This is a genomic window from Bradyrhizobium iriomotense, assembly GCF_018130765.1.
GTDB classification, from domain to species: Bacteria; Pseudomonadota; Alphaproteobacteria; order Rhizobiales; family Xanthobacteraceae; genus Bradyrhizobium; species Bradyrhizobium iriomotense_A.
Genome location: NZ_JAFCJZ010000002.1, coordinates 343,767 through 401,437, shown reverse-complemented (window position 1 = coordinate 401,437; position 57,671 = coordinate 343,767). Strand labels below are relative to the sequence as shown.

The window sequence follows — 57,671 nt, the reverse complement described above, 5'->3', positions numbered from 1 at the left end:
CACGCTCGAATTCACCGGTACGGTCTCCGGCGACAACATCAGCGGCGAGATGGGGATCGGCCCGATGGGCAGCTTCCCGTTCACGGGCGCACGGGCGTAAGCGCGCTGCACCGATGCGTGCGCTCCGTCTCATCGCGGCGACGATCCTGTGTGTCGCGACACAGGCAGCGCGCGCCGAGGACACCGAACCGGCGTGGCGCGCAAGCGCGCTCGCCATGGTGCCGGCAGGATATGTCGCCGGCCTCGCCTATCGCACCGAAGGTGCAACCGGCTATCTCGCCGTCTATCCGGCGACGTCGAACGATCCGAAGACACCGGCAAGCGTGTTCACCGCGCGTCAAGCTCTCGTCGTCACGCTGACGCCTGATGCGACGCGCGCGGTCTCGGCCGAGTTGAAGCCACGCACAGCGCCGGATGCTGATAACGACGACAACGATTTCGCGAAGCTGCACGCCGAACTTGCCGCGAAACGCGCAAGCCTGCCCGAAGGCACCGAGCCCTGCGATCTCGGCGCCTGGTCGATCGACAAGGACCCGAACGGTCTCAACGTGCGCGCTGAACCCTCGGTGAAAGCGCGCGTGCTCGGCACGCTGCCGCCGCCCTACAAGCTCAAGCTCGGCGGCGCCGAGAACACGCCCGACGGCGGCTGGCTCACCGAATTCCGCATCATCGGCTTCAAGGACGGCTGGTTCCTGATCGAAGGCGCGAGGCCCCCGGGCAAGGACTACGAGGACGAGAAGCGGTATCCGCGCAATGCGCCAAAGCCCTATGCCGGGCGCGGCTGGGTCGCGTCGAACAAAGTCGGCGCGAATTACGCCAATGGCTACACGCGCGCGGGTGGACTGTTCCAGGCGCCATTCACCGACGCCAAATGGATGCCGGCGCAGCACGAGTACGGCAGCCCGATCGACGGTGACGGCGGACCAAAGCGGCTATTGGCCTGCAGCGGCTTCTGGGGCCTGGTCGACAGCCACGACGGCGTGCGTGGCTGGTGGCGTTCGCTGTGCTCCAACCAGGTCACGAATTGTAGTTAGGGCAGATCGAGACTTCGCCGACAACTCGCCTTGTCATACGCGGGCTAGACCCGCGTATTCATCGTTCTTGAAGAGTGATGGATGGCCGGGTCAAGCCCGGCCATGACATCTCAGCCGAGGTTCAACTCCTTGAAGAAGTCGTTCCCCTTGTCGTCGATGATGATGAACGCCGGGAAGTCCACGACTTCGATGCGCCAGATCGCTTCCATGCCGAGCTCGGGATATTCGAGCACCTCGACCTTCTTGATGCAGTGCTCGGCGAGGTTCGCCGCGGCGCCGCCGATCGAGCCGAGATAGAAGCCACCATACTTCTTGCAGGCCTCGCGCACGGCCGGCGCGCGATTGCCCTTGGCCACCATCACCATCGAGCCGCCGGCAGCCTGGAATTGGTCGACGAAGGAATCCATACGGCCCGCTGTGGTCGGACCGAACGCGCCGGAGGCGTAGCCCTCGGGCGTCTTGGCGGGGCCGGCGTAATAGACCGGATGGTTCTTGAAGTAGTCCGGCAGCGGCTCGCCCTTCTCCAGCCGCTCGCGCAGCTTGGCATGCGCGCTATCGCGCGCGACGATCATGGTGCCGGTCATCGAGACCCGCGTCTTGGTCGGGTACTTCGAGAACGTCGCCAGGATCTCCTTCATCGGCTGGTTGAGGTCGATATTGACGACCTCGCCGCCAAGCGACTCCTCGACCTCAGGCAGATACTGCGCCGGGTTGTGCTCGAGCTCCTCGAGATAGACGCCGTCCTTGGTGATCTTGCCGAGCACCTGGCGGTCGGCCGAGCAGGACACCCCTAACCCGATCGGCAGCGAGGCGCCATGGCGCGGCATGCGGATCACACGCACGTCGTGGCAGAAATACTTGCCGCCGAACTGCGCGCCGACGCCGAGCGACTGCGTCATCTTGTGGATTTCCTTCTCCATCTCGACGTCGCGGAAAGCGTTGCCGTCGGGCGAGCCGTGGGTCGGCAGCGCATCGAGATAGCGCGCGGAGGCGAGCTTCACCGTCTTCATGCAGAGCTCGGCCGAAGTGCCGCCGATGACGATGGCGAGGTGATAAGGCGGGCACGCCGCGGTGCCGAGGGTGAGGATCTTCTCCTTCAGGAAAGCGAGCAGCCGGTCCTTGGTCAGCACCGAGGGCGTCGCCTGGAACAGGAAGCTCTTGTTGGCGGAGCCGCCGCCCTTCGCCATGAACATGAACTTGTAGGCATCGTCGCCCTCGGCGTAGATCTCGCACTGCGCCGGCATGTTGTTAGCGGTGTTCTTCTCCTCGTACATCGACAAGGGCGCAACCTGCGAGTAGCGCAGATTGCGGCGGAGATACGCATCACGCGCGCCTTCCGACAGCGCCGCCTCGTCGTCACCGTCGGTGATGACGTTGCAGCCCTTCTTGCCCATGATGATCGCGGTGCCGGTGTCCTGGCACATCGGCAGCACGCCGCCGGCCGCGATGTTGGCGTTCTTCAAGAAGTCCAGCGCGACGAACTTGTCGTTCGGGCTGGCCTCACTGTCCTCCAGGATCGAGCGGAGCTGCTTCAGATGGCCGGGCCGCAGATAATGGTTGATGTCGCCAAAAGCCGCCTCCGACAGCGCCCGCAGCGCCTCGCGCGACACCACCAGCATGTCCTTGCCGAGGACCTTTTCGAACCTGACGCCCTCGGACGAAATCTTCTTGTAGGGCGTCTCGTCCTTGCCCAGCGGGAACAGCGGAGTGTGCTTGTAGGGCGGAACAGGCTTGGACGGGTCGGGAAAGGCGGTAGGGGCGTTCATGGGGCAAATCTCGGGGTTTTGGAGCCCTGGCGGGCCGCTAGCATAGAAGCGTTCTAAGCTTTTTTGCCGCAAAGGGAAGGCGTTCTGGCGCGGCCGGGGCATCTGAATTCGGCGACAAGACGGCCCTTTTCCGGGCCAATGTCCGCAGAGATGCGCGGCCGCAATTGTCTCCGGGGAAGGTCTGGATGCACCCCTTGCGCTCCGCGCGCGACGAAGGTTGAATGCGCGCCCTCAGGGGCTTTTCATCATGATTTTCAAACTGAACGTCCGCGGCGCGATCCTGGTCGCCGCCGCCCTCACCGGACTTGTCACCCTCACCTCGCCTGCGCGCGCCGATCGCTGTGACGACAGCGCCAAGGAGCTGGCGAACCAGATCGATCGCCTCAAGGTGAATTTCCGCGCCGCCAACATCGTCTACCTGACGCACCCCGCGGCCAAGGAGCTGTCGGTGGGCTGCCGCGGCGACAAATATTCGATCGAGCTCTATGCCAAGGGCGACCGCAAGCCGACGCCGGAGTTCTTTGCGCTGGTGGGATCGATGGCGGCGATCGTCTTCACCGTGACGAAGGACGACACCACGACGGGTGCAACACGCTGCCTGAAGCGGATGGGCCTGTTGCGCGGCGACAAGATCAGCATGCGCTACCGGCGGCTCAACATGGAGTGCGCCCGCACCAAGACGGACGCGTCCATCGCGATCACGCGCGGCAAGGACGAGTAGGCGTTTCTACAAGCGTGGCGACGCCGGCATCGCGGCGCCGCCCGCCATATACTCCGTCATTGCGAGCGTAGCGAAGCAATCCAGAATCCCGCCGCGGAGGCAGACTGGATTGCTTCGCTACGCTCGCAATGACGAGGAGAGGTCTCGTCGTCTCGCGAAAATTGCGCAGCGGGGACGCAAAGGCAGTCTCTCCCACCACACCAATCCCTCGCATTTTAACAATTGCCTTGAAGGAAATTTCGCTCCTGTCGGGGCAGGCTGAATTGTTTCGATGTGTGAGGATTTGTGGATGAAGGTTTCCACCGTGGCGCCGCCGCCGATCGCGATCGTGGTACCTAACTACGACACGACCAAGCAGGAGGACGACCAGACCAAGACTGAGGACACTGATCCGACCTACAAGCCGCAGCCGCCCGCGCCGCTGCCGCCGGGTCAGGGCACGCGGATCGATCAGCTCGCCTGATCGGCCCTTTCTAAGATGGATCGGCTGATCCGCTTGATCGGGCTTTTCGCGTGTCTGGCCGTATCTTTGCCGGATAGCGGGATCACACTCGTGCGCGCTCGGGCCTGAGAGCTGCGCATGATCGCACGCCTTCTGTTGCAGAACACGATCTTCACCGTCGCGATGGGCGCGCTGCTGTTCGCGTGCGCCGGCACGCTGCATTGGCCTTCGGCCTGGGTGCTCCTCATCACCTCCGCCCTGCTCGGTCCGCTCTGCGGCTGGTGGCTCTATCGGATTGATCCGGCACTGCTGGCGGAGCGTCTGCGTCCGGTCATCCAGAGGGACCAGCCGCCGGCCGACAAGGCCTTCATCGCCGCCCTCATCGCGACGATGCTGGCCTGGCTGGTCGTGATGGGGCTCGACCGGCGTTGGCTTTGGTCCGACATGCCGGTTGCCTTGCTGGTTCTCGGCTTCGTGCTGTTCCTGCTCTGCATGCCGTTCACGATGTGGGTGTTCCGCGAAAACTCGTTCGCAGCGCCCGTGGTAAAGCTGCAAGCCGAGCGCGCGCAGCGCGTGATCTCGACCGGCCCCTACGCACATGTGCGCCATCCCATGTACAGCGGCATGATCCTGTTCTTCGCCGGCCTGCCGCTGGCGCTGGGCTCGTGGTGGGGACTTGCGATGGCGCCGCTGTTCCTCGCACTGTTTGTCGTCCGCATCGGCATCGAGGAGCGCACGCTGCGCGAGGGCCTGCCTGGCTATATCGATTATGCCGCGCGCGTGCGCTATCGCCTGGTGCCGGGCGTGTGGTGAGGTCACTCGCCCGCGCGACACGTGGACATCCGCCAGAAAAGCGCCGGCCATCCTCCGATCGACTGACGTCGCCGCAACAGAACCCCGCTAGAGCGAACCCGCACCACGCAAGCGGGAGACGCGACGATGTTCTGCAAGCCACCCTGCCCCGACGAGCATGATCTCGCTGCCGTCTCCGCCGATTCAAACCATCGATCTGGTCCGCAGCATTCACAGGCGCTCGGGAGCCAGGACGCGTTCGGGCGATTGATCGCGCCCGAAACGGCCGGTCCGGAACGGGAGCTGCCGCCAGCCTCCGTCCGGACCGGCTAAATATCGAGCTCCTTGTAGCGACGGAAGATTCCCTGCTCGTTGAAGGCGATGCGGCGTTCGCTCGCGAGATAGGCCTTGATGTTCGGCCGCGCGGCGATGCGATCGTGCAGGCCGACGAGGCCGGGGATATCTGCCTCGAAGCTCTTCATGCGCCTGGGAAAGGCATAGCGCAGCCCGGCGACGATCTGAAATAGTGAGAGGTCGACATAGGTCAGTCTGCGGCCGGTGACGTAAGTGCCGCCATTGCCGGCAAGCAGCTCCTCGAAATAGCTGAGATATTTCGGCACACGCTCCTTCCAGAACTCGGCCGTGCGCTTCTTCGCCGCGGGTCGCGCGTCCTCGTAATAGAGCGAGGGCCCGAGCGGGTGATGGGTGTCGTGAACTTCCAGCACGAGATCGGTGATCGTGAGCTGGAGCTGGTGCACCCAGAGCCGGCCGGCTTCCGTCTTCGGCGCGAGCCCGTGGCGGCTGCCGAGATAGAGCAGGATGTTGGCGGTCTGGCCGATGACGAGCTTGCCGGCTTTGAGGAACGGTGGCGCAAAGGGTGGCGTGCCGGGCGCCTCCATCATCTTCATCATCGCAGCCGTCCCGCGCGGCCCCCGCGCGACGTCGACGTAAGCGGCCCCCGCCTCCTCCAGCGCCAGCCGCACATATTCGCCGCGGCCCTGGATCTCGGGCCAGTAATAGAGTTCGTATTTCATGGGAGGGGTCCGTGAGCGTGGGGGCGATCGGACCAATGTAGCATGCAGCCGGAGGTTCCGTCAGGGTTGGACGGAACGGCGGTACAACATCCTCCGTCATTGCGAGCGTAGCGACTTGTCCGCCGAAGCCTTGGCGAAGGCGGAAGCAATCCAGAAATGCCTGCGCGGAGACAGTCTGGATTGCTTCGTCGCAAGGGCAAAAATTGCTTCGCAATTTTGCACGAGTTCCTCGCAATGACGAAGGAAAGAGCTCAGCGCCTCAATTCGACGCGAAGCAGTACAGCAGCCCGTCGCCGCCGGTGCTCTTCAGATCGGCCTGCGAGCAACCGCCGTCGGGACCGCGCGAGGGGTGAGAGCTGTTCCAGGACTTTGACGGTTCGTCGTCGCGCAGGCCCTTACGATCGGCATGGCCGACGACCGCCGCGCCTTGCGTGCTCGACGTCCAGTTCTTGCAGGTCTTGTCGTCACCCGCGGCAAAAGCGGTGCCGTCGGCCTGCGATCCCGTGAGGATGTCGTGCCGGTTCGGCGTGTCGCCAGCGCCGTTGATGACGTCGCCCTTCTCGCTGAGCGCGGTCTGCTTGGTGAGATTGTTGGCCGCGCTGTGCAGGTCGGCAACGTCCTTTGCGATCACCGCACCCTTGGCGTTCTGCCAGGGTCCCTTGCCGATGCGGTCGCGGGCGTTGACGGCCGGCTTGCCGTCGGCGGCCTGCGTCGACAGATAAGCGCGCCAGGTTCTGGCGCCAGCGCCGCCGGTCTGCGCAAGCTTCTGGCATTGCGCATCGGCCCCCTCCAGGCCGCCGAGATCGGCTCCCTTGCCCGGGCCGCTGGAGGTCACGAAGAACGTCATGTCGGCCGACTGCGCGTGCGCGGATGGCGCCGAGAGCAAGGCCAGCGTGAGCGCGAGCCCTGAAATCGTCACGGATCTCTCGATACGGATCATCTTGTCCTCCCGATTGTGTTTTTCGTTGGCCGCCTGATTTCAACCCGAGGCGCGCTCGCTTATTCCAATGCCGCAATGCGGGACGCCCAAAGAAAAAGGGCGCCGTGCCGAAGCACGACGCCCTGGTTCCTCATCTCGATTGCGATCAATTGGTCTGCTGGATCGCCGACAATTCCCAGCCGCTGTTCGGGCGACGGGCGAAGGTCCAGACTTCGGTGGCCTCGCCCGGCTGCTCGCTGCCGGCGACGATCGCGCCGGTGTTGCGGTCCACCGTCTTGTCGGTGAGCGCGAAGCGCAGCGCCACCGTGGCGTAGTCGGTTTCGCCTTCGCGCCAGGCTTCCGCGAGGTCGCCTTGCAGCAGCTTCACGTTGCTGGTCTTGTTGACGACGTTGCGCGCGCGGTTCTGGGCAAGATCCTGCTCGAAATAGGAGACCATCTCCGGCGTCGCGAGCGTGTGCAGCTTGGCCACGTCCTCGTTCGACCAGGCGGTCTGGATCTCGCTGAGCAGACGCTCGAACGCCTCATAGTCGTCGGGCTTGATCTCGAGCGGCGCATTGTTGGCGCCGAAACCGAAGCCGCCAAGTCCGCCGCCGAGACCACTGCGATAGTTCGTCTGCGGTCCCTGGCCGCTGCCTGCATCAGCATTGGCATAGGCCGCCTGCGGCGCGTGGCGGCGCTGCCACCAGGACATCGCCAGCCGCACCACGAACACGACGAGCACGATCTGGATGATCAGGCCGAGGATCGACGACAGGCCGCCGAGGCCGCCGAACAGGCCGCCACCAAACAGCATGCCGAGCAGGCCTGCGCCGAGGAAGCCGGCCGCGAGGCCGCCGAGGAAGCCGCCGCCACGGCCGAACAGGCCGCCGCGCGCCGGCGCGGTCGCAGCCGAGTTCATGCCTGCACCCGGCTGGGTGTAGGTGCGGTTAAACTGCGAGGTCGAGCCCGGCGCAGTCGTGGTCGACGGCGGAGCCGAATAGGTGCGCGAGCCGCGCGAACCCGACGACATGCCGCCACCGACGCGCGCGTCGGCGGACGAGATGGCGAGCGCTGTCGGCAGCGCAAGCGCCAGCACGACGGCGATCGTCTTGAACAGAGAGCGGGATCGTTGCGAGAAAGTCATGTGCGTTTCCCATATCCCCGGCATGGGGACGTGGCCCTAAGATGGGCAGACTTCCCGAAAAGTGAAGCCGGTTTCGGGACCTATGGCTGCGGCCCTCAGTCGCGGGGATGTGGCAAAAGCCCATATTTGACGGGGGTTTGGCCGGGGTGCGCGGAGGAACCGTGGTCGCCGGTTACCGGCGGGTTAAAGGCGGGAATTCCGCTTTTTCCTCGTCATTGGAGGCGCGGCTCTCTCACCACGTCATTGCGAGGAGCCCTTGCGACGAAGCTATCCAGACTGCCGCCGCGGAGAAGTTGCGCACATGCCTCCCCGATGTCGTCCTGGCGAAAGCCAGGACCCATTACCCCAAGAGGCGGTTTGGCGAAGAGCGGTCGTTCGGGATTGGCGGCGTGCGCGAACGAGAGATCACGCGGTATGGGTCCTGGCGTTCGCCAGGACGACGGCGGAGATTGCGGCGCGTCGGTGCAATCTTTCGCGCACAACGCTCACCCCTGCTTCGTCATCGTCTCCTTCACCGCCGCCACGAGCTGGCTGAGCGTGAACGGCTTTGGCAGGAAGTCGAACTGCTGGCCTTCGGGCAGGCTCTTCTCGAAGGCGTCCTCGGCGTAGCCGGAGACGAAGATGAACTTGATGTCGGGGTTCTTCTCGCGCATCGCCTTCAGCAGCGTCGGGCCATCCATCTCCGGCATCACGACGTCGGAGACGACGAGATCGATCGCGCCGCTCTGCTCCTCCAGCACCTCCATCGCCTCGACGCCGTTCTCGGCCTCGACCACGGTGTAGCCGCGCGAGCGCAGACCGCGGGCGTTGAGGGCGCGCAGGCCCTCCTCGTCCTCGACCAGCAGGATGGTGCCCTGCCCGGTGAGATCGGTGCGGGGCTTGGCTTCAGTTGCCGCGGGCGCGGCTTCCTTCGCGGCGCCATTGGTCGCGCTGACCACCGCTGCGGGCTGCTCGACCTGCACCTCCGGCTCGGCGTGGTGGCGCGGCAGGAAGATGTGGAACGAGGTGCCCTGCCCCGGCTCGGAATCGACATAGATGAAGCCGCCGGTCTGCTTGACGATGCCGTAGACGGTGGAGAGCCCGAGGCCGGTGCCTTTGCCCACCTCCTTCGTCGAGAAGAACGGCTCGAAAATCTTGTCGCGGATATCGGCGGGAATGCCGGTGCCGGTGTCGGCGACCTCGATCCGGACATAGTCCGCGGCCGGCATGCCCTTGTAGGCGAGCTTGCCCGCGTCTTCGGTGGTGACGTTGGCGGTGCGGATGATCAGCTTGCCGCCGTCGGGCATGGCGTCGCGCGCGTTCACCGCGAGGTTGACGATCACCTGCTCGAACTGGGAGACGTCGACCTTCACCGGCCACAGATCGCGGCCGTGGATCAGGTCGAGCTTGACCTTCTCGCCGATCAGCCGCCGCAGCAGCATGGTGAGATCGGACAGCGCGTCGCCGAGATCGAGCACCTGCGGACGCAGCGTCTGGCGCCGCGAGAACGCCAGCAGCTGCCGCACCAGGGTCGCGGCGCGGGTCGCGTTCTGCTTGATCTGCATGATGTCCTGGAACGACGGATCGGTCGGCTTGTGCGCGTTCAGCAGGAAGTCGTTCGCCATCATGATGGCGGAGAGCACATTGTTGAAGTCGTGGGCGATGCCGCCGGCGAGCTGGCCCACCGTCTCCATCTTCTGCGACTGGTTGATCTGGTTCTCCAGCGCGCGCCGCTCGGTGGTCTCGAGCATGTGCACGATCGCGGCTTCCGCCTCGTTCTCGGCCGCATCCACCGGCGTGACGAAGAACTGGCCCCAGCGTTCCTTGGTCCCTTCCAGCGCCACCTCGACCGGAGCGATGTCGGCCTGGCCTTCGGCGGCCTGGTTGATCGCCGTGATCAGCAGATGACGATCGCGCGAACTGACCGCGCGGAAGATCGACTTGGAGGCACTGTCGAGCCCGAGCGCTTGCCCGAGCTTGGCATAGCGCGCATTGGCGCGCACGACGTTGCCGGCGCGGTCGACGGTCGCAATCGCCATCGGCGTGTGGTCGAAGAAGCGCATGAAGCGCACTTCGGCGGCGCGATCGGGATCGCTGCGCTCGTCGCGGGCGCGGCTGATGACGAGGGTGCGCGACGGCCCCGGCGCACCGTCGGCGCCGAAGGCGAGCTTGTGATAAAGCCGCACCGGCATGGTCTTGCCGGTGCGCATGCGCAGGTCGATGTCGAAGACCTCGGTCTTCACCTCGCCCGGCACCGCCACGATCGCGGTCAAAAGCGAGGCGCCGTCGCCGGAGACGACGTCGGTCAGCTTCAGGCCGCCCGAGCCGATCTCGGCCAGATCATAGTCGAGCCAGTTCGCCAGCGTCGCGTTGACATAAGCGAGCTCGCCGGCCGGGTTGACCGAGAAGAAGCCGCACGGCGCGTGGTCGAGATATTCGATGGCGTGCTGGAGCTCCTGGAACACGTCCTCCTGGCGCTCGCGGTCGCGGGTGATGTCGGCGATCGACCACACCGCGTATTTGGCTTCGCGCTTGCCGGTGCCGAGCGGGCGCACGCGCATGCGCAGCCAGCGACCCTGGCTGCCGTCATGGCCGGAGATGCGCACCTCCTCCTGCTGGCGCTTGCCTTCACGGGCGGCCTTGAGCAGGCGGAACACGGCTTCGGAAACATCAGGGTTGCCGATGAAGACGCGCTCCACGGGGCGCACGTCCTGCGGGCCGCTGGCGCCGGTCAGCGTCAGATAGGCCGCGTTGGAATAGACCACGTGTCCGCGCGCATCGGTGACGGCGAGCCCGTCGAACGCGTGATCGGAGATGCGGCCGATGATGGGATCATCGAGGTTACGGTCGGCGAAGCGGATGATGCCGGCGGCAAAGGCGAACAGGTTGAACAGGCCGACCATCGCCAGCACGGCGAGGATGCCGAGGATATAGGGCTGCGCCTGCGCGCGCCCGAGCGTCATCAGCCCGACGGCGACGGCAACCAGGCCGGCGGCCACCAGCAGCACCAGCGCAATGCTGCCCGAGCGCGGCGACGGCTCGTTCGCCGCAACGGGCTCGCGTGTGAGGTCGTGGTCGGTCTCAGCAGTCATCTCGAGCTGGCGCAGCCTGTCGGCAGAGAATCAACGCGCTGCGGCGCGCGCTGGGGTCCTCCCTGCCTGAATCGGACCCGCAGGCGCAAGGGCAGCAGGGGCGAAAGGTACGCTGATTCCCAGATTACGGCCATTTCCGGTACTTTTCGGGCATTTTATCCCCGTCCGGCGCCGAATCCGCGCTTCAGCCGCATGACGTAGCCGATCACCTCGGCAACCGCATGGTAGTGCTCGGTCGGGATTTCCTGGTCAATGTCGACGGTGGCATAGAGCGCACGGGCCAGCGGCACGTTCTCGACGATCGGGATGTCGTGCTCGCGCGCGATCTCCCGGATCTTGAAGGCGAGGTTGTCGACGCCCTTGGCGACGCAGATCGGCGCCGACATGCCGCGCTCGTAGGACAGCGCCACCGAATAGTGGGTCGGGTTGGTGATGATCACCGAGGCCTTGGGAACCGCCGCCATCATGCGCTTCTTGGCGCGCTGCTGCCGGAGTTGCCTGATCTTGCCCTTGATGTGCGGATCGCCTTCGGACTGCTTGAACTCTTCCTTGATCTCCTGGAGCGACATCTTCTGCCGCTGGAACCAGCTGCGGTACTGGAAGAAATAGTCGGCGATGGCGACGATCGCGAGCGCCGCGACCACCGCGCCGAGCAGGTGGACGGTCATGCTGGTGCTGGCGCTGAGCATGGCGGCCGGATCGAGCCTGACCATCGCCTCCATGCGGTGCCGCTCCGGCCACAGGATCATGGTCATGACCACGCCAAGCGCGATCAGCTTGCCGAGGCCCTTGAGGAAGTTCGCCGCCGCCTGCTTGCCGAAGATGCGCTTGAAGCCGGCGCCGGGGGAGATCTTGCTGAATTTGGGTTTCAGGGACTCGGCCGACCACACCAGACGGTGTTGGAGCATGTTGCCGGCGATCGCCGCCAGCACCAGCATCAGAAGAGGCACACCGACCGCCGCGAGCACGGCGAATTCGATCTGCTGCATCAACTTGAGCAGGTTCCCGCCGTCGGTCTTGATCATCCAGGAATTGGCGAGCAGGTTGCGCATCGGCGTCACCAGCCCGCTGCCGACCGAGCCCGAGAAGGTCGAGACCACGAGCGTGCCGCCGGCGATCATGAACCAGGTATTGATCTCCTGGCTCTTGGCGACGTCACCGCGTTCGAGCGCATCGTCGAGACGTTTTTGCGTCGGGTCTTCTGTTTGACTTTCGGGATCGTTGTCTTCCGCCATCGATCACCTATTTGAGCGGCATCATCTGGTGCATCACACCGATGAAATAATCGAGAAACGTGCCCATCATCGCGGTGAGCACCACGGCGAGCACCAGGAAGCCCGCGAAGATCGACAGCGGCACGCCGACGAAATAGACCTGCATCTGCGGCATCAGCCGCGCCAGCACGCCCAATCCGATGTTGAAGACGAGGCCGAACACCAAAAACGGCCCCGACAGCTGCAGGCCGAGACGGAACGCGGCGGCGAAGGCGCGCGTCGCGAGAGAAGCGACATCGCCGCTCGACACCGTCTCGCCCGGCGAGAAGATCGAATAGCTGTCGTTCAGCGCAGCGATGACCAGGTGATGGCTGTCGGTCGCGAACAGCAGCGTCACCCCGAGCATGGTCAGGAAGTTGCCGACCAGGACGCCTTGCTGTCCCTGCGTCGGATCGACCGAGGTGACGAAGCCGAGCCCCATCTGCTGCGCGATCACGGATCCCGCGACCTGGAGCGCCGACAGCGTCACGCGCGCGGTTGCCCCCAGCACGATGCCGATCACGATCTCATGCAGCATCAAGACCAGCAGCGGCGCCAGCGACCCCATGTCGACGTGGTAGGCGTTGCGATGCAGCGGCAGGATGATCAGCGTGAGCAGCAGCGCAATCGACAGCTTGATCCGCGTCGGGATATTGGTCTCGCCGAGGCCCGGCAACAGCATCACCATCGCGCCGACCCGGGCGAAGGCGAGCATGAAGGAAGCGGCGAGCGCCGGCAGCAGCGAGACGTCGATGCGCATAACGCTCGCATTGTGCCTCAGCCACCGATGATTCGCGACGAGATCCGCAGCATGTGGGCATGGAGCGAGTCGGCCATGAACGGCAGTGCCAACAGCATCGTGGCGAAGATGGCCAGGATCTTCGGCACGTAGATCAGCGTCTGCTCCTGGATCTGCGTCAGCGCCTGGAACAGCGACACGATCACGCCGACCACGAGGCCGACCACCATCAGCGGCGAGGACACGATCACGATGGTCCAGATCGCATCACGCGCGACGTCGAGGGTTTCGGGTCCGGTCATTTTCGATTTCTCACTTCCAGTAATTTCCGTCATTCCGGGGCTCGCGCAGCGAGAACCCGGAATCTCGAGATTCCGGGTTCGGTGCTTCGCACCGCCCCGGAATGACAACCTCGTCAGATCGGCATCTTCATGATGTCTTCATACGCCGAGATCACGCGGTCGCGGACCGAGACCAGCGTTGAGACGGCGACGTCGGTGTCGGCGACCGCCGTCACCACGTCCATCACGTTGGCCTTGCCGGCGGCCATCGCCACCGTCTGTGCGTCGGACTTGCGGCCGGATTCCATGACGCTGCCGACGGCGTCTTTCAGGAGCGAAGCGAAGGACTGCCCGCTTGCTTCGCTGCCCTTGCCGGCACCGGCGCCACTGTTTTCCAGCACGCGGGCGAGGTTGGCATAGGCGTTGGCGGCGATTGTCGGTGATGCCATGGCTCAAATGTCCTGTTCAGCTCTTGAGGATGTCGAGCGTGCGCTGGATCATCCGGCGCGTCGCACTGATGATGTTGAGATTGGCCTCGTAGGACCGCTGCGCATCGCGCATGTCGGTCATCTCGACCACCGAGTTCACGTTGGGATATTTGACGTTGCCGGTCGCGTCCGCAGCCGGATTGTTCGGCTCGTATCTGACGCGGAAGGCGGACTGGTCGGGCTTGATCTTGCCGAGGGTGACGACCTGCGCGTCGAGGGTGCGGTCGAGCGCCGAGGAAAAGGTCGGAACCTTGCGCCGGTAGGGATCGCCGCCCGCCGACTGCGAGGTCGAATCCGCGTTCGCGATGTTTTCCGAGATCACCCGCATGCGTCCCGCCTGCGCGCGCAGGCCGGAGGTCGCGATCGCCATCGAGCGGGCAAAGTCGCTGCTGTCATTCGCCATGATCCACCTCCGCTAGCTCTGCTGTTCCCGGACCATGCTCTAGCCCTTGCCGATCGCGGTCTTGAGCAGGTGCAGGCTCTTCGAATAGAGCGAGGTCGCCGCCGCGTAATCCATCTGGTTGCTGGCGGACTTCATCATCTCCTCTTCGAGATTGACGGCGTTGCCCGCAGGGCGTGTTTCAAAACCCGCATTCCTGTTCTGGTCGAATCCGGAAGCTGCGCCAGAGGGCGTCATGTGGGAAGCGCTGGTGACGGCCATCTTCAGCGGGCCCATCGAGCCGGTGACGGCGCCTGATTTGTCGAGCTTCGGCTCGACCAGGTCGCGCGGCCGGAATTTGGGCGTATCGGAGTTGGAGACGTTCTCGGACAGGACGCGCTGGCGCTCCTGGTGCCACTGCATCTTGGTGCGAAGCGCCGACAGCACCGGGAGGTCGTTGATGGACATCGTTGCGGCTCCTTCCGCCGTCGGACTTGTGTCCGAAGCTAGGCAGAATTTGCCGCCTGTATGGTTAACAGGTGGTTAAGGATACCGCCGGGACATGTCCCCAGGCGGGACACGACCTTGCGATCCCGTGATTCTACGCATCAAAAAGCGGCATTAACCCAACCGCTTGGCGGCATACGCACGGGCCAAGAAGTCGTTTTGGATCGAGCGATTCATAGGTTATTAAGAGTTGGGGACGGCAAAACTTGCCGTGGGACGTTAAGAAATCGCAGTTTGGGGCATCCGACGCCGATGGTTGGCGCATCTGACCATGGGCACGAGAAAAGCGCCATTTGTCGGGGACAAGTATGCAAGGCAGCCCTATCACCTTCATCGTCGCGTTCATCGTCGTTCTGGCGTTGATCGGCGTCGCTGCATGGCTGGTTCGCCGATTCGCCGGCAACCGGATCGGCGCCAACACCCAGCGCGGCCGGATGCCCCGGCTCGCCGTGATCGATGCCGCCGCGGTCGATGGCCGGCGCCGCCTGGTGCTGGTCCGGCGCGACAATGTCGAGCATCTCCTGATGATCGGCGGCCCGACCGACATCGTCGTCGAGCCCAATATCGTGCGCGCCGCGCCCGGCCGCGACCAGCTCCCGCAGCGCTCCAATGCCGCCGAACCGCCGCGCCTCGCCCCCATGCCCGATGCCGGTGCCTGGGCCGACGAAGCGCCACGGCCCGAACTGCTCGATCATCCCGAGCCGCAAATGCCCGAGCCGCCGCCGCGGCCCGCGCGGCCGTCCTTCGCCGACGAAGTGCGCCGGCCCGCGCCCGCCTTGGCCGAACGCCGCAGTGAGCCGGCCCTGCCCGGCTTTCCGCCGGAGCCGATGGCGCCGCGCCCCGAGCGCGAGCCGCGGCCCGAACCGCTGCCACCGCGTATTGCCCGCAGCGAGCCGCCGCTGATGCCGCGTCCGCCGCGCCAGAGCGAGCCGGCAAAGATGCCGCCGGTGCGCGCCGAGCGCGCCCCCGCGCCGCCGCCGCCTCCGCCGGTGCCGCAGGCCCCGCCCGTTCCGCCGCCGGCACCCGCCGCTGCTGCGCCCTCGAGCGCCGAGCAGAATCTTGCCGAAATGGCGCAGCGGCTGGAGGCCGCCCTGCGCCGCCCGGCCGGCGAAACGGTCGCGCCTCCGGTTGCGCCGGAGCCGCCCGCCGCTCCGCCGCGCGTGGCGCGCAGCGAGCCGCCGGCACCTGCGGCCCCGCCGCCGAAGCCCGCCGCGGAGAAGACCAGCTTTGAGAATCTCGAAGACGAGATGGCCTCGCTGCTCGGCCGTCCGAAGCCGTCTTCGTGAGGCTGCCAGCCCTCCCGCGTAGAGTTCTTTTCCTTTCTGTCCTGGTCGGTGCGGCTTCGCTCGCAAGCCTTGCGCATGCGCAGGACATCAGCATCAATCTCGGCGGCCAGGGCGGCGGCGTCACCGAGCGCGCGATCCAGCTGATCGCGCTGCTCACGGTGCTCTCGATCGCGCCGTCGATCCTGATCATGATGACGTCGTTCACGCGCATCGTGGTCGTGCTGTCGCTGCTGCGCACCGCGATGGGCACGGCGACCGCGCCGCCGAACTCGGTGATCATTGCGCTCGCAATGTTCCTCACCTTCTTCGTGATGGGGCCGGTGCTGCAAAAATCCTATGACGACGGCATCCGTCCGCTCGTCGCCAACCAGGTCAGTGTCGAGGACGCGCTCCAGCGTGCCTCCGTCCCCTTGCGCGGCTTCATGCAGAAGAACGTGCGCGAGAAGGATCTCAAGCTGTTCCTCGACCTCTCCGGCGAGCCGCCGCCCGCCACGCCCGACGACCTCGCGCTCCGCATCCTCGTCCCCGCCTTCATGATCTCCGAGCTGAAGCGCGCCTTCGAGATCGGCTTCCTGCTGTTCCTCCCCTTCCTGATCATCGACCTCGTCGTCGCCTCGGTGCTGATGTCGATGGGCATGATGATGCTGCCGCCCGCGACGATCTCGCTGCCGTTCAAGCTGATTTTCTTCGTCCTGGTCGACGGCTGGTCGCTGGTGGCGGGGAGTTTGGTGCAGAGTTACGGGGGGTAGCGGCCGCCTCCGTCATGCCCCGCCTAGTGCGCAATTGCGCACGGGGGCGGGGCATCCAGTACGCCGCGGCTTCTCGATTCCATCACCGCCGTCTCTGGAATACTGGATCGCCCGCCTTCGCGGGCGATGACACCGCGCATGTCGCGCGTTCAATGGCACGACGTTCGAGGCTACGCCCCCTACCCCTTCACATCATACTGCTTGCTGAGATGGTCGCCGATCTGGACCAGCATGGCGACGCTTTCGGGGAAGCCGGGCCGGTCCCGCGTGGCCTGATCGGCATCGACGCGGAACTCCCAGGTATCGCCGTCGCGAACGATGGAGATGGCGAAGCCGTCCGGGCCATCGACATGGGCCTTCAATTCGGCCCGCGCCATGGCAATGAGTTCGGCTTCGGTCTTGGCAGGCTTGCTCATATCGTCCCTCTCCCGGCATGAAGACGTGCAGGTTGCCGCCTCACGGGGCAGCTGTCGAGAGGTCCAGAGGTAGCAGAGTTCCTACCGCGTCATCTTGATCTGCCGCACGGCGGGGATCGTGGGCAGCGAGCCGGTGTGGTCGCTCTCGTCCCTGGCCTGCGGCGAGGCCGGTGCGCGGGCGGTGGCGTCGGGGAAGCGCTGCTTCATTTCGCGCAGGAAGCCATCCAGCGTATCGACGCTGGCGGCGAGCTTGGCGATCTCGGCGAATTCGGCGCTGGAGGCCGCGGCCGGCTTGCTGGCGATGTCGAAGGCGAGACGATCGGCGCTCTCGCTCATCAGCGGCGCGTATTTCTCGCGGAAGCGCGACAGGCCGATCGAATCGTCGGCGAGCGCGTAGCCGACGGCGGCGCGGATGATGTCGCTCTTCTCCACCGCGTTGAGCGGCTTGAAATCGCGGAAGCGCTCGCCGTAGTACAGCTCGATCTGCTCGGCGGACTCGCGCCAGCGCCGCGCCGCCCAGAAGATGTCGGAACGCAGGCGGAGCACCTCGCGCCCGGAGACGTTGGAGACGATGTCGAGCGCGAGATCGTGACGGCCGACGTCGCTCTGCGCGCGCGCTTCCAGCAGGAGGCGCTGCTGCCTGAGCTCACCGGAGAGATCGCTGATGCGGCTTGCGCGCAGCGCCGAGATCGCCTTGTCGGGCCTGCGGTTGGCGAGATAGATCATGGACAGGCGCGCGGCAACCTGGGCGCGGGCGGCGCCTTCGAGGCGGTGGTCGACCTGGTATTGCAAGAGCTCGGCGGCCTGGTCGAGCAGATCGATCGAGGCGAGACGGTCGGCCAGACGCCGGATCAGCTCGTCGCCGCGCCGGCCGATCGGCGTCAGCTCGCGAAACTCGTAGAACATGCCGAGCGCTTCGACCACCGGCAGCTCGTCGCCCTTGGGCCCCAGGAAGATCTGGGTGAACAGCTCGGAGGCGAGGTCCTGCGCCTGGCGCGAGGCTTCGGCGTTCGGCTGCAGCCTCGTTGCGGTGCGCGCCGCCGTGAGCGCATCACGGTAGCGTCCGTTCGCAGCATACAGCTGCGACAGCATCTGCAGCGTCTTGACCTCGATCGCATCGCCGCGCCAGGTCATCGACAGTGTCTCGAGCTCGCGTAGCGCGTCTTCCTTGCCGATCTCGTCGCGCTTCTGGCGCAGCGCGACCTCGAGCTGCTTGGCCTCTGCCGCAGCCAGGCGATCGTTCGAGGCGACCGCAAACTGGTAGTCGTCGAGCGCGTCCTTGTCGTGGCCGAGTGCCTCGCCGAGCCGGCCGCGCAACACGGCAAAGCCGGGCGCCGCCTCGGGCGAGACGCCGACCACCTCGAGCTCGCTGCGGCGCTTGGAGGCGCCGGCATAGTCTTTCACTTCGAGCGAAGCCCGCATCGCGTCCATGGTCACGATACGCTGGACGTCGAGCGGCAGCGAGGCGATGGCGAATTCGACGTTCTTGAACTTCTCGCGCGCGTCCGCCCATTTGCCCTGCCGCGCGTAAGCGAGCGCCTTCCAGAGCTGGGAGTCATGGCTGTTGCCGATCACGGGATTGGCGAGGTCCTTCAGGCCCTGGGCCGGCCGGCCGATCAGGATGCTTGCGATCGCGTGCATGATCAGGGCGCCGCTCTCTTCCTTGTTGAGCGGATCGGCCAGCATCAACTCGGTCACGGCCTTGGCCTCGTGATACATCGCGCGCGACATGTAGAACTGCGCGAGGTCGAGCCGCGGCAGCGAGCGCATCGCCGGTTCGACGGCGGCAATCGCCATGACCAGATCGCTCTGCCGGGTCCAGAAATTCTCCGACTGCCCCTTGCGCCAGGCTTCCGGGCTGAAGATCGGGCGCACCGCGGTCGGCGCCCGCTCGGCGGAGATGTCGACCGGAGACAGCGTCAGCCCGCCCTTCTTGCCGAGGATAACCTTGTCGGACCCGACCTCGATGCCGACCTCGTCGGAGTTCGGACGGATCGCGATGCCGTGCGCGGATTCCAGCAGCGAGAGATCGACGAGGTCCTGCCGCTTGATGAAGCCGCGCACCGGCCGCTGCCCGGTGACGACGTAGAGCGTGTCGCCGGCATCGGGATCGGTCAGCTTGTGCAGCTGGCCCGGATTGGCAAAGGGGATCGCGATGTTGGCGAGCGCGGGATCGGTGATGTTGCGCGACATCATCAGCGGCAGCGGTGTCGCCTGGATCTTGTCGGCAAGGGTCAGCAGCCAGTTGGTCTCCTTGCCGACCTCCTCGCTCGTCAGCGAGTAGACCAGCGGCCGGGTGAGACGGATGCGCACCGCCTGTCCCTTGTCGAGCGGGATGCGGCCGACCTCTCCGATCATCGCGCCGCCCTTGGCGCGGATCGCCTCGACGTCGATCGGCTTCGGTGTATCGAACAGCAGCCAGATGGTATCGCCGCGGCGGAACGCCGCCGCAGGGGTCGAGACCTGAAGCGGGAACGTGACGCGCAGGCCGTCGCTGTCGCGGCGCGCATCGACGCTGGCCACGGCGGGCTGCGGCGGCGCCGCCTCGACCTTCGTGGCTTCCTTGGCAGCTTCCTTGACCGGCTCCTTCGCCGCTTCCGTCACGACCTCCTTGGGCGCCTCAGCCATTGCGGGCTTGGCAGGCGTAACCGGAGCTTCGGCAACAGGCGCCGGGTTCGGAACTTCCTTCAGCGGTTCCTTCAGCGCTTCGGCGGCGACCGCGGGAGCCGGCTTCGGCGCTTCGGCGGCCGGCATCGCGGCGGGCGCTTCCGGCTTCACATCGATCTTGGCCTCGCGCGCAATCGTCTCCGACGTCGGCGGCGCGATCTCGCGATGCGCATCCTTCGGCTTCTCGGCCGCCGGCTTTTCCGGCGCAGGCGCCGGTGCGTGGCCGGTGGGCTTGGCCTGCGCGATCACTGACTCGGCCGTCGCTGCCGTCTTGCCCTTGTCCGGCTGGAAGGAGACGTCGACGACGTAGTTCTTGTCGTCGCGGAAGGAGTGCACGTCGGAATCGCCGATCAGCGCGATCTCGACGCTGGTCTGGTCGATGTCGGCCTTCTGCTTGATCGAGGCGACGTTCGGCGGCGCGGCGACGACCGCGTCCGCGAGGTCGAAATTGAGGTTGGCGTTGAACATGAGCGTGAGCTTCTGCTCGTTGAGCACGGAGGACACGCCGACGCCGTCCGGCATCTCGAACACGAAGCGCACGAAGGTCGGCTGCACCGAGGCGCGCACGCGGATCTGCGGACGCTTCTTGGTCTCGGCCGCGGCGCGCTGGGCACGCAGCGCCCGTTCGGCGAGACGGGCGCGCTCGGCGAGCTCCTTGACCACGTCCATGGGCAGGCTCGGCGGCGGCCCCTTCCAGCCCTCCGGCAGGAGGTCGATGAAGGTGCGCTCGCCGGCGTTCATGGTGTTGACGGTGACGCGCCGTGCCAGCGACAGGCGGATGGCGCCGCCGTCAGGATCGCGGCGGGCCGAGTTGACGTAGTCGGGCGCGCCTTCCGGAACGCGGTCGACGGGAACGTCGACGGGACGGTCGAAGCGGATGATGAGGATGGAGCCGGCCGTCGTCACCTCGGACGGAACATCCTCGCCGAGCTTGATGACGAGACGGGCAAAGCCGCCGCCGGCCGAAAAACTCGCTTCGCCCCTGATAGCATCGGCGGCCCGGCCGGGCGCCGTGAGGCCGATCAGGAGGCAGGCTGCCAGCACCGGCGCTTTGCGGACATGACGCGACAGCCGCCGCGCCAAGGCGCGGGCTCGCGACACAAATCCAGCGGCAGCCTCTCGCGCCATTTGCGGCATGTCTTCCGGTTCGGCGGTTCACGCCGGCAACTGGCGCCGGCCCATGCCCTCGAATGTAGATTTTGCCAATTAAGGACTTCTTAAGTATGAGCCCTCAATTCGGCTTTTGCGTCGGCTTGCCGTCAATCTTGGGCAGATCGCCGGCCGAGGCGGATTGATCGCCGCCGCCATTGGCACGGCGGGCCATCTCGACCGTGAGCCGCTCGGCCGCCTCGGGCGACATCAATCCGAGGATGTCCGACATCTTTCGCGGCGCAATCGCCGAGGCGATCTCGATCAGCACGCCCATCTCCAGCCGGTCGAACACCCGCGCTGCGTCCTTCGGCTTCATGCCCTCATACATGGTAACGAGGCCCTTCATGCGCTGGGCCTCGGCGGCCTTCTGCTCCGCCTGGGTCGCGGAGATGCGGGTTTCCACCGCCTTCATCTCCTCGACCTTGTTCTCGATGCGCTTCTCGGCGGACTTGAGCAGGCTTTCGCGGATATCGATCTCGCGCTGGCGGGCCTCGATCTCCTGGCGCCGCGCCTGCAGGCGCTCGAGGATCGCGCGCTCCGAGGCCGAGACCTGCGGCTGGCCTTCCTCCACCTTCACCACGGTGCCTTCGGGCTTGGTCTCGGGTGCGGCGGGCTTCGGCGCCTCCTTCGGCGCGCCATGGGTCGAGCCGGTGATGTCAGGGTCCTCGCGGCCGGTCGGGAAGTTCAGATTCTCCTGCGCCCAGGACTTTTTGACCTGTTTCGGCTGGTAGTCGAACACATAGCCGCCATTGACCACGAGGCCCGCGACCTTGAGCGTGGCGAGACCTGCGACGGCGACCAGGACGACCGGAATGACGCGGATGTTACGGAAGGACTTCATACCATGGCTTTATGCGGCAATGCCGTTGGATCGCCTGCGCTCTGAGAAGGCTTCGGCCGCAGCCGCCACCGCCTTCGCCGACGAGGGTTTTGCAACGGGCACGGCGGTGGTTTCCGGATTGGTCACGGGGCGCGCGGCGATCGCGATCTTGGACAGGCGCCGCACCACGTTGTCGGCTTCGCCGAGCTGCTTGTAGAGCTGGTCCGACATTTGGGTCGCCGCCGCGAGCTGGCTGCCGAGGTTCTCGTTGACGTCGCGCACGGCGAGCTTCAGCCCGCCGATCGCGCGCTCGGCGATCTCGGTCGCGGTGATCAGCTCGGCGATCACCGCCTTCAGCGAATGCTCGTCCGCCTTCAGCCGCGTCAGCCGCTTGTTCAGCAGGATACAGTAGCCGATCGTGAGCATCAGCAGGATAGCCACCAGCGTCTCGATCGCCATTCCCAGGGAGTGGTTCATGGGGCCTCCATCATCTTGTTCTGCTCGTCAACCTTCTCGAACATCGCAAGTGTCGTACTTGGCTTGCGCAGGGGTTTCGTCACGCGGATCGCGACGCGGTCGCCGACCCGGCCCATCCGCCCTTCGGTCAGCGTGACGTCGCCGCAGCGCACGGTCACGTTGGCATCGGCGCGCATGTCGAGCGGCAGCGTGTCGCCGACCTTGAGCCGCATCAGCTGCTTGAGCGGAATGTCGGCCTCGTAGAGCACGGCATCGACGGCGATCTCGGCCTGCACGATCTCGGTGGCGAAATGGCCCTCCCAGATCGGGTCGCGGCCGAATTTTTCGCCCATGAACATCTGGAGCAGGACGCCCCTGATGGGTTCGATGGTCGCGTAGGGCAGCAGCAGCTCGATATTGCCGCCGCGGTCTTCCATGTCGATGCGCAGGCGCACCAGGATCGCGGCGTTGGCAGGACGGCTGATCGCGGCGAAGCGCGGGTTGGTCTCGAGCCGGTCGATCGTGAAGGTCACCGGCGATAGCGGCCGGAACGCGTGCTCGGCGTCGGCCAGCACCACCTCGACCAGGCGCTTGACCAGCTCGGTCTCGATCGTGGTGTAGGGCCGGCCTTCGATGCGGAGCTGGCTGGTGCCGCGGCGGCCGCCGAGCAGCACGTCGATCATCGAATAGATCAGGTTGGAATCGACCGTCGCCATTCCGAAATTGTCCCATTCCTCGGCCTTGAACACCGAGAGGACAGCAGGCAGTGCGATCGAGTTCATGTAGTCGCCGAAGCGCACCGAGGTGATGCGGTCGAGCGAGACTTCGACGTTGTCGGAGGTAAAATTGCGCAAGGACGTCGTCAGCAACCGCACCAGACGGTCGAAGACGATTTCGAGCATCGGCAGACGCTCGTAGGAGACCATCGCCGAATCGATGATCGCGCGAATGCCGGAATGGTCGTCGAGCGTGACGTCGCCGACGGTGAAGCCGAGGAGATTGTCGATCTCCTCCTGCGACAACACCCGCTCGCCGGAATTCTTGCCGGTGCCGAGATCGCGGCTGCCGTCCTCGACCATGGCCGCCCATTGCAGGGCCATGGTCTCCGATAGCTCATTTTCGGCAGCGGCCTTCGCCGCCTCTGCGGGATCCTCGGAATCGAGCGACGCCTCCCATTGGGCGGCAATCGCATCCTGGTCCATTTGCTCGTTGCCGGCCATGACGCTAGCCCGTTGCCTTCCGCAGCATCATCACTGGATCACGACTTCCTTGAACAGCACCGCACTGACCTGGATCGGCGCGACCGCCGCGTTGACGCGCTTGGTCAGCTCTTCCTTGAGGCGAAAAATGCCGGCGGAGCCGTTGAGGTCGGAGGAGCGCAGTTCCCGCACATAGGTCTGGAAGATGTCGGTGACGCGCGGCATGGTCGGCTTGATCGCCTCGATCTGCTTCTCTTCCTTCAGCTCCAGCACGATCTTCAGCTTCAGATATTGCACGCGCTCACCCGGCGCGCCGGCGAGATTGACCATGATGTCGGGCACGTCGACGAAGGCCGGCGGCTTCGGCGGGGGCGCCACCTCGGCATGATGCTCGTCGTCGCCGTGACGGAAGAAGAAGAACCAGGTCGCAGCACCGCCGCCGAGGACGGCGAGCAGCCCGACGGCCATGATGATGAGCTTGAGCTTGTTCTTCGGGGGAGCGGCTTCAGCGCCTTCAGCGGCTGCGCCGCCTTCCGCTTCATTCTCTGCCATGGTCGCTTAGGCTCGCTCATCTCTTAAAGGAATCGAAAGAGCGAAGCCCCCTGGCAGACAGTGACGCGATACGAATGTCCCAGCGCAATGCGCTCCTCTTGCCCGCAAACGCTACGGTAATAATGGTTAACGGTTTCTTTCGATTGGGCCTCAGCTAGGAAAAATCTGCCGGGCAAACATGGCTAACAGAACCTTTCTGCCGCCTCCCCGCGCCCTCGAAAAATCACCAAAGCATTGAAACATAAACGATTTTCAGGTTGGCACGGCTTTCGCTGAGAGAGGGCCGAGACCGCAGGGTTTGGGAGAACCCGGCAGTCTCGTTCACGGGGTCGGCCAAGGCGCTTGGGAGAGCGAGGTGGCAGATCTCACTCAGGGGAGATCTTCCGATGCAGAACGCGCTTCTGATCGGCTTGTCACGGCAGATGACGTTGGAACGGCAGATGGATGTCATCGCCAACAACGTCGCCAATGCCAACACCAACGGCTTCAAGGCCGACCATTCGCTGTTCGAGGAGTACCTCAACTCGAACGCGCGTGAGGACAATTTCATCGGTTCCGACCGCCGGGTCTCCTATGTGCAGGACCGCGGCACCTTCCGCGACGTCGGCCAGGGGCCGATGGAGCCGACCAACAACCCGCTCGACATGGCGATCAGCGGCAATGCCTTTTTCGCCGTGCAGGCCAACGGCGCCGAGCGCTACACCCGCGACGGCAAGTTCACGCTGAGCAGCACCGGCCAGCTCGTCACCTCCGACGGCAACCTCGTGCTCGGCACCGGCGGCCCGATCACCTTCCAGCCGACCGACCACGACATCAACGTCGCGCCCGACGGCACCGTCACCGTGCTCGAGGGCACGGCCAGGACCGACTCGATCCGCGGCAAGATCCGCATGGTCTCGTTCGACGATCCGGCCAAGCTGACCAAGCTCGGCACCAACCTCTATGCCGCGGGTTCCGCGAACCAGCAGGCCGACACCAAGTCGACCGTGCAGCAAGGCTACATCGAGAAGTCGAACGTGAACTCGGTCGGCGAGATGACCCGCATGGTCGAAGTCATGCGCAGCTACACCGCCATCGCCAACCTGCTGCAGCAGCAGAGCGACCTCCACAAATCGGCGATCGAGAAGCTCGCCGACGTTCCGGCCTGATTGAGGGAGAACTGACATGCAGGCGCTTCACACCGCAGCGACCGGAATGGCGGCACAGGAACTCAACGTTCAGGTGATCTCCAACAACATCGCGAACCTCCGCACCACCGGCTTCAAGAAGCAGACCGCGGCGTTCCAGGACCTGATCTACGAGCACGTGCGCCGCGTCGGCGCGCAGGCCTCGGACCAGGGCACCATCTTGCCGGTCGGCGTCGACATCGGCGGCGGCGTCAAGACCGTCGGCACGCCGCGCAGCATGACGCAAGGTACGCTGTCGCAGACCGGCAACGACCTCGACCTCGCGATCTCGGGCGAAGGCTTCTTCAAGATCCTGATGCCCGACGGCACCTACCAGTACACCCGCGACGGCACCTTCCAGATGGATAACCAGGGCCGCGTCGTCACCGCGCAGGGCAACCCGGTGCAGCCGACCATCACCATCCCGAACAACGCCTCGGGCATCACCGTGAACGAGCAGGGCCAGGTCTCGGTGACGTTGCCGGGCTCGTCGACCTCCTCGGTCATCGGCACGGTCAACGTGACCCGCTTCATCAACAAGGCCGGCCTGCAGCCGGTCGGCAGCAACCAGTTCACCGAGACGCCGTCCTCAGGCCCGCCGCAGGACGGCACCGCCAACACCGAAGGCTACGGCAAGGTCACGCAAGGGAGCCTGGAGCAGGCCAATGTCGACGTCGTCTCGGAGATGAGCGACCTGATCGCCGCCCAGCGCGCCTACGAGATGAACGCCAAGGTCATCAGCGCCGCCGACCAGATGATGCAATCGACCACGGCGCTGTTCCGCTGAGGTGATGACGATGATCCGCGCCACAATCGCCACGATCTCTGCGCTCCTGCTGCTGGCACTGCCGGCAGAGGCCGCCGACGACGGCATCGCCGCGCCGACGCTGCGCGCGAACGTCACCGTGACCTCGGACGTGGTGCGGGTCGGCGACCTCATCGACAATGCCGGCTCGGCCGCGCTGATCCCAGTCTACCGCTCGCCCGACCTCGGCACCACCGGCGCGCTGCCGGTTGCGCAGGTCCTGGGCGTGCTGCGCGCCAAGCAGGTGATCGGCGTGATGACCGGCGACATCAAGGAGGTCCAGGTCACCCGCCTCGCCCGCACGCTCGCCAACAGGGATCTCGAAAACGCGGTTTCCTCCGCGCTCGAGCGCCGCTTCGGCCTTGGCGATGCCGCCAACATCACCGTCACCTTCGACCGCGGCGTCTCCGACATGCGGCTCGACGCTTCCAACACCGGTGCGCTCCTGCCGGTCGCCACCCGCTACGACGCGCGCAGCGGCCGTTTCGACATCGCCTTCGAGATCAACAACGACAACACCCCGACGCCGACCAAACTGCGCTTCACCGGCACCGCGATCGAGACCGTGGAAGTCGCCGTGCTGACGCGCGACATCGACCGCTCCGACATGCTGAAAGCCTCGGACATCTCGCTGGAGCGCCGGCCGAAGGCCGAGGTCACCGGCGAGGCCGCCTCGCGCGACCGCACCATCGGCATGCAGCTGCGCCGGCCGATGCGGGCGGGCACGCCGATCCGCGTCGCCGACATCGTCAAGCCCGACTTCGTGCAGCGCGACCAGAGCGTCACCATCATCTACCAGGTGCCCGGCCTCTACCTCACCACGCGCGGCAAGGCGATCGAGAGCGGCGCCGAAGGCGACACCGTCTCCGTGCTCAACCTGCAATCCAAGCGCACGCTGACCGGGGTCGTCACCGGCCGCGGCCAGGTGACGGTCCAGGGCGCCAGCCAATCCGCGCCGACGACGCCCGCGGTCGAGCAGACCTCCTCGCTCAAGCACGATGAGGCGCCCGCACCCGTCGACACTGCAGCCCTCGTCCGGAACCTGGTCCAGGCCCCGGCATCATCGGCTCAAGTCGCCCAAGCCCAGATCCCGCAAGCCCAGATCCCGCAAGCCCGCACCTCGCAAGCTCCAGCCAAGTCAGAGTAAGTCATGTCTTCGTTCAGTTCGGCTTCCCGTCTCCGTCGCATCGCGATCTCTGCCCTGCTGCTGGCCTCCTGCGCGCTGGGCGGCTGCTCCTCGATCGACCGCCTGTCGCAGATCGGCGAGCAGCCGAAATTGTCCGCGATCGACAATCCGACGACACAGCCCGGCTACAAGCCGGTGCAGATGCCGATGCCGAAGCCTGAAGTCGCCTCCTACAATCCGAACTCGCTATGGCGCAACGGCAGCCGCGCCTTCTTCAAGGACCAGCGCGCCCATCAGGTCGGCGACCTCCTGACGGTGACTGTCAACTTCACGGACAAGGCCAACATCGCCAACGAGACCCAGCGCAGCCGGACCGCCAAGGAAGATTCGGGGATTACCGATTTCATCGGCAGCCAGACGATCACACAGCCGCTCAAGATCCTGCCCGGCCGTCTTCTCACCACCGACTCGACGTCCTCCGCCGACGGCAAGGGCTCGGTCCAGCGCCAGGAAGCCTTGCAGACCAATGTCGCGGCGGTCGTCACTCAGGTGCTGCCGAACGGCAACCTCGTCGTCGAAGGCAAGCAGGAAATCCGCGTCAACTACGAGATCCGCGAGCTGGTCGTCGCCGGCATCGTCCGTCCCGAGGACATCCAGAGCGACAACACCATCGACTCCAGCAAGATCGCCCAGGCCCGCATCGCCTATGGCGGCCGCGGCCAGATCATGGACGTGCAGCAGCCGCGCTACGGCCAGCAGGTCATGGACGTGCTGCTACCCTTCTAAGCTTCTTTAAGAGCTCCCACATCGTGTTCGCGAACCTAGGCGCGAACGACGGTGTACTACGCGGCCCTCGCTAGCTCCCCTGGCGAGGGCCGCATGTATTTTGCCTGCGCCGCCGTAGCGGCGCAGGCTTTTTAGAGCAGCATGATCCCGCGTGCTTGCGCCCACCGCTCGAGGATCTTGCACTCCTCGGCGAGCGGCGGACGGTTTGCAAACCCGCGAACCTGAACCGCCCGGGAACGGCGATCCAGTTCGATGGTCAGCAGCCGCTGCACACTGCCCCCAGCACGGCGGCGGAGCGACCAGATCGACGCATGCCCGGCAATGCACTTTGTCGCGTAGCTGGCGACGCAGTGACGCATGCCGCGCGTCTCGGCCACGAGATCGTCCGCGGTCCGCAGCTGGACCACGACATACTCCTCACGCTTGGCCCGGTCCTTGGACGACGTAGTCCATGACCAGTCCGCGATCGCTGCACCTCGCCAGGCCTCGTCGACGGGCTCCACTGCCAGCCCACGCGCACGGTTCCGCGCAGCCTCCGCGCGACGGCGCGCAGCCTCGATGCGAGCGATCGCATCGAGATCGCGATGCCATTCGCGCATCTGCCGGCCGAGCGAGACCAGCGAGCGCCCCTTGAGGCTGAACTTGCGATCACGCCGATAGCACGCGGCGAGGTAATCGTGGAGATCGTCCATCTCCTCGACCGTGGTTGGATGCGCGCAGAAGAAGCGCACCACCTCGCGCCAGAAGCCATGCTCGGCACGGGGCGTCTGCGTGATCCTGGTGCGCGCGATCTGCATCGCAACGCCGGGATCGTTTGCATAGGATCGCGCAATCGCCTGCCAGATCGCAGCCTCGAAGCCGACCTTCCCCAAGGGATTGAGGAACGCATGGACCTCCTTGCGAGACAGCCATTCGCTCGCACCGGCGCCGTAGAGCGAACCACCACCGGCCGCCACGACGTACCAGCGCTTGCGCAAACGGATCTCGTCTGCGCCCAGTCCCGCGCCGTCGATCCAGATCTGCTCCAGATGTTCCGCGACGGGATAACGCGCGAAGAGATAGCGGGCCGCAGCAAGACGAAGACGCGCGGCATCGCGAGTCTTCATCCGCGGCTTCCAGGCCTGGGCGTCGCGCACGACGTCCGCCTCGAAGCCACGCCTGGCCTCGTAGATCGCGGTCTCGAAATCCGGTGGAGGACGCGTCCGCTGCGACACATGCCGCAGCGACAGCTCGTAGGCTTCAACCCGCGCGCGCTCGGCCTCCCGCCGGCGCTGAATCAATGAATGTGCCATTGTCGTTCAACATGATTGGATGACTGTCAGCCGGACGCACTGAGAGCGTCGGCACGGAGCGTGTCGATCGCCACAGACTGTTCACGGCTGGTCTCCTCATTGTTGAACGCGCAGGTTGAATGGGACGGGGCTCATATACCCGATCGCCGGCGGGCGCAAGATGCGCCGCGTCTGAAATTCAGAAACTGCACATAGCGAAAGAGGCTCGCGACATTTTGGCAACGTTGCGGCCACACACTCTCGTGTCCCGGACGCGGCGCAATGCGTCAGCGTTGCGGCGCAGAGCCGGGACCCAGGAAGTCGCCGAACACGCTGCCGCATGGGCCCCGGCTCTGCAGCGCACCGCCAAAGAGGCGCTGCGCTGCGTCCGGGGCACGAGAGCGGCGAGAACTCACTTAAACTCCGCCTCCACCACGCCAAGACCGTCCAGCTCCATCCGCACCTTGTCGCCGGCCTTCAGCCACAGCGTCTTCACGAGGCTCCCCGTCAAAACGAGCTGCCCCGCATGCAGTCCCTTGCCTTCCGCGGCGAGATGGTTGGCGAGCCAGGCGAGGGCATTGTGCGGATGGCCGAGCACGTCGGCACCGGTGCCGTGGCTGACCTCCTCGCCATTGACGATGGCGCGGCCCTTGACCGATTTCAGGTCCGGCACCGACGAGCGCGGCACGGACGGCCCGAGCACGCAGCCGGCTGCGAAGAAATCGTCGGCGATCAGCGTCGGCGCGCCCATCGTCTCCCATTTCACGTAGCGGTCGTCGACGATCTCGATCGCGGGATTATAGGACTCGACCGCCTCCTCGACCCATTCGGCCGTGAACGGCGCCTCGCCGGCGGCAAGATCACGCTTGAGCCGCACCGCGATCTCGCATTCGACGCCGACGCGGACATATTTGGAGGCCGAGAGCTTCGCACCGCTCTCATACACGCCCTTCTGGAACACGCCGCCGCCGCACGGATGCGGGATGCCGATGTACTCCTGCATCACCTGGCTGGTGCAGCCGATCTTGTAGCCGACGAGCGGCCCGAGATGCGGCAGCAGCAGATCGTGCAGCGCACGCTGGACCTGATAGCCCTCGGCCTCGTCAGCCGGTGGAACCTCGAGGGCTGCAAGCGGCGCATGGTTGCGGCGCGCCAGCGCGATTGCCTTTGCGGCTTCGAGAATTTTGTCCATCGGCGCCGCCTCCCACGCTACGTAATCGAGGACAGCACTTCAGCATCCCCGGTCCGGCCTGACAAGCGCGAGCGGGGGCAGACTCACGGCTTGACGAGGCCAAGCCGGATCAGGCTCTCGGCAGTCGCGAGGATCGCCTCATCGTTGGAGCGGGGCTGCCAGCCGAGCAGCGACCGCGCCTTGGCACTGGTGGAATGCCTGACACGGCCGAGCATCGGCACGACCGCGCGCAGCAGCGGAATCCGGTTCGCGGCCAGCCGCACCAGCCAGTCGGGGGCCTGGAGCCGCGGAACCCGGCGCGCGGCCGGCCCCAGTTCCCGCCGCAACACCTTGCCGATGTCGAGGATCGACATCGTCTCCCCGGAGACGGCGATGAAGCGCTCGCCTTTGGCTTGCGGTGCCGTCATCGCCCGCAGATGCAGATCGGCGACGTCGCGCACGTCGACCACACCGAAATAGACCCGCGGCACCGCGGGCATGGCGCCGTCGAGCAGCGATTTGACGATCTCGATCGAGCCGGAGAAGTCCGGCCCCAACACGGGGCCGAAAATCCCGGCGGGATTGACCACCGACAGTTCGAGCCCGCCGCCTTCGCGCGCGACGAAATCCCAGGCCGCCCGCTCGGCCAGCGTCTTGGACTTGATGTAGGGCTGCACGTCGGCGCCGCCGAGATTGGTCCAGTCGGTCTCGTCGAACGGTTGTTCGCGCGGCGGATGGCCGTAGCCGATCGCACCCAGCGACGAGGTGATGACCACCCGTTTGACGCCGGCCTCGCGCGCGGCCCGGAGCACGCGGAGCGTTCCGTCCCGGGCCGGGATAATCATCTCGTTCTCGTCCTTGGGAACACTGGTCGAGAGCGGGGAGGCAACATGGAGAACGTAGTCGCAGCCCGTGACCGCCTCCTGCCACCCCTCGTCCCGGACGAGGTCGGCCGTGAAGAAGGATACGCTCTCTGGCGAAGCCGCCCCGCCCTCGCGCAGCATGGCCAGCACATCGGCTTGACGCTCCGGCCGGCGCACCGTCGTCCGCACTCTGTGACCGGCGGCCAGAAGCTGCAGGACGACGTGGATGCCGACGAAGCCCGACCCGCCGGTGACCAGAACAGTGCTCATTGCCAAATTCCCCTCGCTACATGGGCCGGCAAATTGGTTCCACCAAGGCCCTGCTCAAGGCCGCATCTGGTCACTATGTGCTTGCGGACAAGTAGAATGGATTTCGAGACCGGTATGGAAAACCTGACCGACCCTTGCGACGGCAACTGCGATTGCAGCCCCGACCCCGCTCTGCTCGCCGACTTCAAGCGCGCCATCCATGCCCTTGGCGGCAAGTGGAAGCTGGAGATCCTGTTCGCCCTGATGAACGGCGCGGTTCGCTTCGGCGCCTTGCGGCGATCGATCGGCGGCATCACCCAGCACATGCTGACCATGCAACTGCGCGAGCTCGAGCAGGACGGGCTGGTGTCCCGAACCGCCTTTGCGGAGAAACCCCTAAGGGTCGAGTACGAGCTGACGGATGCGGCCTACGGCCTGCTCCCGGCGTTTAAGGAAATATTGAGCTGGTCGAGGCTTTATGGGGATGCACGCCTCGTGGCGTCGCGCGAGGCCTGATTGCAGCGCTGCGTGATGCAGCTCGATCAGCCACTCAGCATCCGAGCCGATCTCGTTGATGCGACTCGCAAAAACTTCCCGCACCTGAAGTGAAGGCTGTTTCTCATCCGAACTCACGTGAGCTCGGAGGAATCGAGTCTAGCCCCTTGATCGCGATTCACTTTTAGAGATTGCGCTCGCACGTTGACGCGCGGTGTCGAGCGACAGGCAAAATGCCGAGCGCGGCGCGAAATGGCGCCTTGCGTCCAAAATGTGCTGACACAATAAGACCGCGTCGACTATGTGCTTGATTTTGCTCGACACCGTCTCACAAGAATGGGGCGATCTTCACAATAAGAACGGGTCGATCCGGGGGGTACGCAACTTATGAACAGGGCGATGGCTATAAGTCATTGAAAAGGCTTGTTTTTAACGCCGTCGAAATGACGATCCCCACTGGAAAATCCATGCCGGACGTCTCCAAAATCAGCTTCTCGGAGGACACGTTCGTCGCCACTATCGCCGGCGAACTAGCGCCGCCGGGTGTTATGCCACAGGCGGCAGCTTCTAAGAAACAGCGGTTAGGAGCTGTTCTTCGTACCCCAGAACATCTTTGGCAAATGTCGAACGGTCGTCGAGCCAACAACAAAAGCTTTCGCCGTCGTACGCATTCACAACCATGAACTTAACGTCTTCCGCTTTGAACGGCTCGTCGCGTTTCGCCTCGCGACAAAACATGAAAAATGACCACGATTCCCGGTGATCCTCGATAACTCTCGCTATGAACGAGAGATGGGAGTTTGCCGTCAATTCCATTCGCTCATAACTGCCCCCTCCCACCTGATGCAGTATCGCATCTTTGGCCGCAGCTCCCGCGTAGGGTTCTCGAAAAAACCATTCCAGCGAGCAACCGGAAAGCGACATGCATTGAACCAATCGCGCCAGGTTGAGAACCGTATTTCGCACTGCCTGAACATCTAGCGGACCACTCCGCATCAAATCTCCTGCTGGCAGGATGCCGCCTGTGTCGAGACTTTCCAATACTTTGGAACCCGAGGATTTGGGCGCCAGAACGAAGAACACGCCTGACTTCAAGGCAACAGCACCCGCCTGATCAAGGTCAGCATTTCGCCGAAAATGCGCGAGCCCGATTTCTCGATCAATTTTAATGCTCGAAACAGATGTCATTTCGGCTCCGTTCTGCCCCCCGGATAGCAACGAAAATCCTGACAACCGGGTGGCAGGTTCTTGTTTCGATAATCCCAATGGGGGCCAATCGGCGGCGCATGATTCAAATCCGGATGGAGGCTCTCTCCTCCACCCGGAGGCACCCATGCGCCTTGGGGCGAACCAACACTCCCACTACCTTTCCACTCCCACTGCTGCCCTCCTGGCCCAACTGGCGGTCTGGTAGGATCATTAAAGTCAAATTCAGGCAAGGTGGGCCCTGAACCTGAACTCATCGCCCAATCTACGATGCTGCCAAGCCCGTACCCGACGGCACCCCCAAGTGAGCTACCGGCCGCAATCTCCGCAGGTGTCGCCAGGACATTTACACCGCCCGTGGCGGCATCAACAACCAGCGATCCGCCCGCGGCCATCATACCGCCTGCGGCAACTCCGTACGTAGCATAGGTATGAGCGTAATCGTTGAAAACATAAGAAAATGAACCAAGTATCGCTCCATTCGCGAATTTGTCGCCATTGATTGCCGCAACGGTTCCTCCGACCACCGCTGCTCGGGCAACATTGGCTGACATGGATTGGAAATCCGGGCCCCACAATGACGACGCCTTAGTCGCAGCCGTCGCCACAAAACCCTGCCAGAAATTTCCACCTTCGGCAGCCTGCTTGGCACCACCGACGACCCCGTGCGCTGCAATCGATTCGATTTCCTGGGAAGTCGTCAGGGCCTCATTTGCTCCCTGAACGGCCTGGAAATAGCTACCGACGCCATAAGTTACACCGGCCGATATGCCGCCGATTACCGCTCCCTTTACGGCCGCCGCAAGAACATCATCCAGAGTGCCTCCATACAATGCAGCGCCGAGCGCTCCACCTGCCGCACCAGCGGCCATACCAGTGAGGATCGCACCCGCAAGTGGTCCCACTGCCGCGGTAGCTGCACCGAACGTGACGACCTCGATGACGATAACAACGATAACAACAACAACCACCCGCCAGTTTTCAGACAGCCATTTCCCGGCTTCGCTGAAGAAATGGCCGATGCCGTGCGCCGCGTCAGAGATTGCATTGCCTGCCGCGCGGAACGGCGCAGTCACAGCGTGCCAAACATCGCCCAAGAAGCCGTAGCCTGAAGGATCAACGAATTTGAGCGGATTTCCGCGCGCATACATGTAACCATTACCGGCCTGGGTATCTGCGGCGGCCTGGTTAATGGGATCTACAGACGTGAATGTGGACAGCAGCGTGCTGTACATCCGCCCATTCATGTGAATAAGCGACAACTCATCCAGATGCTCGTGCCCCGTGAAGCCGCGCTTCCAGGACTTTCCGAGTTGCACGCCCTCCCCTCCGTCCCCGGCAATACGTGACGTTCTTGCACCCCACGGATCGTACCAGATCCGGTCTCTCAGGCGCTGCTTCTCATCCGTAATGCGAAGAACTGACCCAAGCTGGTCAGCATGCAGGTACCACGTCTGTTCATGCAGCGATTCGCCAATAGTGCGCGGGATGCGCCTAGATGCGTGTCTGTCGAGAACAGAGTCTGCGTATTGAGCGTCCCTCTCGACCACGGCAAACACGCCGGAACTGTTCGACAGATAATGGCGGTTGCGGGTGAGCCGTCCAAACTTTTCGTCAGTCACGCCCGACGTATATTCGATCACTCGCTCGAATTTTCCAAGATAGAGCGTTTCTGTCGATCGCGCTCCCTTGCGGACAAACTGCCGGAAGCGATCCCCGGCCGGACCATAATCGAACCTCGTCCAATCATCCTGCTCCGTATAGATCAGTGCAGCGCGGTTGTCGGACGTGTACTCAAAATGGCCTTGCGGCCCGCCTGTCATGTTACCGTTCAAGTCATAAAAGAAGCGGTGATGCCCCTCGGAGTTGCTCGTCTGAAGCACTGCATGAAATGGCTTGGCGGTATTGCCGTCGATTTCACCGGGATTCTGCGCATAGTGGTAGGTCCCGACGCCTTGCTTGTAGGTCAGTCTGCCAGCGGCATCGAAAGCATAGCGCGAGCGCTCGCCGCCCGAATCCATTTCGACGAGACGATCGAGCGCATCGTATTTGAAAGTCTCTCGCTTGCCTTCGACCGATTCCGTTCGCCGCTCAAGATTACCGATCAGATCGTATCTTAGATTCAGGTTGAGAATCCGCCGATCGTTTTCGGTGACGGTTTCCATCTCCTCGATGCGACCATTTCGCTCGTTGAACGCTCGCGTCGTGACGACGCCGTTGCCGTAGGTTTCCTCCGTTACGCGACCATATTTATCAATCTCTTTGGCTGTCCAGAAATTCTTGTGACCGCGCGTGTCCTCGAGGCCGACCAGAAACCCCTTCTTGTCGTATCGGTTCCGCACGGAGAACGCCGTCGGATAATACAGCGTGCTCGGCCGACCAAGCCGGTCGTAGTCCATCGACGTGACAAACTGTTCCTTGCCGATCTGTACCGCCACGCTTTTCGAACGTCCGAAACCATCATAGGAATAGACTTCGCGGTATCCATTCGATTTTTCAACCTCGGCGGTCTTTCCTATGCCATGCTCGGCCCGATCGAAACGCCAGATCGTGGATGAATCGTTCTCCTGACGGCGCACGACCCTACCCAGAACGTCGTATTCGATAATCGCAATCTGGTTCTTGGCGTCGATCTGTCGGACCAGTTGTCCAAATGAATTGTATTCGTAACGCCAGACACCTAAGTCCGGATCCGACGACTGTATCCGGTTTCCGAAATCGTCATACATGTGGACGGTAGTTGCACCGGTCGGACCGACCATCTTTTCCAACCTGCCGCCGGCGTCATACTCAAACCGGACAGAGCCCTTCTTGCCGTCCACGGACAGCAGAACTTGCTTGCGCATATTGACGCAGGAATATGACTTTCGAGCGAGTCCTCCCGGATCGACGGTCACGTCAACCTCGCCGCCGCCAAGCAACGGCCCGGCGGCCAGATCCACGCAAGACTGTGGCGGGACGTGAGGTACGCCGTTAGCGACACGGTTCTGCAGGCTTCGGTATTCCGTAAGCGTCACAAGATTGTCGGGCGAGACCGTCCTGTATGTCCGTCCCATGACATCCAGGAAGCTTCTCGACCAAAGAGGTGTTTGTCCACTTTCGTAAGGAAGCGACGTCTTTATGGACCGCCCAAGCAAATCGTACTCAGTGTCTCTGAAAATATAGCGATGACCGACGCCGTCCTTCGTAAAGCCATCCGCAACAATTCGGAGCGGACGACTCTTGTTGTCGAAGACGGTGATCGTGGGCGGCAGGGAATCAACCTGAGCGACCGAAACGAAAGCCGCGTTCAGCCCAGCAGTGACATCAACACCGGGAATCGAGGTCCGAGCCTCGTCGACCGAAAGCAGACGCGTCGTGGCCGCTATTGTGTCCGGATTAGTCTGACGACGTAGCCTGCCGAATCCATCGTATTCGTATTGAGTAGACAATCCATTCGCGTCGGTTGCGGACCTGGGTAACCCGTTTCGCTCGTCGATCACCTTGCTGACACTCTGACCAAGAGCGTTGGTCGCCGAAATCGCGAAACGCCCTCGGTCATCGTAGATTGACTTTGTTGTGCGCGGCAATTCGCCGTCTGCTACGATCGTCGTTTCGATCGCATTTCCAAACGCATCCCTCCGGTAGGCTGTCGAGATCTTTTTCGAAGTACCGGCGTTCGCGATCTGCTGCGACAACAATCCGGTTGCTTCAACGTACGCGAAGGCGGAAGCTCGTTCCTCCGTCTTTCTCGCTGGCGCGCCCGCCGCGACGGGATCGCCAACCTTCTTCACCGTACTGTCAGTCAATCGACCCAGGTACCACCGATTGTCATCCACCGTATCCTGACGGTACTCGTTCGTCGTCTCCACTGACGAGCCATCTGTCAACTCACTCCGGGTCTTCAGGACGTTCATCCGCCGTAGCAGGACGTCCGAAGGAGAGTCGTACACGAATGTGTCGAGGCTCTCGGAGATGAGCTTTCGATCCAGTTCGAACTGGGTCGTTCTCACCGAATCGAGGTTGAGTTGACGAATCCGATAAGGACTTCCAGCGACCATCGGCTGGGGCGGCGTCGGCGCCTGGTCCCAGCAATTGCGAATCGATTTCGAAGCACCATGGCTGGTATCGCCTTCGACGGTGAGCCAGCAGTTACGGGTCTCGCTGAGCTTTTGCTCCCATTCGCGCGCCTGCAATTCCGGACCATCCATGGGACAGAGGTCGTCCGGAGTTTTCTCTGGATGAGCCGACCATTTGTCGAGAGGTAACCAGCAGCTCGCCTCACGCCTGGCACTGTTTCGGAATCGTGGATCCTGCAAAAGCTCAGAACGCGAGAGTACACCGTTCACTTCATTGAGGCTTTCACGCCACCCAAAGCCCAGCGAACGCATCGACGCATTGTCGACGCGATAGTTGCCGTAGCGGTACGAAAAGCTGGCTGTGCGTCCGGCGCCCTCATCGACCGTCGCGCGACGCACGACATAGGTCGTTGGCACGGGAGCGATCAGAGGAAATGGATCGGGAGCGCCTCGGATATAGACGCGTGGTCCCAGCAAGTTCTTGGGCATCCTGTACGAAGTATCGGCATCCTCCACGTACGATGTCGCGGGATCGTCGTTCTCCGAAAGCGACCGATAGTAGATCGCGGTCAGAAGTCCGGCGCCTTCCCTGATCGCCTTGAGCATCTCCGCGCGCCGGGACGTGTTTAGTCGCACCTTTGGTGCCTCGCCCGCGAATGACTGAACAATGTCGCTCAATCCGCGACCTGTAACGCTCATGATCCGGACGCCCAGATCGAGGCCATCCTTATCAACGAATGAAAATTTGGGAACGACGTCGTCCGCGAGCTTCGTCTTCCAGTCGGTGCCGTTGTTGAAGAAGATACCAGTGGTCAAGCTCAGATCGTCATTCTGTCGCGCATACAATATGTCCAGAAATCCGTCACCCTTGGTATCGACAAGCCGAAACCCGGGATCACCGTCCTTGTCAGAAATCGCGTCGAGGGGAATTTGCCAGCTACCGCTCGGCGAAGCCTCCCAGCCTCTTCCGGTGCCGAGCCACGTGCTCGAGCTGTTGGTGCCACCGCTTCTCTTGGACAGCACAATGTCCGGAATGCCGTCGCCATTGACATCCGCCCATTGAACGAGCGTCTTCTGTTCCCGGCGCGGCGCGTCGAGTCCATAGGGGACCTTGATCGAAGGATCGAGCTTCCATCCGCTCCCGGTATTGATCCATACTTCCTCGACCTCAACTGAATCGTCGTGCGGGTGTTTGAAGCGGGCGACGATATCTGGCAGTCCGTCCTGGTCGATATCCGTGATCTGGACAAATAGGTCCTGGCTCTTTTCAGTATTGCTATCAATCTGCGCCACGAACGGAACCGGCGGCGCATAGGCAGGAGCCGGCGTCCAGCGGACGCCGTCGAAGATGTACGCAGCCGCCTGCAGGCGAGACCAATCCCAGCCGTTACATTGCTCGACGCCAGCCGCGTCAGTCGTGCACTTTTTAACATTCGCCCGTTTTCCAAGACCATTTGCGGGATTGGGCCCCAGAAAGCTGACGAGCATTGCGAGCCGCTGATCGTTCAGCTTGACAAAACGGACTCCCATGTCGCCAATCTGATTGGTCGCGATCGGCCAGATCCGTCCATCGTCGGTCGCTCTGCAAGTCGGCGGGATCGTCAGCGCCTCTGCTCCCCCCGGCGCAACTTCGCTCCATTTTCGCTGCTCGTCATTGAGGGCGACATTGCGATACAGATGACAGTCGAGCTTGTTGTTCTTGTCCCGATAGCTGTAGATCATGTCGGCAAAGCCGCTTCCGGAAACGTCGGCGAACTGGGCCGGATTGCTTGCTATGTCGTCCGACGCGAGCGGTGAGAGCGGGACAAGTCCGGGTTCGTCGACCCAACCGGCGCCGGTGTTGCGCGATGCTCCGGCGACCGCGACAGTTTTCCCGTCCTGGGTCACGTCGCGACGATAGATGATATCCGGCAGGTTGCGCCCGTGAAGATCCAGAATGCGAACACCGCGATCCTGCTTATCCTTTCTGGAGAACTGCACGGGAGGCGCGTAAGCTGCCTCGGTATTGAACTTTGAACCATCGCTGACGAAAATGTTCCCGAATATGTTTTGTTGATTTGGCGTTACGGAAGCGGTGTCGTTAACGCTGATGACGTCGTCACCTGAACTGCCATCGATATTACCAATGAATGCGACGACTCGCGGAGCATCTACTTTGAGTGTCGATAGCAGCGGCGGATTAAAGCCCGGCGAAGCAACCCAGCCTACGGTCGATTGCAGGTACGCAAACTGGACTTCTGATCCGTCTGGCAACTGGGCGTGCGCGATCACATCCTGCAAGCCATCGCCATCAACGTCCGCGACAACTGCGCCGAGGTCGTTACCAACGGCGTCCACCAAATTGAACGGAGGCGACTTATCGACCCGTCCCCCCTGTCCGTCCAACGGAACCCAGCCGTTCGAACTCGTCACGTAGGCACCACGCGCCCCCGCTCCGGTTGCGGAAGCGACAATCAGCCCGGGACACGCACCAGCCCCCGTGTCAAAGGTGATCTGTCTGATCGCAGCAGGATCGGTCGCGGCCGAGAACCGTGGCTTGAACTTGAGTGCGGGTTCCTCTTCCCACTTGGTCGCCCGGTAACGATAAATTTTCCAATCGTAGGTGCCGCCATTTTTGACTGCGCTCAAAAGCGCAGGATGGCCGCTGCAATCAATGTCGATCACCAATGTTCGACTATCGAGGTCCACCGGCGGGAGGTGCGCGGGATCGGGCTGCCATCCGCTTCCGGTGTTGGTCAAAAAACCGGACGTACCCATCGACTCGTAGATCAGATCGGGCGCTGCACCGCCCGAGAACTTTGCAAATCGATACTGCGCAACGATCTTTCCGTCGAGGCTGACAACGAACGGCAACTGATAGGGATCATCCTTGTCGAAGGCCTTCGCACCCGCGGTATAAGTCGCGAAGGTCGCCGGTTCGCCGGTCTTCTGATAGCCTTGCAGCAGGCTTGCCTGTCCTTTGCCTCTCACGTCCTCAACGATGACCCCGAGATCGGCACCGTCGGCATTGGTGAAGGCAACTGGCGGCTTGAAATCCGGCATCGGAGTCCAAACCCGATTTCCGGGAAGCAGGGCATCCAGATCGTTGCGGAAGGCGAATGCTTCGAGTTTGCCTTCGATCTGGGCCGCGAACAGCAAATCCGGAAGCTTGCCGGTAGGTGCAAAGTGCTTGAAACGATAGCCCGCGCCCAGACGGTTGCGTCCCGCCAGAACGACCGAATTCGGGAACGGATACGCCGCGTCGACCCACCCGGTCGGCGGTTTTGTGTATTCGAAGTTGGTAGGCTGAAGCTCCTGTCCATCAGAACCAAATTGATGCAATGCTTTTAGAACAAACCGGTTTGACGTATTCCGGTTTTCGTACTCAAGGGTATATCGATTGGCAGGAGGGCCGACTCTGCCAATGATCCCGTTCGATACCTCGATCAGACGTACGTCGCGGACGATCTCGCTCCCAGCGATATAGTTGGAGAGCGCCCGGACTGCTTCGTACTTGAAGTCTATGGACGCAAACGGCTCGAAACCGGCATCCGCCTTGATCTGGCCGCCAACCAGCCTCCCGCGGCCGGTGTACTTGATCGACTCAATATCGTAATTGCCCTTGCCGTTTCCGGCATAATAGAACTCGATATAGTTTCCACCAACCTCTACAGTCTGGTTGCCGGTAGCATCGGTCACTATCCTGCTTGCAGCCGTGTCGATGACCGCGCTTTCGGCGAGCAGCAGGGTTGACCCATTCCCTAGCAATACTCTGCTGCCACGCTCTCCATTGAACAGCAGAATGACGCCGCCTTTGGTCTCAACCTTGAAATAGCAATGGCCGAAATCGGCGCCCACCTGAGTGATGCGCGTCTGATCGTCGAACGCCTTGCGATACTCTATCTTTCGGCCGGCCCCCGCTCCTGTGACTGAGATCGGAATGAGCCGCTGCCCGTCCAGGTAAAATGCGTCTCCATCATCCAGCTTTATTCCGCTGCTAAGACCGTCGGTGAATACGTCTTTCGGGCCGCGCGTAATGACCGACAGGCCCGAAATCGACCACCCGGCGCCCAATGCACCGCCCAGCGATCCGCTGTCGTAGACCAACGAGATCTTTGGCGCTGTTCCCGCCGCGCCAGGAGGAATTTTGATGGGTACTGAATAGGTCGAGTTACCGGAAAGGTCGACCGAAAATGTCCCCGGAATCGAACCAATCGCTACCGGAACTGGGCCTTGAGCATTTAGTGGATCGAAGCCGAACGAGACGAAAAGGCAAAGCAGCAAAAAAAAAGTTCTTTTAAACATGACCATCCCCCAAGATGGAACTCAATCCTAGGGTACATCGATCGCTCGATGCAATAGTCGGTCGCGTTTTTTGTTCGCACAACCGAAGGCTGACCAGGCTGAAATCTGCCTGCCAATACTTCACTCAGGCGATTCATATTTCTTTCGGCACCGCACAATTCGGCGACGTTATTCTCGCCAGTACCGTCAACCTGTCGATCGAATTTCAAGGCGCGCAGCACTTCACCCCAGTGCCCGTTCTCGGCGGGGAAGACGACTGGCGTGGGCGCAGAAACGGGACGCCTTCAAAATGCGGCTGTGCGAGCAAAACGGCGTCGACCTACTGTACGTACTCAGCACCGACGTGGCAACCGAACGGGCCCTCAGCGACGTCTTCGGCGGTTCGTGAAACCCAGGAACTAGACGAAGAACCAACGGGCCGGTAGATCGTAGACGAGCCCTTTCAATGACCATCCCGTAGTCGGTAGGTTCAACATGCTCGGTTTCTTCATCTGCAACCTCATCATCCCGGGCGAGCCGGACCATCTCGAAATCACGACCCCGGCGGGCGTATGGACGCTGGGAAAATATGCCGAATACGAAAAGAGCAAAGCGGCCATCAACAACGGACAGTGCGCCGACACATACTACATCGAGATGAACATCCCGCTTGTCCCATCCGCGAGAGCGGACGCGGCGCTCGAACAACTCACGCCCATCCTGCTCGCGGCATCGTACGCGGTCGGCCTCGTCGCCACCATCTCCAAGGCGACCTTGAGCAGCGAGGTGAAGTTCATGCAGACCAGTCATCAATGGCCGAGAGCCAGGGCCGTCGACCGCAGTTCGCCGGTGGTGACGAACCCCGACGAATTCAAAACTCTCGTTGAGAATTTCGTCGCGGCCTACCCGTCGGCTGGCCAAACAGAAAAGGCACTTTTGCTCATCCATCACTGGCTGGACGCCTTAGCGTGCTGGTCCCTCGAAGATCTCTATCTCAGCGCAACCACGCTTCTCCAGATCATCGTCGCGACCGAGGAGACACGACAGAACGTGAATCGCCTCTCCTTCTACGATGGAGTGACCGATGCCGCGAACAGGATCGGCCTCCGGGTTCTGTCCACCGACTTCAAGAACATGCGGAACGAGATTGTCCACGGCGGCCAACTGATCGGAAGCCGGTTTCGCGGCCCCGGCAAAGCCGAATGCGATGCGGTCGTCGCCGACGTTTTGAATTGGTTCGACGAGTACCTGCACAAGGCACTTCAGCTCGGGCCCGTCGCGAAGACACGGTTCACGGCTGCGGACTTCTCCAGCCTGAACGCTTTTTCGATCTCATGATCGGTGCTCGCACCGCTGGTTTGGGCGACCGCGACGACAAGCGCGCCGTCTCGCACGTAGACTGAACTCACCGTCGAGAGGCCTTTTATGGCCCGAAGTCCCAACCAGGTGAATCGAAGTGGTTTCGGATCGATCTCGCGAGCGCGGCCGTCGCGCGCTCCTTATCGGCCATCAGGGTCAACAGCTTCTTGCCGTCCTCGACCTTATCAACGCCGAAAAGCGCGAGCGCACCTTTCAGGATATTATCGCAAGCGTCCTCGGCGGTGATCGATCCGACATATTCGAGGTGATCGAAAACGAGGTACAGCCACGCGCTGCCCATGTCCAAGGACGAATTCCTGCCGCCGGCATCCGGCTGCAAGTGCTTATCCAGATCGTGGACGCCATGCGCGAGGATGTAGGCTAGAAGTTTTCCGGCAGTCCGCTGCGGAGTCGGGTTCGTGATCTGCTCGTTGCAGACCGTTTTCGTCCTACAGTATTTCTGGTTGTGATGGACGAATGCAATCCCCGTCGTCTCGGGAATGGTGAGATCGTCGGCGATCATGAACTCCGATGTGAATTCGCGATTCCAGCGCCAGGTCCCGTCGATCTTCCTAAGCGGTCCGTCGTCCTTCTCCGGATCATATGCCGTCACCAGCGGGGATGTCATCTCGTCATACGTGAGCAGATACCGGTAGGCCGCCGGGTGGTAGTTCGGCATGGCCTCCACCCAGTAGATCCGCTTGTGCTTCACCAGCCGTTCCCAAGAGAATCGGAATTCCACCGTCCCGTATAGGGAGCCCGCCGACCAATCGTTCGCCGACAGCCAGGCAACGCTGATCCGGGACTTGTTCAGCCGGCTCTTATCGAAGACCAGACCGGACTTGATCTTGCCGTCCTCGATGATGCGTCGCGCGACCGGCAGATGGACGATATGCCTGACCTCGGTCAATTCCGAGTAGCTCGACGAAATCTTGTAAGCTTCCCACTCCGGCGCGGACATTTGACTCTCGATGGCTCAAATTCTAGATGAGAACGAATTCGAGCTATCTTTAAGGTAGTTCCATGGTCCCGACCAGACTCGATCGAAAACGAAGACTTCGACTCGGTCGACTGGCGGCGCCCGTCAGTCCTTCAGGGCCAAATGCCCCGCAGCATCCCGCTGATATCCGAGTTCGGCGATGAACTTGGCCGTGATGGTGTAGCCTACATCGAGCCCACTTTTCTTGAAGGACTGCCAAAGCGAATGCGTGCTGCGCGAAGGATCGGCTTCGATGGCCGACCGGACATAGTCTTCACGGCCCTCGAGCTTGCTCGCCGGTGGCACGTCCCCGTTCTCGATAAAGTACGCCACCCACTCCTGGACGGCCGTGTTGCTGACACCCAGGCGTCTGGCGACGAAATGCGCGCTTAGCCCGCTCTCGACCTGTTTGACCGCCTCCCGTTTCACGGCGGCCGGCACTCGGGCATTCGCCCTCTCCGGCAGCTCGATTTGATTCAGGGCGGCGGGCATCGACGGGAGAGCGCGCTCGAAGCTCGCTCTGTCGTAGATCGGGAAAATGCTCTTGCCCCGTTCTAAGAGTGGCTCGATGCCGACCGATTTCATCCAGCGACTGACCTCGTGAGCAACATTTAAGGGCGAGCGTTCGACCATCTCCGGAAGAAAGACGTACTTTCGGGCAGTTTCTGCCACGTCGGAGCGCTTGTACATCGTGCGAGCTCCGTCGCGCTTGCTCGACAGAAACCCCGCTTCAGCGACCTTCCGGACCGAACTCTCGGCGATGTTGAGCGCCTCCGCCGCCTGGCCCCGGCTCAACCAGGTCGACTGCACCGCCGGACCCTTGGCCTGCTCGGCCCTCACGATTGTCTCGAAAGCATCGAAGTCGGCGAGCGCCACGCACTTTCGCCAGTCCTTATCCTCCCGATGGCGCTCGATCTTGATGTCACCGGACAGAAGCAGCTCGATGATCGCGGGCCAAGGCAACGGCGAAGGCAGCCTCCGGGCCTCGTTCCAAAGATGATCCTTGGTCCGTCGCGACGGGTTGGGCGCACCCGCACGCTTCTTAATGGCGATCATGACGCCTTTTACGGACGAAGCCCGATACACAGTGTTGCTTTTGCTGCCCAGCATGGACTTGACGGGGTCCGCGATTCTCTGAAGCAAACCGCGGTCGGCGAGCTCGTTGAGCTCGGCGGTCGAAACCCGCAGGGCCGCCTTGGCTCTGTTCTCGTCCATGGCGTCCTTGTAGAGGGCGGCCAAGGGCGCGATCTCTTCCCGATTCATCAGGACGGGCGAGCTGTCGAGGTCAGTGCGCCTGACCTCGACCAGGCCGGTCGCGACCAAGCGCTGCAACGCATGCTTGGAAACCCCAAACAGTTCGAATGCCTCCTGCAAGTTGATCCACGCGCCACTCGATTTCGTCATGACGGCGCCCAGCCGTCTCCGGATCAGGCCCAATTCGCTGGTATCTAGCAGGTCCTGCTGTAGGCTTTCGACCAGGAATTCCCGAACGACCGGTGCGAGACTCTTGTCGTTGATCGTGCCCGCGAGCGGTCCGATCTCAGCGAACATGCCGTGGGTCTTCTTTCTGTCGGCCATATGCGCCCTCAGCCGGGCCGTCCCGGCCGCGAAGCCGTTGGCTCCCCCGATGACCATTCGCCCGGCGATCTCGAGCAGATCGGGAGTGAGACCGTCGAAGTCGCCGGCGCGCAGGGGGCGACCAACGGAGAACATCTTCGTCACGTTCTCCGGTCGAAAACAGCTCGCGATGGTGACGACCGCCTCGAAGACGTCGGAGTTCGAGGCCTCCGCCAAGCCGGGGGGAAGGGATTTCCTAACCGCTTCGCGTCTCTGCGCTTCCGGATGGACCAGACCGACCACGAAATCGATGGCCTCTTCGTCCTCAAACTCGAACACCGGCTGGGGATGCTCCCGCAGGTCGGTTTTCCGCAGACCTCGTTCGGTGACGCAGTGATCACAGTGCGTGGGACCGCGAACGAAGACCCATCGCAGTTTCTCTCCGCAAACCGGGCAACTCTTGAGAAGCATCTCCCGGGTCTGCGGATCGAAATTGAACGGCCGCAGATCCCAAAGTGCCCGGTGGTACGGCGCGACGGCCAGAGCCCGCGGGGACACTCTCCTGAACATGGTCTCGAGATATTGCGTCCGGATCTTCGTGCCGAAGAAATCGACGGCCTCGCCGCCTCTGCCGACGATATGGTCGAAAGCGGTCTTGGGATGGAGCCTGCGCACTATCTGCTCGCGGTCCACCTTGAAGAGGGTGGCAAGCCCTGCCGCCTGCTCTTCGGCGATGTTGACGCCGCTGGGACTACCGGCCAGGCGCACATCGGCGAGCGCCAGTCCGTGTCTCAGTTTGACGATGAGGGTCTGACGCAAAGCGCGGCTGACGAACCCCAGCAGGCTTTCGTCGTCGATAGGCCCGGGCATGTCCGCCACGAAGGGGCGGATTTCGTAGGTGGCAACACTTCCTCCCATGGTGCCTAACCCAGCCTCTCAACCGCTTCGAGGGTCCGCGCCTTCGGCCCATCGGCGAACGGGTCGTAGATTTCGACCGGCTGGCCGTTGTCGTCGACCTGCAACGTCTTCCAGGCGTAGTAGCCGGCCTCGATATCCTTCCATTCGATGCTCCGTCGCTTCTCTCGGTGCGCGAGACGAAGAGCGATGCGCAGGATGCGGACGACGTTTCCGACAACGCCTCCCGACATGTCGTAGACCATCGCCCTGCTCCGGTTGTCTTCGATGAGGCGGACCCTCGTCTCGACGATGCCGTCACGCTCCATCTGCCGATCGATCTGTCCGATGAACTTGAAGAAGTAGCTACGCTCGCTCGGGATGGAGAGATTGACCGGATCGAGATTGATGTCGGCCGTCTTTCGGGTGTTGAGCTCAGGATCGACCTCGAACAGCCGATGCGCCTTCGCGGTCCCCATGACGACGACCGCGAAAACGCCTTCGTTCACCAGGCTTTTGATCGCCTTGGCCATCGGGCGCGCGGTCGCGATGGCGTCCTGGCCAATCATGTTGTTCGCCTCGTCCAGGACGACGACGTAGGTGCCTTTCGCGCGCGCAATCTTCCGTATGGCCCGGATCGCCTGGTCGGGCGAGTAGTTGTTGGTCCTGCGCACCAAATCGGCCTGCGGGTCCTTGAACGCCTCGAGGATCTGGACCTGAAGCTGCTTTTCGTTGCGCGTCGACGAGCGAATGGTCACCATGACGACGGGCATCTGACCCGGGCGCTTCTTGTTCCACTTCTCGACGATCTTCTCGACCGACGTGCTCTTCGTCGATCCGGTCGGGCCGATGATAGAAACCACGTCCATCTCGGTGTACTTGATGGTCTGTTCGTTCTCTTCGGCCTCGGCCTCCTGCTCCTGGTCGATGGCGACGGACGCCTCGGTCTCCTCCAGCAGGTCGTTGATCTCGGCCTCGATCATCTCGAGCCGCTTGTTGTCGACCTTCATTTCCTTGAACCGCGCGCGGATCGAGGCCAGACTCTCCGGCTCTGCCGGCTTGGTTTGCGCGTTACTCTTCATCATTCGCCACCGTCCAAAAACTTGTCGATATCGAGGTCCGGATCGCGCTTGGCGGGATCCGCAGTCTTCTTCGCTGCGGACTTGTCCTTGGTCTTTCCAACACTCGCCTGCGAAACCGCCTCCCGCGCGCGTTCCTTGGCCTGCTCGGTGGCGGCGGCGGCCCGGGCCTCCGCTTCGGCCTCCTTCTTGTCCCGCATGGTGCGGGCCCGCTTGCGATTCTGCTTTTCGCTCGGCGACTTGCCCTTGGCGCGGCGCTCGTCCTCCTCGCGTTCGAACGCGGCCACCTGCTGCGGGACGAGTGTTGCCTCGCCGTAACCGCTGACCGTCGGCTCCGCCGTCGCGAAAAGCACGTCGGACGCCGAGATCTGCGCGTCCTCGGCGGCCGGGCCGATCGGGCCGGCCGGCCGATCGAACATCCCCTGCGACTGGGCAAGACCGCGGATCGCTTCCCGCGTGTCGCGCATCGGCAGAATACCCGCGATCCGCTCCCATTTCTGACGCAGCTTGTTGCGCGCCCTCCACTTCTGCTCGTCGGTCTCGAACGGCATGCCGTTCTCCTTCGCGAAGATGCGGACCTTCTCGGCCTGCCAGAACGAGATCGGCCGCGTAAACTCGCTCTTGGCGTCGCGCTGACGGTGTGCGCCCGGCGGCATCATGACGAACTGGCGGTCGCGGTTCGGCAGCGTGACGAAACGCGGCGGCTTGACGCCGTCGTTCCAGACCTGGATGCAGTTCGCGTCGATGGGATCCCACTTGATGGTCACCCAGCAGCGGGCGCTGCCGACCGGCGATTTCGACTGATCGCGCCGTTTGGCGTTCTTCGACATGTCGTCGAGGAGCTTGGACGTCTTCTGCTGATCGTGGAAATCCATGTGGTTGAAGCGGATGCCGCTGCGCTTCAGTCGCACGCGCGCCATCCGGCCGAGCAGATGGTCGAGCGCGTTGATGTCGGAGATGACGTCGCGGCTCTTCAGCCTCCGCTTCCAGACCTCGGCCGGGAAGTCGTCGATCCCGGTGTGGAACTCGTCGTGATAGCCGACGATGGCTTCGTGCATGATCTCGTCGAGGGCACCGAGGCTGATCACGGCGTCTTCGCGCGGCTTGACGTCGATCAGCCGCATTTCCGTCGGCCCTGCCGGCACGCCGCCCGGCAGCTTGTGGAAGAGACGGTCGTTGAGGTTCTTGAAAAACCGCTCTCCGACCGCTTTATATTGCGGCGTCCGGACGGGAGACCAGATGATCTCGGTACCGAGATCGCGCAGCGAATCCTGCAGACTCGGGCTCTTGAATTCCCAGCCCGAGTCGACGAGCAGGGTCTTCGGCAATCCCCAGCCGTCCCAGATCCCGTTGATGTCCGAGAACAGCTTCGCCATATAGTTCTTGTTGCGGTTGACCCGCTTGAGCGTCGTCAAAACCGAGTGGAGGCTGGCCGGTTCGAAGGAGATCAGATACCCGAGGATCATTCTGGTCGCGACGTCGATCGCGACCGTCAGCGTCGGCCGGCCGAGGGGCAGGAAGAACTCGTTGTCGAACACGACGAAGGTGTCGATCACGGTGTGATCCATGATGACCAGCTCGAGCGGTTCCTGCGCCCAGAGGCTGTCCTTGACGCCCTCGAACTTGAGCGTGGCCTCGCGGCGGGAATACTTGCGGGCCCAATTCTCCTGATTGATCGTGCGATTGATCCGCCGGCGCAGCGTCTCCATGCGCCGCGGAAACTCCTCGGGCGGAACGCCCGCCGTCGTCATCATGTCGCGGAAGAAGGCATACGCGTCGGTGTAGGTGCGGGGTCGCAGGCTCCAGTAGAAGTCGACGGCCTTGTCGAGCCCGTCCTCGACGATCTTGCCGAAGTGCTTCCGCTCGGTCTTTCCCCGCAGCGAGCGAAACACGCGCAGCGGACGATTGCCGGGTTCGCCACAGTTGACGATCGCGTTGTAGAGCGCGGTCGGATTCACCGGATGATTCAGTAGCTTCAGACGTTCGTCATTCTTGAAGCTGACAATGAAATCCCCGAGACCTTTGCGGCCGAGCGTGGGCCCCTTGGCGTCGTCCCACTGCCGCACGAAGAACTGCAGCGTGCGCGCGCGGATGGCTTCCGGCGAGAACTCCTCGCCGGGTCCGAAATCGCCCAGATCGTTGGTCGACTTGGGGCGGCCGTCGGACCGCTTGAAGATGTCGACCTTCCTGGCCTCGCCGGCGCCTAACATGTCGACGAGCTCGACTTCAGTCATAGGCAGGCGGGCACCGGTGCTCTTGAGGAACCACAGCGTACCGTCATCCTCCCATTCCTCGAGGAAGCGGAAGCGGCCGTCCGGAAAATCGTAGATGTCGCCAGGCTTGAGATTGAGCGTAGTCATGAAACCTCCTGTCCGGGCGGCGCTCAGCGCCGCCCTCGCCTTTCGGGCTTCGTCACTGCGCTGTCGCGCGTGATCTTCTTGGTGATGTCGATGCCCGCCGAACGCGTGCAGAAGAACGCGTGCAGCACCTTCCGGGCGCGGTCGGCCTGGTAGCCGCCGGCGCCGGCGATGGTCTCGACCGCTTCGGCGTACGCGAGCTCGCCCTTCGTCTCGAAGGTCTCCTCCATGGCGAGACGCTCGCGCGTGCCGATGAAGGCGAACTTGTCGGCGAAGATCCTCAACGCGTTCGGCAGAAGCGGATCGATGTCGATCTCGTCGTCGGCGACGACGATCCGAAACGTCCATCCGATGGCTTCGTAGACCTTCTCGGCCATCGCGATCTTGAAAGCGTAGTCGGGATCGACATCGATCTCGTCCTTCGACTTCTTGACCTCGACGATCTCGATGGTCCCGTCGGCCATGCGCCGCATCAGGTCGGGGAAGTAGTCCAACCGACGACGCCCCGTCCCGACCCGGATCTCGAGTCGGTGCGGCTGCGCGAGGAAGCGCTCGACGGCGCTGTCTGCTTCGGAAATCATCATCAGGTGACGCTCGCCAAACCCTTCCCACGGCATGGCGCGCTTCGATTTCCGCGAGACCAGACGTCCGACCGGCTTGTTCTGGGCTTTCTCCACGAACGTCCGGATCGGATGCCAGTCCGGCGCTTCTACGATCGTCGCCTTAGACGTCGCGATCATGGCCGCGCGAGTATGAAGATTCTGTCCATTACTCATGGTTGAAACCTCCTTAAGCAAAATCCGGGCATGGGTCGGCCATCCGACAGGCGTCGATCTCGATGACGACCGACGACGTTCGGCACTCGCCGAGCAGCTCGACGACGTCTCCGATGGTGATGCGGGGCGGGCCGCCGTTCGGCGCCGGCGAGGACACGGACTCGGCGATGAGCACGCCCGTCTCGCGGTCGCGGCAGGTCACGCGGTAGTGCGCGACCAGGCGGCTTTCCCGATCGACGGCAACCACGATGTCCCATGCGACGCGCGAGGGTCGGGGAGCGATGAGCGAAAGCGGCTTGGTAGCGGTGAGCATGATGCACGTCCTTTCCTACGGAGGCGGAGGACGCGCGGCCTTCGGCGAAGATCGACCGGAGCCGAAATCCTTCACCATGCCGCGGACAAAGCTCCGCCGTTCCCGCAAACGACGGTTTGCGGGTTCGCCTTGGGATTCACGTCGGCCTATGAAGAAGCGCGCGTTCGGGCGCGGCCCCGCAGCCTGCGTCGGGTAGGGCCGGTGCAGTATCGACGCTCTCCCGCGAGCTGCGTCGGGCAAGGCAACCCGATGCAGCGGCGCGCAAGAGCGCCTCGCTTCGCAGCGATGGCGCGCGGTCTTCCGGTCACCGCGCGCCAGGCGCGGCTCCGCTGTCAGAAGTCTGGGATCATTTTTGGCGCGCCTCCCCGGGCGACGCCGGCGCGATCGAAAGCGCTGGTCGCCCGCGAAGATCTCCCGTTCGCAAAGGGCAAGCGCGCGACCCGCACTACCGGGTACTTCCCGATAGTTCGATCGCCTCGCTTCACTTGCGTGGCGAGACCTTCGTTGAGTTGAGGGAATGCGGTGAACCCGGATCCTGCCGCATCACGCGGGAGGATCGGACGGGACTACGGAGACGGCGCTCCGGAGACTTTTAGGGGAGGTATCATGGTCGGCCCCTCGAACGGGCGAAGCTGCCCGGTGACGTTGGTGCTCGGAATCGCGTCGAGGAGATCGACCTCGGCCGCCGGACTGCGCCGGCGGCATCCTTTAAGGATCGTCGGCCGGTGCTACGCCTGGCGTACGAAGCGCATCGCCCTCGGGCGTGCGAAAAGGATGGTGGTCGGTTTACACATGGGGGCGCCGTTCTACTCGAATGCCCTCGATAAACCGTTCACCCGATATCTACAATTCGACCCAATCGGCTTTCATGAGTTCCTCCGAAGCCCGCTGCAGCAACGCCCATACGCGCTGCTTGCGTTCATGCGACAGTACCTTGACCTCGACGATGCCGGCGGGATTCCCCGTCAACGGATTCGCCGCCTCCATCGCCGTGACCAGATAGTCCGACAAGTCGGCCAGGTTGCTCCTGTTCGAGACGTACATGGTCGCGATGGTTCTGCGGCGGCTCTCGTCCCCGCCGGGCGCCAGATCGACGGTCACGACGAGCATGCGCGGCCCTCCTTCTTTCGGGGGGCCTTGGGGCGACGCGCCTCGAAGAGGGCGCGGACTTCATCCCCACCGAGATAGCGCCGTTCGCGTAGCGCCTCGGCGACGGCGAGGAGCGCGGCGCGATGCCGCCTCACCAGATCTTCGGCGCGCTTCTGCAGCCGTTGCAGATCGGCCTCCACGATGTCACGCAGCGACCGATCGCAGCGCGCCGCCTCCAGCACCTCCCGTCGCGAGCCATGGAACGAGACGATCTCCCCCAAGCCCCAGCTCAAATGCAGCGAGGCAATGTTCGAGAAGGCCAAACCAGTGTCGGCGGATTCGTCCCCGGCACCGCCCGCCGAATTGCATCCGAACAGGATTCGCTCGGCAGCGCGACCTCCGAGCAGCATGGTCACGCGGTCCTCCACCGTCTGCCGCGTGACCAGGTCCGGAGAAGAAGGGTACTCGACGAGCGTGCGATTTTCGGCGCCCGTCTTCGCACCGACCACGCAGTGGCGCAGCCTACCGCAGTCGAGCGCGAGGGACAGAACGGCGTGCCCGGCTTCGTGGGCGCAGATCCGCCAATCCACCTCGGGCGCTGGCCGATCGGCGCCCATAAGGGCCGCGCGCAGATCGGCTGCCGACAAGTCCCGCCCCGCATGACGCGCGATCCGTCGAGCTTCGCGCACGAACGCCATGACCTCCGCACCGGTCGAGCGCTCCATTGCTATCGCGATGTCCTCGAGATCGCCGTCCGGCACGGCGCCGGCAACATGGAATTTGAGCATGTTCAGCGTGCCCGCGGCGTCGGCGCGATCGATCGTGATCAGTCGTTCGAAGCGGCCGGGCCGCAGCAGGGCGGGGTCCACGGCCGAGGGATTGTTGGTCGCAGCGATCAGGATCACGCCCCGCCTTACCGAGGACGTCCCATCGTCCAGCCTGGTCAACAGGTCTGCAACTATAGGTAGCCAATAGTCTTTGTTGCGACTATCGAGGGTGGCCCTGTCAGGGATCGCATCGACCTCATCCAGGAACAGAAAACAGATTCCATGGGCGCGTGCGAGAGCCGCCGAGCGATCAAGCGTAGACCGCATCGCCCGGATCACGTCGTCCATATACGAGCGCTCCTTTGTGAACCAATCCGCCACCGAAGAAATCACGATCGGCGCATCGCCGCAGAAGCGTGCGATCGAGCGCGCCAGCACGGATTTCCCGCAGCCCGGCTCGCTCGCCAGGCATACACCTTTAGGTAGTGATGCCCAATCACACGCACCCCGGCGATAGTCGGCGACGTCGCGCGCCAAGTTCAGCGCCCAGATCCGCGCTTCGCCATATTCGACGGCCGTCTCCAGGTCGGGCACGCGTTCGTTCTGGACCTCGCCACGCAAGGCCGCCGACGTCGCCGAAAGGCGCTGCACGATCTTGGCCGCGCCGGTGCCAGGCCGGAAGGCCGCGACCAACTGATGCAGGTCCAGGCCGGCGATGTCCTCGGGGAGGATCGGAGGCGCCTTCCTGGCGAAGCGCTTGATCGCCGTGGCCATCACCGGCGCGTCGGGAGCCGAGAGCCGGATCTTGATGTCGGCGGCGCCGACGAGGCTGCTCGGCAGCAGGTCTTCGTCGGCTGCGATGCCGACCACGCATCTCCCGCGGGACAGGTCGTGCGAGACGTCGGCCGATCCGTAGGAGGCGTCATGACGCCGGTTGGAGCCGTCACGCTGCTGCACCACCCAGCGATTGCCGAAGATGCTGGTGAAGTAGTGCGTCACGGGCCCCACCCACTCCGGGGACGGGACCAACACGATTGCCGCCAGCGCCTGGCCGTGCTCGAGCTTGCGGCGAATCTCCTTCGGGACGGCCGCGTCGAAGGCGGCGCCGACGATCGCCGAGACCGCGGCGGGGCGCGCTTGGCGGCGGCGCGGCGGCGCATCGTCCTCGTCCGGATCGAGCTCGAAGGCAGGCTGTCCGAGCACCGGGCTCCACGGGATCCGCTTGAACGCGGACACCCGACGCGCCGCGGCCACCTTGCCGTATTTGTCGACCAAGCGCTTCTCGAGCATGGTGTAGGAGATCTTGGGGGTCTTGCTGCTGTTCGTCTTCTTCATGTGCGTGACTTCACCATTGTCGCTGGGCCGATCGGCTGCGACTTCAAGTCGATTTCGATTAGATTCGAACAGGCGAGCGACATCACCGCCGCCGTCGGATCGCGGTCCGAGCGGATGCTCTTCAGCAGGTGTCCGAGAGATAGAGGCCCGTCGTCGATCAGGATGCCGAGAATGCGCATCCGGAGATCCAGCGACACGCTCCGCCCGTTGTAGGACCAGACCAAATCGACGTTGCTCCGCCTGGGTTCGGCCTTCAGGTGCTCGATGGTGACCTCGAACGGCTCGAGACCGAGGTCCCGCAGCGCGAGTTGGACCAATCCATCCTCTTCCAGGTTGCGCAGCCGACGCGCGGGCACGACGTCCAGATGGAAGCGCCCGGCGTCGTGACCCAGGACGACGGCGTTCAGCTCTACCTGTACGGACGCAACATGTGCGGTCGCAACGAAACCGATCGTCCGGACCTCCGGGTCGAGCGAGGCCTGGACAAGCGCCGCTCGAAGAGCAGGATGTCGCGCCGGGATCGGGGCGAGCGTCTTGGCGGAAGCGAAGAGATCGGGGTGGCCTTTGCGGGGCTTGCGGACGAACATGCGCTGTCACTCGAAACCTGATTGACGGAAAGGGCGGCTTCTGCGCGCTTCTGAATGTCGACGTCGGTCATGTCGCTCTCCGGATTCAGACTTCGATGACGAGGTGCGGGTCGAAATCGGGGTTGTCCCAGGTCGGCTCCGCGGGCGGCCAGGGGCCGTAGCCCTTGCAGTTCGCCATGACGCGCGTGTTTTCGCCGACGCGGGCGTCGTAGGATTCGTGGGTGTGGCCGAAGCACCAGAGATCGGCCGGCCGCAGCGCGCCCTTCCCCTCCTCGGCCGGCTGCGGCCGCATCAGCCAGGTCAGATCGCTACGGAACGCCGGTTCGAGGGTCTCGTCCTCGCCGGAAAAGCATCGCGCGCGCACGGGCGCGTGATGGGTGACCGCCACCAGCCTGTGGCCATCGCCCCTCGGCCTGCGCATCTCGGCCTCCAGGAACGCGCGCGACTGCTGGTGGCACAGCAGCGCGTCCGAGGGGCGGAAGCGCCGCCTGTAGCCGCCGGTGCGGATCTTGCGGAAATCGTTCATCCGATCCGCGGCCGCCGCCATGGCGCGGCGCTGGTCGCCATGCAGATGGAAGTCCGTCCACAGCGTCGCGCCGGCGAACGTCACGCTCCCCGCCCGGTCCTCCAGCGTGACGCTGCGGTTCTGGAGCACGTGCACGTTCGTGCCCGCCGCGGCCTGCATCGCCTTCTCGACCGTCCGGGCCTCATCGGTCCCGTAAAATTCGTGATTGCCCGCGACGTAGATTGCAGCCTTATCCGGCACGCGCTCCAGCAGCCAGCGGACGCCGCGCTCCATGCGCGGCACCAGGTCGCCTGCCATGACCAGCACATCGAAGTCCGGCCGCTGCGCCGGCGGCGGGAGATCCCAGCCCTTGGTCAATTCGAGGTGGACGTCGCTCATCAGCCAGAGCCGCATTTTTAGCCCTTCCTAATGCCGAGGAGAGCTGGATCGACGTCGACAAACGTGTCGGAGCCGCGGTCATAGCGGCGGCATTCGCACGACAACCGACCTTCGACGACCGACTGCACGATGTGCATATTCTCAAGACCGGGCGCGACCACGACTGCGGTGGCATTGGTGTGTGCCTCGCAGCGAGTCATCAGCAGCCCGCCGTTGCGGACGAGGCGCGCCTCGCTCCCGCACACCTCGCAGGTGCAGGCACTACGCGCCTCTGCCAACTCGATTGCGACGCGCACGCCGTCGTCAGCCCGGCTGGACAACCGCCCCGTCCAATATATGCGGAGAGTGCCCCTCTTCTGCTTGATCTGAGCGAAGCGGAATGAGCCGTGCCCAGCTTTTTTGGCGGCACGGATCCGGATGCAGACCGTGTCAAGAATATGCCACCAACCTTCTTCGCACTCAGGAAAACCTTCAGCCGCAGTCGGATTGCCTAGAGGTGCCTGGAAAAGGTCGAGATGGGCTTCAACAAGCTCCACTCTCCAATTTGGTGCGCCGTACGCCATCGACATTACCGTTTTGAAACCGATGGCTGCGTTCTTATATAAGATTATAAATCTATAAATGTATCTCTTGATCCTCTCCTTTGATCCCTTGACGCAGCTTCTCTTCGCAGGCAGCCATCGAATGAGCAAATTCCGAATATGTTGCTCTGGACGGGAGGGGAAATGGAGTTGTGGTACGTTGTCACCCGTGGGACTCTTTTTTGGGGGTCCAGATCGGGGACGGAAGCCAGGATGGCTAGGGTAGTCGTGACGAAACGGAAGAAGCGGACCCCGATTGGCGATCGGATACAGTTTCTAGCGATGATGTCTCCTGAGATCGTCAAAGCGATTAAGCTTGCCGCCGTTGAGGATGAGCGCGCCGCTTGGGACGTAATGGAGGAGGCCGCGACGGAATGGCTAAAGCGGCGAACAGCAAAACGCAGAAATTAAATGTCAGATTGCGCTGAGGCGCTTGCTGCCAAAGCACGGCACTTCAGCGCACCACTGTGCGTTCCCTTCGCCGTTTGCCACTGCCGTCCTAGGGTTAGACCAATCGTCCGGCGGCCACGCGGCAGCGATACATGGAGACGTCGCTCCGGACAGCCCGTCTCGTCCGGGGAAACAGGGCCTACAACACCGTTTCGGCCTGCACGCGATCGAGCGTCGTGTGTCCGCCGGAGAACGGCTTCAGGCATCATTTTTTCCGAGGGGGTACTAGCCTCTAGGAATGTGGTTCAGGTTTTGCGTGCAGCGCTTCTGACCGCGCCGGCGCCCATTGCCTTCACAAGCGAGTTTGGTTTCGCCTCGGCGCATCGTACGATGGCCTGCGCGAAAGCGATGTTCGCCTCGTCGCTGTCCGTGAAATCGAGCTCCGCCGCCGCGATCCTGCGCGCCCAGGCGCGCGCCTCGCGCCTGCCCGCTTCCGGATCGAGCTGCTCGGGAGCGGTCCAGCAGCCAGGCTGATCGATGCGGCAGACGACGACCGCATCCCAGGAGATCGACCTTTCGCGCTTGTGCAGTCTGGTGCCGGCGTCGCCTAGAAGCGGAAGCGCCCTTATCGGTCGCACACCGCCCTCCGCCATCGCTTTCGCAAGCGCGGTCCATCCGTGGCCGTCGAGATTCTGGTACGTGAAGACCACGCGGGCTTGAGGACGGCAGACTCGACGGATCTCCTTGAAAGCCTCGGCCATCCCTCGCGTGAACCGCTCGATGGCGGCAGGCGCGCGCGATCCGGCCGCCATCTGCGCGGCCGGAAATCCGTTCAGCGCCTCCGGAGCGACCAAGCCGAAGCGGATCAGCCATGGCACGAAGAAGTGGCCGAGCTCCGAGTAGGAGATGTAGTCGAAATACGGCGGATCGGTCAGGACGAGATCGATCGAGCCATCCGCAAGATGAGAGAGGTTTTTCACGTCGCCGCAGCGCAGGTCCCAGGCGCCCTGCGGACGGTCCTCGACCTCGCGGACGGCGCCCGCTCTGGTCGGTTCGCGCGGCTCCTTGAGGGCTGAAGCGGCCCGCTGCACCGCTCGCACCGCGTTCGGGAACGTGCCGCGGCCGTTCTTGCGCAGCCACGGATTGATCTCCACCGGTCGGGCGATGTGGCGGAAAGCTCTGATCGAAAACAGCGGGCTCAACCGGCGCCATTCGGTGGCGTAGCTGCACAGCAGGTTATTCGTCGTCAGATGATCCGAGAACGCTATCGAAAGCGCCTCCCGCACCGGACCATCGAGCTTTTCGATCTCCTTCGCGAGCAGCGCCAGATGCAGGCGCTGACGCGCAGAAAATAGGTCTGCGTAGTTCTGGTAGCCGT

47 protein-coding genes (2 of these 47 cut by a window edge) are annotated in these 57,671 nt (G+C 63.5%); 13 read left to right on the top strand and 34 right to left on the bottom strand.

The window, feature by feature from the left end; all coding sequences use genetic code 11:
* Both JQ635_RS05235 and JQ635_RS05230 read left to right on the top strand, forming a co-directional pair.
* Positions 1 to 100, top strand: the final stretch of a protein-coding gene (locus tag JQ635_RS05235; protein WP_211408798.1) for a hypothetical protein. The gene continues 197 nt to the left of window position 1, outside the view; 100 of the gene's 297 nt are visible here — the last part of the coding sequence; the start codon falls outside the window, past its left edge; its stop codon occupies positions 98 to 100.
* Positions 101 to 113: 13 nt separating this feature from the next.
* Positions 114 to 1,034 (top strand): SH3 domain-containing protein, encoded by a 921-nt coding sequence (locus JQ635_RS05230; RefSeq protein ID WP_211408797.1) that lies wholly within the window; start codon positions 114 to 116, stop codon positions 1,032 to 1,034.
* A 110-nt stretch (positions 1,035 to 1,144) separates the two neighbouring features.
* On the opposite strand, the gene JQ635_RS05225 is transcribed toward JQ635_RS05230, so the two are convergent.
* Positions 1,145 to 2,800, bottom strand: coding sequence for a fumarate hydratase (locus JQ635_RS05225; RefSeq protein ID WP_211408796.1), 1,656 nt, complete (start codon positions 2,798 to 2,800; stop codon positions 1,145 to 1,147).
* A gap of 247 nt (positions 2,801 to 3,047) precedes the next feature.
* On the opposite strand from JQ635_RS05225, the gene JQ635_RS05220 reads away from it, so the two are divergent.
* The 3 genes from JQ635_RS05220 (at position 3,048) to JQ635_RS05210 (ending at position 4,776) form a co-directional block, all read left to right on the top strand.
* Positions 3,048 to 3,521, top strand: coding sequence for a hypothetical protein (locus JQ635_RS05220; protein WP_211408795.1), 474 nt, complete (start codon positions 3,048 to 3,050; stop codon positions 3,519 to 3,521).
* A gap of 289 nt (positions 3,522 to 3,810) precedes the next feature.
* On the top strand, positions 3,811 to 3,984 hold the full coding sequence (locus JQ635_RS05215) for a hypothetical protein (RefSeq protein ID WP_211408794.1): 174 nt from the start codon (positions 3,811 to 3,813) through the stop codon (positions 3,982 to 3,984).
* A gap of 117 nt (positions 3,985 to 4,101) precedes the next feature.
* A complete protein-coding gene (locus tag JQ635_RS05210) occupies positions 4,102 to 4,776 on the top strand; it encodes a methyltransferase family protein (RefSeq protein WP_211408793.1) in 675 nt (224 codons plus the stop codon).
* Positions 4,777 to 5,084: 308 nt separating this feature from the next.
* Here the strand turns inward: JQ635_RS05210 and JQ635_RS05205 are convergent, their stop codons facing one another.
* From JQ635_RS05205 to flgB, 10 genes are all read right to left on the bottom strand, one after another.
* Entirely contained in the window at positions 5,085 to 5,789 is a 705-nt protein-coding gene (locus tag JQ635_RS05205; RefSeq protein WP_211408792.1) for a glutathione S-transferase, read from the bottom strand.
* A gap of 259 nt (positions 5,790 to 6,048) precedes the next feature.
* Positions 6,049 to 6,729: a lectin gene (locus JQ635_RS05200; RefSeq protein ID WP_211408791.1), complete on the bottom strand. Its 681-nt coding sequence runs from the start codon at positions 6,727 to 6,729 to the stop codon at positions 6,049 to 6,051.
* A 145-nt stretch (positions 6,730 to 6,874) separates the two neighbouring features.
* Positions 6,875 to 7,876 (bottom strand): Tim44 domain-containing protein, encoded by a 1,002-nt coding sequence (locus JQ635_RS05195; RefSeq protein WP_211408790.1) that lies wholly within the window; start codon positions 7,874 to 7,876, stop codon positions 6,875 to 6,877.
* A gap of 461 nt (positions 7,877 to 8,337) precedes the next feature.
* Positions 8,338 to 10,923 carry a cell cycle histidine kinase CckA gene (gene cckA, locus JQ635_RS05190; RefSeq protein ID WP_211408789.1) on the bottom strand — a complete coding sequence of 862 codons (2,586 nt, stop codon included), beginning with the start codon at positions 10,921 to 10,923 and terminating at the stop codon, positions 8,338 to 8,340.
* A gap of 155 nt (positions 10,924 to 11,078) precedes the next feature.
* The gene (gene flhB / locus JQ635_RS05185) at positions 11,079 to 12,158 is read right to left on the bottom strand and encodes a flagellar biosynthesis protein FlhB (protein WP_211408788.1); all 1,080 of its coding nucleotides are present in this window, start codon (positions 12,156 to 12,158) and stop codon (positions 11,079 to 11,081) included.
* 7 nt (positions 12,159 to 12,165) lie between these two features.
* A complete protein-coding gene (gene fliR, locus JQ635_RS05180) occupies positions 12,166 to 12,936 on the bottom strand; it encodes a flagellar biosynthetic protein FliR (RefSeq protein ID WP_211408787.1) in 771 nt (256 codons plus the stop codon).
* A gap of 17 nt (positions 12,937 to 12,953) precedes the next feature.
* Positions 12,954 to 13,217 (bottom strand): flagellar biosynthesis protein FliQ, encoded by a 264-nt coding sequence (fliQ, locus tag JQ635_RS05175; RefSeq protein ID WP_011088555.1) that lies wholly within the window; start codon positions 13,215 to 13,217, stop codon positions 12,954 to 12,956.
* A gap of 113 nt (positions 13,218 to 13,330) precedes the next feature.
* Complete coding sequence (fliE, locus tag JQ635_RS05170) at positions 13,331 to 13,645, bottom strand: flagellar hook-basal body complex protein FliE (RefSeq protein ID WP_211408786.1); 315 nt, start codon at positions 13,643 to 13,645, stop codon at positions 13,331 to 13,333.
* Between the two features lie 16 nt (positions 13,646 to 13,661).
* Positions 13,662 to 14,087, bottom strand: coding sequence for a flagellar basal body rod protein FlgC (gene flgC, locus JQ635_RS05165; RefSeq protein ID WP_211408785.1), 426 nt, complete (start codon positions 14,085 to 14,087; stop codon positions 13,662 to 13,664).
* Positions 14,088 to 14,126: 39 nt separating this feature from the next.
* The gene (gene flgB, locus JQ635_RS05160; protein ID WP_211408784.1) at positions 14,127 to 14,531 is read right to left on the bottom strand and encodes a flagellar basal body rod protein FlgB; all 405 of its coding nucleotides are present in this window, start codon (positions 14,529 to 14,531) and stop codon (positions 14,127 to 14,129) included.
* A gap of 347 nt (positions 14,532 to 14,878) precedes the next feature.
* Between flgB and JQ635_RS05155 the strand changes: the two genes are divergently transcribed.
* Together JQ635_RS05155 and fliP are read left to right on the top strand one after the other, a co-directional pair.
* On the top strand, positions 14,879 to 15,856 hold the full coding sequence (locus JQ635_RS05155; RefSeq protein WP_211408783.1) for a flagellar biosynthetic protein FliO: 978 nt from the start codon (positions 14,879 to 14,881) through the stop codon (positions 15,854 to 15,856).
* Positions 15,853 to 16,605, top strand: coding sequence for a flagellar type III secretion system pore protein FliP (gene fliP / locus JQ635_RS05150; protein WP_211408782.1), 753 nt, complete (start codon positions 15,853 to 15,855; stop codon positions 16,603 to 16,605). The genes JQ635_RS05155 and fliP overlap by 4 nt, the downstream gene beginning before the upstream one ends.
* A 179-nt stretch (positions 16,606 to 16,784) precedes the next feature.
* Here fliP and JQ635_RS05145 read toward each other — a convergent pair whose 3' ends face one another.
* The 6 genes from JQ635_RS05145 to fliL form a co-directional block, all read right to left on the bottom strand.
* Entirely contained in the window at positions 16,785 to 17,021 is a 237-nt protein-coding gene (locus JQ635_RS05145; protein WP_211408781.1) for a hypothetical protein, read from the bottom strand.
* A gap of 81 nt (positions 17,022 to 17,102) precedes the next feature.
* Positions 17,103 to 20,816 carry a tetratricopeptide repeat protein gene (locus JQ635_RS05140; protein WP_211408780.1) on the bottom strand — a complete coding sequence of 1,238 codons (3,714 nt, stop codon included), beginning with the start codon at positions 20,814 to 20,816 and terminating at the stop codon, positions 17,103 to 17,105.
* Between the two features lie 103 nt (positions 20,817 to 20,919).
* Entirely contained in the window at positions 20,920 to 21,681 is a 762-nt protein-coding gene (locus JQ635_RS05135; protein ID WP_211408779.1) for a MotE family protein, read from the bottom strand.
* 9 nt (positions 21,682 to 21,690) lie between these two features.
* Positions 21,691 to 22,137, bottom strand: coding sequence for a DUF6468 domain-containing protein (locus JQ635_RS05130; RefSeq protein WP_211408778.1), 447 nt, complete (start codon positions 22,135 to 22,137; stop codon positions 21,691 to 21,693).
* Positions 22,134 to 23,336, bottom strand: coding sequence for a flagellar motor switch protein FliM (gene fliM, locus JQ635_RS05125; protein WP_211408777.1), 1,203 nt, complete (start codon positions 23,334 to 23,336; stop codon positions 22,134 to 22,136). The genes JQ635_RS05130 and fliM overlap by 4 nt, the downstream gene beginning before the upstream one ends.
* A gap of 30 nt (positions 23,337 to 23,366) precedes the next feature.
* Positions 23,367 to 23,867, bottom strand: coding sequence for a flagellar basal body-associated protein FliL (gene fliL / locus JQ635_RS05120; protein WP_211408776.1), 501 nt, complete (start codon positions 23,865 to 23,867; stop codon positions 23,367 to 23,369).
* A gap of 386 nt (positions 23,868 to 24,253) precedes the next feature.
* On the opposite strand from fliL, the gene flgF reads away from it, so the two are divergent.
* The 4 genes from flgF to flgH are packed head-to-tail and all read left to right on the top strand — an operon-like array spanning position 24,254 to position 27,750.
* On the top strand, positions 24,254 to 25,015 hold the full coding sequence (gene flgF / locus JQ635_RS05115; RefSeq protein WP_211408775.1) for a flagellar basal-body rod protein FlgF: 762 nt from the start codon (positions 24,254 to 24,256) through the stop codon (positions 25,013 to 25,015).
* A gap of 16 nt (positions 25,016 to 25,031) precedes the next feature.
* Complete coding sequence (flgG, locus tag JQ635_RS05110) at positions 25,032 to 25,820, top strand: flagellar basal-body rod protein FlgG (protein WP_211408774.1); 789 nt, start codon at positions 25,032 to 25,034, stop codon at positions 25,818 to 25,820.
* Between the two features lie 10 nt (positions 25,821 to 25,830).
* Positions 25,831 to 26,985 (top strand): flagellar basal body P-ring formation chaperone FlgA, encoded by a 1,155-nt coding sequence (gene flgA, locus JQ635_RS05105; RefSeq protein ID WP_211408773.1) that lies wholly within the window; start codon positions 25,831 to 25,833, stop codon positions 26,983 to 26,985.
* A gap of 3 nt (positions 26,986 to 26,988) precedes the next feature.
* Entirely contained in the window at positions 26,989 to 27,750 is a 762-nt protein-coding gene (gene flgH, locus JQ635_RS05100) for a flagellar basal body L-ring protein FlgH (RefSeq protein WP_211408772.1), read from the top strand.
* Between the two features lie 131 nt (positions 27,751 to 27,881).
* On the opposite strand, the gene JQ635_RS05095 is transcribed toward flgH, so the two are convergent.
* From JQ635_RS05095 to JQ635_RS05085, 3 genes are all read right to left on the bottom strand, one after another.
* The gene (locus JQ635_RS05095; RefSeq protein ID WP_211408771.1) at positions 27,882 to 29,042 is read right to left on the bottom strand and encodes a PcfJ domain-containing protein; all 1,161 of its coding nucleotides are present in this window, start codon (positions 29,040 to 29,042) and stop codon (positions 27,882 to 27,884) included.
* Between the two features lie 391 nt (positions 29,043 to 29,433).
* Positions 29,434 to 30,213, bottom strand: a complete 780-nt coding sequence (locus JQ635_RS05090; RefSeq protein ID WP_211408770.1) for a 2-keto-4-pentenoate hydratase — start codon at positions 30,211 to 30,213, stop codon at positions 29,434 to 29,436.
* 83 nt (positions 30,214 to 30,296) lie between these two features.
* Positions 30,297 to 31,325: an SDR family oxidoreductase gene (locus JQ635_RS05085; protein WP_211408769.1), complete on the bottom strand. Its 1,029-nt coding sequence runs from the start codon at positions 31,323 to 31,325 to the stop codon at positions 30,297 to 30,299.
* A gap of 96 nt (positions 31,326 to 31,421) precedes the next feature.
* On the opposite strand from JQ635_RS05085, the gene JQ635_RS05080 reads away from it, so the two are divergent.
* Positions 31,422 to 31,820: a winged helix-turn-helix transcriptional regulator gene (locus tag JQ635_RS05080; RefSeq protein WP_211408768.1), complete on the top strand. Its 399-nt coding sequence runs from the start codon at positions 31,422 to 31,424 to the stop codon at positions 31,818 to 31,820.
* A gap of 546 nt (positions 31,821 to 32,366) precedes the next feature.
* Here the strand turns inward: JQ635_RS05080 and JQ635_RS05075 are convergent.
* Complete coding sequence (locus JQ635_RS05075; protein WP_211408767.1) at positions 32,367 to 32,987, bottom strand: hypothetical protein; 621 nt, start codon at positions 32,985 to 32,987, stop codon at positions 32,367 to 32,369.
* A complete protein-coding gene (locus JQ635_RS05070; RefSeq protein WP_211408766.1) occupies positions 32,984 to 41,347 on the bottom strand; it encodes an RHS repeat-associated core domain-containing protein in 8,364 nt (2,787 codons plus the stop codon). Before JQ635_RS05070 ends, JQ635_RS05075 begins: the two co-directional genes overlap by 4 nt.
* A 474-nt stretch (positions 41,348 to 41,821) precedes the next feature.
* Between JQ635_RS05070 and JQ635_RS05065 the strand changes: the two genes are divergently transcribed.
* A complete protein-coding gene (locus JQ635_RS05065) occupies positions 41,822 to 42,664 on the top strand; it encodes a hypothetical protein (protein WP_211408765.1) in 843 nt (280 codons plus the stop codon).
* A gap of 85 nt (positions 42,665 to 42,749) precedes the next feature.
* Here JQ635_RS05065 and JQ635_RS05060 read toward each other — a convergent pair whose 3' ends face one another.
* The 12 genes from JQ635_RS05060 to JQ635_RS05005 form a co-directional block, all read right to left on the bottom strand.
* The gene (locus JQ635_RS05060; protein ID WP_211408764.1) at positions 42,750 to 43,646 is read right to left on the bottom strand and encodes a hypothetical protein; all 897 of its coding nucleotides are present in this window, start codon (positions 43,644 to 43,646) and stop codon (positions 42,750 to 42,752) included.
* Positions 43,647 to 43,769: 123 nt separating this feature from the next.
* Entirely contained in the window at positions 43,770 to 46,139 is a 2,370-nt protein-coding gene (locus JQ635_RS05055; RefSeq protein WP_211408763.1) for a transposase, read from the bottom strand.
* 5 nt (positions 46,140 to 46,144) lie between these two features.
* Complete coding sequence (locus JQ635_RS05050) at positions 46,145 to 47,200, bottom strand: TniB family NTP-binding protein (protein WP_211408762.1); 1,056 nt, start codon at positions 47,198 to 47,200, stop codon at positions 46,145 to 46,147.
* Positions 47,197 to 49,554 (bottom strand): integrase catalytic domain-containing protein, encoded by a 2,358-nt coding sequence (locus JQ635_RS05045; protein ID WP_211408761.1) that lies wholly within the window; start codon positions 49,552 to 49,554, stop codon positions 47,197 to 47,199. The genes JQ635_RS05050 and JQ635_RS05045 overlap by 4 nt, the downstream gene beginning before the upstream one ends.
* A gap of 23 nt (positions 49,555 to 49,577) precedes the next feature.
* On the bottom strand, positions 49,578 to 50,327 hold the full coding sequence (locus JQ635_RS05040) for a TnsA endonuclease N-terminal domain-containing protein (RefSeq protein ID WP_211408760.1): 750 nt from the start codon (positions 50,325 to 50,327) through the stop codon (positions 49,578 to 49,580).
* 13 nt (positions 50,328 to 50,340) lie between these two features.
* Positions 50,341 to 50,640, bottom strand: coding sequence for a hypothetical protein (locus JQ635_RS05035; protein WP_211408759.1), 300 nt, complete (start codon positions 50,638 to 50,640; stop codon positions 50,341 to 50,343).
* Between the two features lie 843 nt (positions 50,641 to 51,483).
* Positions 51,484 to 51,750 (bottom strand): hypothetical protein, encoded by a 267-nt coding sequence (locus JQ635_RS05030; RefSeq protein WP_211408758.1) that lies wholly within the window; start codon positions 51,748 to 51,750, stop codon positions 51,484 to 51,486.
* Positions 51,738 to 53,831, bottom strand: coding sequence for an AAA family ATPase (locus tag JQ635_RS05025; RefSeq protein ID WP_211408757.1), 2,094 nt, complete (start codon positions 53,829 to 53,831; stop codon positions 51,738 to 51,740). Before JQ635_RS05025 ends, JQ635_RS05030 begins: the two co-directional genes overlap by 13 nt.
* On the bottom strand, positions 53,828 to 54,418 hold the full coding sequence (locus JQ635_RS05020; protein ID WP_211408756.1) for a hypothetical protein: 591 nt from the start codon (positions 54,416 to 54,418) through the stop codon (positions 53,828 to 53,830). Before JQ635_RS05020 ends, JQ635_RS05025 begins: the two co-directional genes overlap by 4 nt.
* 85 nt (positions 54,419 to 54,503) lie before the next feature.
* The gene (locus tag JQ635_RS05015; RefSeq protein WP_211408755.1) at positions 54,504 to 55,337 is read right to left on the bottom strand and encodes a metallophosphoesterase; all 834 of its coding nucleotides are present in this window, start codon (positions 55,335 to 55,337) and stop codon (positions 54,504 to 54,506) included.
* 2 nt (positions 55,338 to 55,339) lie between these two features.
* Positions 55,340 to 55,885: a hypothetical protein gene (locus JQ635_RS05010; protein ID WP_211408754.1), complete on the bottom strand. Its 546-nt coding sequence runs from the start codon at positions 55,883 to 55,885 to the stop codon at positions 55,340 to 55,342.
* Positions 55,886 to 56,598: 713 nt separating this feature from the next.
* Positions 56,599 to 57,671: the 3' portion of a hypothetical protein gene (locus JQ635_RS05005; protein WP_211408753.1), read on the bottom strand. The gene runs 970 nt beyond the window's last position; 1,073 of the gene's 2,043 nt are visible here — the last part of the coding sequence; its start codon lies off the right edge, out of view — the gene reads right to left on this strand; its stop codon occupies positions 56,599 to 56,601.

Excerpts from the sequence above, each read along its gene's own strand:
- fliE (WP_211408786.1), bottom strand. The coding sequence starts at position 13,645 with ATGGCATCACCGACAATCGCCGCCAACGCCTATGCCAACCTCGCCCGC.
- JQ635_RS05040 (WP_211408760.1), bottom strand. The coding sequence starts at position 50,327 with ATGAGTAATGGACAGAATCTTCATACTCGCGCGGCCATGATCGCGACG.
- fliM (WP_211408777.1), bottom strand. The coding sequence starts at position 23,336 with ATGGCCGGCAACGAGCAAATGGACCAGGATGCGATTGCCGCCCAATGG.
- JQ635_RS05225 (WP_211408796.1), bottom strand. The coding sequence starts at position 2,800 with ATGAACGCCCCTACCGCCTTTCCCGACCCGTCCAAGCCTGTTCCGCCC.
- JQ635_RS05145 (WP_211408781.1), bottom strand. The coding sequence starts at position 17,021 with ATGAGCAAGCCTGCCAAGACCGAAGCCGAACTCATTGCCATGGCGCGG.
- JQ635_RS05045 (WP_211408761.1), bottom strand. The coding sequence starts at position 49,554 with ATGACTACGCTCAATCTCAAGCCTGGCGACATCTACGATTTTCCGGAC.
- JQ635_RS05080 (WP_211408768.1), top strand. The coding sequence starts at position 31,422 with ATGGATTTCGAGACCGGTATGGAAAACCTGACCGACCCTTGCGACGGC.
- JQ635_RS05070 (WP_211408766.1), bottom strand. The coding sequence starts at position 41,347 with ATGTTTAAAAGAACTTTTTTTTTGCTGCTTTGCCTTTTCGTCTCGTTC.
- JQ635_RS05090 (WP_211408770.1), bottom strand. The coding sequence starts at position 30,213 with ATGGACAAAATTCTCGAAGCCGCAAAGGCAATCGCGCTGGCGCGCCGC.
- JQ635_RS05085 (WP_211408769.1), bottom strand. The coding sequence starts at position 31,325 with ATGAGCACTGTTCTGGTCACCGGCGGGTCGGGCTTCGTCGGCATCCAC.
- fliQ (WP_011088555.1), bottom strand. The coding sequence starts at position 13,217 with ATGACCGGACCCGAAACCCTCGACGTCGCGCGTGATGCGATCTGGACC.
- JQ635_RS05200 (WP_211408791.1), bottom strand. The coding sequence starts at position 6,729 with ATGATCCGTATCGAGAGATCCGTGACGATTTCAGGGCTCGCGCTCACG.
- fliL (WP_211408776.1), bottom strand. The coding sequence starts at position 23,867 with ATGGCAGAGAATGAAGCGGAAGGCGGCGCAGCCGCTGAAGGCGCTGAA.
- JQ635_RS05095 (WP_211408771.1), bottom strand. The coding sequence starts at position 29,042 with ATGGCACATTCATTGATTCAGCGCCGGCGGGAGGCCGAGCGCGCGCGG.
- JQ635_RS05025 (WP_211408757.1), bottom strand. The coding sequence starts at position 53,831 with ATGAAGAAGACGAACAGCAGCAAGACCCCCAAGATCTCCTACACCATG.
- JQ635_RS05030 (WP_211408758.1), bottom strand. The coding sequence starts at position 51,750 with ATGCTCGTCGTGACCGTCGATCTGGCGCCCGGCGGGGACGAGAGCCGC.
- flgH (WP_211408772.1), top strand. The coding sequence starts at position 26,989 with ATGTCTTCGTTCAGTTCGGCTTCCCGTCTCCGTCGCATCGCGATCTCT.
- flgB (WP_211408784.1), bottom strand. The coding sequence starts at position 14,531 with ATGTCCATCAACGACCTCCCGGTGCTGTCGGCGCTTCGCACCAAGATG.
- flgC (WP_211408785.1), bottom strand. The coding sequence starts at position 14,087 with ATGGCGAATGACAGCAGCGACTTTGCCCGCTCGATGGCGATCGCGACC.
- flgF (WP_211408775.1), top strand. The coding sequence starts at position 24,254 with ATGCAGAACGCGCTTCTGATCGGCTTGTCACGGCAGATGACGTTGGAA.
- flgA (WP_211408773.1), top strand. The coding sequence starts at position 25,831 with ATGATCCGCGCCACAATCGCCACGATCTCTGCGCTCCTGCTGCTGGCA.
- JQ635_RS05140 (WP_211408780.1), bottom strand. The coding sequence starts at position 20,816 with ATGGCGCGAGAGGCTGCCGCTGGATTTGTGTCGCGAGCCCGCGCCTTG.
- JQ635_RS05015 (WP_211408755.1), bottom strand. The coding sequence starts at position 55,337 with ATGCGGCTCTGGCTGATGAGCGACGTCCACCTCGAATTGACCAAGGGC.
- flgG (WP_211408774.1), top strand. The coding sequence starts at position 25,032 with ATGCAGGCGCTTCACACCGCAGCGACCGGAATGGCGGCACAGGAACTC.
- flhB (WP_211408788.1), bottom strand. The coding sequence starts at position 12,158 with ATGGCGGAAGACAACGATCCCGAAAGTCAAACAGAAGACCCGACGCAA.
- JQ635_RS05020 (WP_211408756.1), bottom strand. The coding sequence starts at position 54,418 with ATGTTCGTCCGCAAGCCCCGCAAAGGCCACCCCGATCTCTTCGCTTCC.
- JQ635_RS05035 (WP_211408759.1), bottom strand. The coding sequence starts at position 50,640 with ATGCTCACCGCTACCAAGCCGCTTTCGCTCATCGCTCCCCGACCCTCG.
- JQ635_RS05065 (WP_211408765.1), top strand. The coding sequence starts at position 41,822 with ATGCTCGGTTTCTTCATCTGCAACCTCATCATCCCGGGCGAGCCGGAC.
- JQ635_RS05195 (WP_211408790.1), bottom strand. The coding sequence starts at position 7,876 with ATGCCGGGGATATGGGAAACGCACATGACTTTCTCGCAACGATCCCGC.
- JQ635_RS05075 (WP_211408767.1), bottom strand. The coding sequence starts at position 32,987 with ATGACATCTGTTTCGAGCATTAAAATTGATCGAGAAATCGGGCTCGCG.
- JQ635_RS05050 (WP_211408762.1), bottom strand. The coding sequence starts at position 47,200 with ATGATGAAGAGTAACGCGCAAACCAAGCCGGCAGAGCCGGAGAGTCTG.
- JQ635_RS05205 (WP_211408792.1), bottom strand. The coding sequence starts at position 5,789 with ATGAAATACGAACTCTATTACTGGCCCGAGATCCAGGGCCGCGGCGAA.
- fliR (WP_211408787.1), bottom strand. The coding sequence starts at position 12,936 with ATGCGCATCGACGTCTCGCTGCTGCCGGCGCTCGCCGCTTCCTTCATG.
- JQ635_RS05155 (WP_211408783.1), top strand. The coding sequence starts at position 14,879 with ATGCAAGGCAGCCCTATCACCTTCATCGTCGCGTTCATCGTCGTTCTG.
- JQ635_RS05210 (WP_211408793.1), top strand. The coding sequence starts at position 4,102 with ATGATCGCACGCCTTCTGTTGCAGAACACGATCTTCACCGTCGCGATG.
- JQ635_RS05060 (WP_211408764.1), bottom strand. The coding sequence starts at position 43,646 with ATGTCCGCGCCGGAGTGGGAAGCTTACAAGATTTCGTCGAGCTACTCG.
- JQ635_RS05010 (WP_211408754.1), bottom strand. The coding sequence starts at position 55,885 with ATGGCGTACGGCGCACCAAATTGGAGAGTGGAGCTTGTTGAAGCCCAT.
- JQ635_RS05130 (WP_211408778.1), bottom strand. The coding sequence starts at position 22,137 with ATGAACCACTCCCTGGGAATGGCGATCGAGACGCTGGTGGCTATCCTG.
- cckA (WP_211408789.1), bottom strand. The coding sequence starts at position 10,923 with ATGACTGCTGAGACCGACCACGACCTCACACGCGAGCCCGTTGCGGCG.
- JQ635_RS05135 (WP_211408779.1), bottom strand. The coding sequence starts at position 21,681 with ATGAAGTCCTTCCGTAACATCCGCGTCATTCCGGTCGTCCTGGTCGCC.
- JQ635_RS05055 (WP_211408763.1), bottom strand. The coding sequence starts at position 46,139 with ATGGGAGGAAGTGTTGCCACCTACGAAATCCGCCCCTTCGTGGCGGAC.
- JQ635_RS05230 (WP_211408797.1), top strand. The coding sequence starts at position 114 with ATGCGTGCGCTCCGTCTCATCGCGGCGACGATCCTGTGTGTCGCGACA.
- JQ635_RS05215 (WP_211408794.1), top strand. The coding sequence starts at position 3,811 with ATGAAGGTTTCCACCGTGGCGCCGCCGCCGATCGCGATCGTGGTACCT.
- JQ635_RS05220 (WP_211408795.1), top strand. The coding sequence starts at position 3,048 with ATGATTTTCAAACTGAACGTCCGCGGCGCGATCCTGGTCGCCGCCGCC.